Origin of the sequence: Paraburkholderia sp. MPAMCS5, from assembly GCF_036016995.1 — a bacterium.
Taxonomy (GTDB): domain Bacteria; phylum Pseudomonadota; class Gammaproteobacteria; order Burkholderiales; family Burkholderiaceae; genus Paraburkholderia.
This window is the reverse complement of sequence record NZ_JAYXBK010000008.1, coordinates 230007-279324: the sequence shown is the minus strand read 5'-3', so window position 1 is coordinate 279324 and position 49318 is coordinate 230007. Positions and strand designations below refer to the sequence as shown.

Sequence of the window (49318 nt, the reverse complement as noted above, 5' to 3'; positions counted from 1 at the left end):
TGGTTGAAGCGCTCCGGCTTGCGGAAAAACCCAGGTGGTCAACTCACTAACAACGATCTGAGCGCCGAGGCTGCGCTGGATGTCAAAGGTAACGCTTCCAAAGCGGGTTGTGCAGACCTTCCTTAACCGTGGTTAACGCCGTTATGTCACCGCCGCCCAATCGCAGTGTCTTGTTTTGATACGTAAAACCGGACGATTTGCGAAAAGCCGATTGTCCAGTCAACCAAGCATAATTCGCAAAACCCGCAGCGCACTCGCCCCTTGTGGCACAAAAATGCACACGCTCGCCCTCGCGGGGAAATGATGGCAGATGGTGAGCACGCTCAGGTGCATCGGTGCATCTGCTCGTCAATCACCCGCCAGACCTGGCCGTCCCGACACATTGGGCCGAAGTCTGAACGCGTAAGTCATCTTTTCTGTGCAGCGAGTCCACGGCAGATCGGCCTTGCGCCGCACGGGTTACGGCGACTCAGCCTATAGATAAGCTACCGCAGCGTGTAACGCGTTTCCAATACTAACGTCGCCGCCAACCGACCGCATCATGATGATTTTTTTGGTAAAACGGGACGATTTGCGAAACGCGAATTGACCGCTCACGTGCACAAACTTCGCAAACTCGGCGTTGCACTCACGGCTTCTCGTCAAGTTCAACGTTTGACGCCTTAATAGCCGCTCGCCGGGCTTCCGCCGCAAGTGTCGATTGCTTCATCCATCGACAAGCCGTGGCCCGGCATGGCGAAATGCCGGATACATCGCACCGCCGGTTCGCATACACTCGCTGCGTATATGCACCCGAGGCTATTTCTGGACGTCCTTCCGAATGAACACAATGTGAGCTGCTGTGCAGCCAGGAGCCGGGCCGACCCTGGCGAGAGCTTAATCCCCTTGGACATGGAGCAAGGGGGATGAGAGAAGGCCCCAGGTTGGAGCTTTAATGCGTTAAACGGTGCCCATCGTCAGCGCAGAACGACGCTTAACGTAATCCACACTAGGCATCCGTCCCTATGCAGGCTGCCTCACTCGTACGGCGCGCCAACCCCGGCGCGGCGGAGCCAGCGTCGCCCTGAGAGGCCAGTTCCGTTAAGGACCAGACGTAAGCAACTCCAAGGTTACGGTGATAGCTCGTGCAGTGAGTTCGCAGGGTCGCTCATCGTCACTGGTTGAACCGGCTCGCCCTCACGTACGTGCGGCGTACGGGACAGATCGGCGCATTTCGCGATAAGCCGGTAAAGTGCTTGCCGTGAAATATTAAGGCTCTTGGCCGCGACTGACTTATTGCCGCTTGCGGCCACAACAGCGGCTATCGCCTGTTCTGGAGAAACGACGGGCCGGGCAAGACGCTCGACAGTGGCAAATGTCGAAATATATGCCGTCGCCTTGGCCGCGAGGCTATGTCCTGCCGCCTCAACGAGCCGCTGCATCGCCGCCTGGTGGAGCGCCGGATCGGGCCGGTGATCGGGGCGTTTGATCGGCGCCGGCACGCCGGTTATCTGCTCATACATCTTTTGCAGGTAGGCGTGGCGCAGTCCATGAACCGTGACACCCTTCGCACCGCGCGTAATCCCCTCTTTCTGCAAGACATGGTAGAAATGCCGGTACCACTTCTTCAATGGCCACGGCTCCGGGATCATAGACCCTGTGCGGGGGTTCGAAAGCCTTGCAGCACGGATGAGCACCTCGTATTGCCACTCAGCATCGATGGGGACGATTCGCGGGCGACCGCCTTTGGTGCCATCGATCACCTGAAGGTGGCCCGAAACGCGAAGGCACTGCAACGGACGCAACAGCATGCTTTCCTGTGCACGCAGGCCAAATGCCGCCTGAAGCTCCACCTGGATCGCGACCCACCGGTCGCGCTCGCATAAGCGCGATATCACGTCATCGAGTTCGACCTTCGCCGCCTCCCATGACTTGTCTTCCTGAGCCACGTAGTAGCGGCGATATCCTTCGGGCCGCTTGATGTAATCGTCCATTGTGCCGACGAGCTGGTGCTTTTTCATCCACGCGGCGAGCGTGCGCCAATAGGTGAGCTTGTTCTCGACTGTCCCCGGCGATTGTTCTTTTTCGTTGACCCAAAGGTTCACAAGGTAACCGATGTGTTTTTCCGCGAGATTCCACGGTGACTGAATCGCGAAGCCGCCTTTACGGAGTTCGCGGAACCCGGCGACGAGGCTCAGGACGCGGTACTTCTGGGTTTTGATTGATATCGCATTGGATGTAACGCGGGTTTTGCTGTGCGCTTTCGATAAGTGTCGCTGAAAAAGTTCGGTAAGTTCGTTCGTGAGTCGTTGCGGGAGCCCTGCGTTTTCCATCAGAGCCGAGAAGTTCAGTTGGATCTTCACAGTCGTAGTCGTAAAAGGGGCGCCCTCCCCTATCAAAAGGGCGCCGCGGGTTGATGAACAACTGCACGCTTTGCTTTCCGGGATCTTAGAGATCAGAGAGTTGATTCACCCGACGCAGGGAAGCACTGTCGCCTGATGATCCTTGCCCCGGCTTTCAACCGGCGCAGGGCTACCTGACCGCAGACGCATGTCTGTCGAGCCTGGCAATTCTTGTTGCGCTTTTGTTTTTCGGCTGCGCGGTGCCGACAGGAAGGGGATAAGAAATCCGCACATAATGTGCAAGTGATTTCCCGTTCGTGGAGCCTGTTCATCGCGGTCGCATTGATATCGGATCGCGTGAGCCAGGCTTGGCTTTTATGCCGTTGACGGAAGCAGGTTTGCATGTTCGCCATCTGCGCGCGAACGTGTTCTCAGTCAGTACAGGATTGCATATTCGTCAGGAGACTAGCCGCACTGCGGGTCGCGGAGAACTCAGTTTCCCCAACGCGGCCTGCCAGGCTGGCTACGGCGTAACTGCCAGAAAGAAAGTGGACGCCCAGCGGGGCGACTAGCTGATAAATGGAGTGCGCTGCACTCAGGTCGATGCGTCAGTGACGCGGATAGGTGTAACCATATTAAGCGGCGCGACGCCCGAGTTTGGGCGAAAAGCTCGCAATTTCAGGGGGGCTTTCGGCTAACGCCTTGCAGCTCGAGGGATAGGGCCGCCAGCCTCGACAGGGTTTGCCCCTGGTATGTGCGACTTGGGGTCCTGCAGAACGCCCGATCCGCTGGATATGTGCGCCGGCTTTACCACGGCGCTGGCGCTCGTACTGAAGGTGTTCCGCGCCGCGCATCTGCACCACGCCGATCTTTTTACCAATCGTCGAGTCAACTGCCCGCCATTCGACGACCTGCCCAAGCGCAGCCGCTGATTTTGACTTCCTGTTCGTGGCGTCATGGTGGACTTATTTTCACAGAGTCGGTGAGGCAACCTGCCGGAGCAGAGGCATGTCCCCGTCAAATGTATCCGCGCCGTGCATCGCTACCGCGAGAATTTGCTGCGTCAGCTATACCGCTGTGTCCCCTCCAACTCATTGGCCACAAGCGCGACACTTGTTCGAAAACGCCGCCGGCTTCGACGGTGCTGCGCCCAGCAGCATCGTTTGTAATGCGGTGAGTCGTCGCTGCTGAGCGGGCACAAGATGGAAGTCTTCGCCGATGCGTGCCGTGCGAGTGAGCCAGTAAGATGGACCAAAGTATCCAGAAGTATCGGGGGCGCGAGTGTTGAGGAAGTACCTAACCACTGTCTCGAGATGCGCTATTTCGGCGTCGGCAAGTGCGGCGGGCAGTTTCGATCGGTGCTGTTCATAAGCAGTCGTTGCTTGCGGTTTCATCGCGGGACGCTCCCAAACCGGCTGGAACCCGGACGAATCAACGCATGGCCAGACGCACAATCATCGCGCGGGAGGACGAAGCAACGCGATGCAGGCGCGACGCGTCCGCAATTGAGAGTGGTGTTGCGGCGGCTGTCGGGAGGATCGTTGCGGACGTTCTTATGACCGACTTTGCGTGCTGCATCGTTTTCGCTTACCGGGGAATCTGGAAAACGCTGTGTTCTGGAGTTCATGGCTTAATGAAATCGCTTTCGGTAATTTCATCTTGCCGAGATCGGTGAAAAGTCAAGGCAGCGCGATCCGCAGAGTTTGACGTGACGCTGACCGCGCCAGGCTGTGTCCAAGATGCAGAACGGAGCAGCGTTAGAAATTTTTTCGACCGCCCATCAACTGACGCATCCGGCGATCGTCAATCGCCGGGAACTTGCAGCGACACTCTTAGAATCGACGGTGGTCCGTGTTGCAACGATGCGAAAGATTCATCGCGGCGACTGTGAACGCCATCAGGAATTCGGTCCGCACGGAATAGGAGTTGCGCTCAATCGTGCTGACGCGGGGAGGCACCTCTTTGTATGAGCAATCGCTCCGTGAGCGATTCGCTTGAGTTCGAGCCTGCTGTGCTTGAGGAGGCGGCGTCACTGTCCAGTCCTCCAGTCCGGATACCGATCGACAATCCCGCGTGACTACGCCAAGCGGCAATGGCAGGGGCTGCGTCACCAGTTCCTCCAGCAGATGTACGAACGGATTACTGGTGTCGAAGCTCAATCAAAATGCCTACGGAGCGGGTAGATCGTGAGGCGCACAAGGCGGCGATGGAGCGCGTCGTCGGGGCAGCCGGGCAACGAAGGCGACGGCTTGTCTATCGACGCAGAGTGCTGTTTCCGCGAAGAAGATTCGGACATTGACGCGGCAAGCTGTCGAGCAAGCGGTCGAGCAGGCTTCAGCCGTCAAACGCCGAGCTGCGGCGAATCCGGGCATCTCGCGCCAAACCCTGTACAGGTTGCGCGGTTCAGATAGTCGGTGAAGCCCATGAGAGGGCGGCGGTGCCGGAGTGCTGGTGGCACAGGTAGCCGGGCCTTGTTCCAAGAATTTATACAAATTTACATTTTTGGAACAAGATTGGCCCAAAAAAAGCACATAGAAATCAGTCACCTGCGAGTTTCGATTGTCTCGAAAAATTAACCATGGTTAATTTTTCGGGCTATCGCAGCCACTCGAGGACGGGACTGGTGAGTGCTTGATACGTCAAGATAACTCCGAGCGCAAGCAAAGTGAGTAGCTGTGGCATCAGTTTTTCACGGTGACGGTACGCGACGCGGATGTATTCGACGGGGGACATGATTTTTCCGGCAGGTTCGCTCACCGACGTGGCGAGAGACGAGTCCAGTACGACGCCGCAGCAGCGAAGTCAAGCTACCAGCGGCTGGATCCGGCAGGTCATCTACGGCTGCTGAAATCCGGGTCTCGAACGCACAGTCCCAATCACCTCCGGTCGCCGGCATTCGCGGAAACTGGACGGACGCCACACCATCGATGTAGACGAAGCGGGCCATCTGCTGCAGCGTGCGGCACCCTCAAGCATGGGATTTATAGGCCAGAAATCGCGGGTCGTGATTTTTCCGTCGACGACTTTCTGGGCGAGCATCGCGAAGACTGGACCTCGCTTCTCCCAATCTCCCGTTGTGCGCCAGCAGATCGGGAACATACGGAGCGTCGATCAACGATATCTCTCTGCGCACCAGGTCAAGCAAATCAGCACGGGGAGGTTTTGATACGGAAGACGGCCTTAAAAAGGAGAAACAGCAGGAAAAGAAACGGTCGCAGCATGCCGATCGCCCACACGAATCCGATGCTGCAAAGTAGAAAGCCGAACACGGTGAAATGGCCTTTCTGGAACGCGAGATCGATGACCATCAAACCGGAAAGCGTTGCAGCAGTGATCGCACGGCGCGCGAGGGGCGGCCGAATCAGAAATTTTTCAATCATGGTCGCGGTCCTTTTTGTGCCATGACAATACCGCACCACGCAGGTGATATGCCGACTCCCACGCAGCTACGCCCGCTGCAACAAGAAGCCAGAAGCGCGCGGCGCGAGTCCAATCTGCCCGGGCGAGTACGTGTAAAAGGTCCACCGTCTTTACTCCTGGGTTGGGGCCTGTCATTGCAGGCCGATGATTTATCCTCGCAAATGCGGCGCGAAGTCAAGGCCATCGGCTGAGCCTAGAAACCGGCTAACTGGTCGACGATTCCGTCCGCATCGAGACGTGGATTTCCCGCGGCCGTTTCGTCGGAAGCACGTACTCCTATCGGTTCCGCCTGGGTGAGCGCGGTGGGACCGCCGGAGACGGTTGGTGGAGGATCGCGATCTACCAGCTCCATTCCCTCTGGAAGGTGCCGGTGTAGCGAAGCGTGCCTGACTGTCTGGGACTTCTTCGAGCGGGGTCACTAATCCGTCGAAGGTGACGCCCGCCATCGTTCAGTCCTTTTTGAAGACGTGGTCGCCGACGCCCGCGCGGCCGCGAATGCGACGGTGCCGAGCAACTTGCTTAGCTGGCGGACATTGCATGCGAACTGGCCGCGATGGTATTGCGTTGCCCCGCTGCTCCATATATCCGCCGACCAATCAGGCGTCCAGCCAGCAATCAGGCAGGCTCAGGGCAGTGGGACCGCCGGATCCCGACTGACCGCGGGTCGTCTCGAGGAACTGAAAGACAATGGTGAATAGGCTGAGCCGCTGTGCTTTTGAGGGCGTCGCTGCGCTGGGTCATGCGCCGGAGCAAAACGATGCGCTCGATGGTCGCAACGTCAATAACATGGCGCGCGCCGGTCGCGTTCCGTAGCCGTTCGACAATGCGACGGCGCGGGTCTCGATGCAACAGCCCGTTGCCGGCTGCAGATGTTCGGTGGTCTGTAGCATACGGTTCAAGGGCGGGCGTTTCTGCGCTTCGCGCGATACACCTCGAAGAGCGAGATCGCGCCGACTGCCGTGGCGAACGTGTTAAACAGGATGAGGGTAATCAACCAGGCCACGCGCTGCCTCCTCAAGGTTGGCTCGCTGTGCGGCCAGTGACTCGTTTAGCGCCTGTTCAGAATGCACGTCGTGCTGGGCGAGAACACCTGAGCGAAGGGCGGGCGGCATGTCCTTGATCGCGTCCAACACGCCCGTCAATTCCGAGACGATTGCGGTATCGATGACGACGCCGACCGCTGCGCGTTGAAGTTGCAACTAAATTCCAGCGAGGCCCATTGTCGCCGTTGATGTAAGCATGGCGAGGGCGAGAATGGACAGCGTGTCACCTTGACTAAGTATCATCGCAGGCGGTAGGAAAGTTGATCCGCGAGTGCGGACACCCTCTCATTTTTCAACTACGACATTGAGACGCGGCTTGCAATAACACATAACACCACAATTTGTGTTATTTACGCCAGCCACTTGATGAACATTCAGCCTGAACAGAAAGGCAGTTGTAATTGCGCCAGTGAAAAGAGGGCCAAAAACAGCGTCATTCCTCCGATGTAGTCTGCCCACGGTTAAAAAAATTTCCGACGCGATCGTCCCGTAACAGAGGCATCAAGTTATGCCAAACGAGCGAGCCTGCCGATGTGCAATACGGTCTGCAAGCAACGACTACCGTTTGGCGATATAGGTTATCCCCAAACCTGTCCCGAAAATCTCGGGATAATCCGCGTCGCGGGACGGAAAGAGACGGAGTGAAAACGCCGCCATTCACGACGAAACGTCAAACGGGCTCGCGGCCCGTATTGATAGAGGTGAGGTTGCGGAGACGGTGTCCGCCCGTCGCCCGCGCGGCAAAAGGCTTTTGCCGCATCTGCGCGGGGATTCAGAGCGGCCATCGGACTGCTCGCAGCAGCAGCGACGACCCAGTGCGCGCTCGCCGACTACGAACCAGCCCGGGTAACCAGTCATCGTTGGCCGCGCGCACGGCCGTCCAGAATACGTTGCCGGTGCTCAATGAGCGCGTCTGGACGGGTGTCCGCGTGCCGCAGGATTGCTTCGGCGATCTTATGCACGGGCAAGCGCCCTGTTCCCGTACGCACAAACTGCTGCAGGCGGATCCTCAGATGTCGGTAGAGTTCGCCGCGCTCCAGTAGTGCCGCCGGCAGCGTCGGATCCACCGTTGCTGCGTCGTGCGAGAACACTCCTAGTCCCTCAACGATCCATAACCGCGGTGGAAGCAACCCTCTGAGGAACCGCACCTTCGCCGCGTTCTGCTTCATGGGCGACGAGCGCGGGAGTCGCTGTCCATCAGCCATCGTGAGCATCAATATGTCGTCGGTTTCATCGCCCGTAACTGCACCGGCCCAGTGCTTCGTTTCAATTACAAAGATTCCGAACGGCGTGATCGCCAGATGATCGATCTCAGCAGTCGGAAACGCACTGCCCGGCGCATGAATCAGGATGAGACCATCAAATACAAGCCAGTCATCGCCGCACAGGCGTGCGAGGTGTCGCCGGAGATCAGCCGACACCTGCCGCTCCCCTTCCTCGCCGCGCCTCGCGGCGCGACCTGTCCGAGGTGCGGGAGCCTCATCGCCTACAAAGCGCATCCAAAGAAAGTACAGATACGCGTATAGCAACACGACGCCAAGCACAATCAGTTGTACCAACATACTGGTTTCTCCTTTTTTGGAATGGGTGAAACCAGCGTATCGAGTCCTATGGGAAGTCAAGGAACATTGACATTCAAGATCGGCAGGTAGCAGCCTTACAACTTTGCCGCATGGCGAGTCCTTATTATGTGTTCAGCCCACTTCCGAAGAACGGCGCCAATTTTCGAAGTCTTTTACGCCTGCTGCGGCGCTAGCCATTTGTGATCCTGTTTTGATGACTTACCCCTTTGTAGACAATTTCTGGTCAGGATGACTGGGTCTCGTCAAAAGAGCTGCACCCCGGAAGCGCTTGCTACGCGACTTCTCGCCGAAGCCATCAATAGGCCGAATATAACCCCGTCATTTTCGGCCATACTTCCCGACGAATCGGCTGCGTGGGCGCAGTCATGCTTCTATCGGAATGGCAGCCAGTCGAGTCGGCCGGGGAGCCGACGCCCGAACGGTCACGCTTCTCGCATCGACCGAAGCGCTGCAAGACTGTCGGTAGCAATACCATTCAAGCCGTATATTCCGACATACCGATCGGCCCGCGGCAAGCTGGCTGAAGATATGCGGATCACCGCGGTAAGCCACCTCGATCCTCTCTACGAAGATGACGCACCGCACAACGGATCGCCATACACCAAGCGAATCGCGGCACTCAGGTAGTCGCGCGCCGCCAAACTCCTTTGGCTGTCGCTCGCGTGCGGTTGTGGCCTCAATGGCAAGGTAGTAAAGTAAGTCCGACGATCTGTCAGCGTCCGCAATCAAGTGTCAGAAGGGCGGTAGTGCTGGTGCCCCGGGGGCAACTTCCGCATCCATCGACCCCTGTAGGGCAGACCGAATGCGCAGCAGACCACTCGTCGTCGACCTCGATGGCACATTGATCCGCTCAGACGTCCTGATCGAGTCGGGGTTCGCCTATCTTAAAGCCGCCCCGCACCGTTTCTTTCAGCCCCTGGTCTGGCTCGCACGGGGGGGCAAGCCTGCGTTGAAAGAGGGCCTCGCCGGCGCAACGAACATGGACGTTACCGTTCTTCCATACAACGGTGTTGTATTGGATTGGCTGAAGGACGAACGGGAAAAAGGCCGACGATTGGTGCTAGCCACTGCTTGTAATGAGCGCTATGCACATGCTATTTCAGCACACCTGGGCCTGTTCGAAAAAACATTCGCCAGTGACGGACATGTGAATCTTTCGTCACGCAAAAAGCGTGAGAGACTGATCGCCGAGTTCGGTGAAAAGGGATTTGACTACGCCGGAAATTCACACGACGACATTGCTGTATGGCAATCAGCTGAGCGCGCTTACGTGGTTAACCCGTCCAACGGCGTCGAGCGCGCGGCTCGCAAGATCGGAAATGTCGAGATGGTTATCGAGTCGCGGCCTCCAGCCGCGAAGACGTGGGCCAAGTCGTTGCGTGTGCATCAGTGGCTGAAGAATTTGCTGATCTTCGTGCCGTTACTGGCTGGACACATGTTAAATTCGACGGCGCTTGCGATTGCCGCCCTACTGGCGTTTCTTGCTTTCAGCCTATGCGCCTCAAGCGTCTATCTGTTGAACGACCTGCTTGATCTTGACGACGACCGGCATCATCCTGTCAAACGCAAGCGCCCACTTGCTTCCGGTGCGCTGCCGCTCGGGTGGGCAATAGCGCTGTTTCCTGTGTTGCTGGTTAGTTCGTTCGCTATATCGTGGGCCTGGCTGCCTTGGGAATTTTCCATAGTACTACTCGGCTATTATGCACTCACACTGGCGTACTCAGCTTTTCTCAAGCGGCAAGTCATGATGGACGTAGTCGTTTTAGCAATGCTCTATACCGCCCGCATCATAGGGGGAACTGCGGCCGTGTATGGACAATTAACGTTTTGGCTGCTTGCATTCTCCATGTTTATTTTTCTAAGCCTCGCCTTCGTCAAGCGATACGCCGAATTGCATTCGCTCAAGGAACGTGGGCTTGCACACACGCCCGGACGCGGCTATGTCGCGAACGACCTGTCGCTAATCTCGTCGCTTGGCACAGCGTCCGGCTATCTGGCGGTTCTGGTGCTCGCGCTTTATATCCAGGATGCAAGAACGGCCAGCCTTTACCATCATCCCCAGTTTATCTGGCTCGCCTGCCCACTATTGCTTTACTGGATCAGTCGGATTTGGATCATTGCACATCGCGGCAAGATGCTCGACGACCCGATCGTGTTTGCGGCTCGCGACAGGATGAGTCTTGCGGTCGTGCTTCTGTTTGGCCTCGTTTTTTGGGCAGCCACCTGATAGATGAACACTGTGCTGTCCTGGGGGCGCTACCCTTCCTTTCCACAAGAAGCGCACACAATCGCATGGCGTGACGTAGCATCGGCAACGTGGCGGGAAGTCAACGAGGAGTGGGGAACCACCCTGCCCTTCGGCAATGGACGCAGTTATGGCGACAGCTGTCTGGCCAGTTCCGATCATGTCGTCCAGACGCTGTCGCTTGATCGGCTGATTGCGGCAGACTGGGAAAGGGGGATTCTGCGCGCCGAGTCCGGTGTGACGCTCGAGCAGATTCTCAGTGTCGCCATTCCGCGCGGCTGGATGCTGCCGGTTACGCCCGGCACCAAGTACGCGACATTGGGCGGCGCCATTGCGAACGACGTGCACGGCAAAAATCATCATGTACGCGGCACATTTGGCCAACACGTGCGCCGTTTCGCATTGGCGCGCAGCGACGGCGCGCAGTTCGAATGTTCAAGCGACACAAATGCGAAATTCTTTGCCGCCACCATCGGCGGGCTCGGCCTGACCGGCTTGATTCTCTGGGCTGAGGTCCAGTTAATGCCGATCCACTCGAGCATGATCGACGTGACGAGCATCCGCTTTGCCAATATTGACGAATTTTTTGCTTTGTCGGTAGCGCTCGATCCGTTACACGAATACAGCGTTGCGTGGGTCGATTGCCGTAGTCTCGGGGCAGCCCTGGGACGTGGCATATTTATGGCTGGAAACCATGCAACGGATGGACCACTGGAGTTCTCGCAGCGCAGGAAACTGACGATGCCGTTTATGCTGCCATTTCCGTTTTTTAACCGATACACAGTGGGCATCTTCAACGGGCTCTATTATCGGAAACAGCACCGGGGCGAGGTCAGAGCGAAGGTCAGCTGCGACGCTTACTTTTACCCGCTCGATAGCCTGCTGGAATGGAATCGGATCTATGGCCGTGCGGGGTTCCAGCAGTATCAATGTGTTGTGCCATCGGAATCAGCGCACGATGCGATACCGGCCATCCTTCAAGCTATTGCCCAGAGTGGCACCGGCTCAATTCTCGCAGTGCTGAAACGCTGCGGGGGTCTGCGCTCGCCCGGACTGCTGTCATTTCCGCTCGAAGGCACGTCGCTGGCACTCGACTTTCCCCAGCACGATGCGTTGAACACCCAGCTTTTCGCCAGGCTCGATGCGATTGTGCGTGAAGCACACGGTCGTATATATCCGGCCAAAGACGCTCACATGTCAGGCGCCGACTTTCGAGCCGCATATCCTCAATGGCAGGAAGTCGAAGCGCTGCGCGATCCAACTTTGCTTTCGCGCTTCTGGGAACGGACCACTCGATCATGAAAAATATTCTTATCGTCGGCGCCACGTCGGCGATCGCGATCGCCTGCGCGCGCCACTGGACACAGCAAGGGGCGCGGTTCTTTCTGGTTGCTCGCAACGGTGAGCGTCTGCGACAGGTCGCAGACGATCTGAGTGCCTACGGAGCACCGCTTGCCGCCTGCTATCAACTGGACGTCGACGACCTCGACCGGCACGCTGTCATGCTCGAGCGCTGTCTGAATGAACTGGGGCAGCTCGACATTGTTCTGGTCGCACCTGGAACGCTACCGGACCAGACGAAGTGCGAAGCCGATGCGGCGACGGCCGTGCGGGAGTTCAACACCAACGCTACCTCGGTCATCGCCCTGTTGACGCCAATAGCGAACATTCTTGAAAAGCAGCAACGCGGGGCGCTCGCCGTCATCTCGTCCGTGGCCGGGGATCGAGGCAGACCGTCGAATTATCTGTACGGTAGCGCGAAGGCTGCGTTGTCGGCATTCTGCGAAGGATTGAATGCACGGCTTTTCAAGCACGGGGTACATGTCGTAACGATCAAGCCCGGATTCGTCGCCACGCCGATGACCGCAGGTCTTCGCTTACCGGGTCCGCTTGTCGCGACGCCGGATCAGGTGGCAAGCGATATCATTCGCGCGATCGAAAAGCGAAAGGACGTGCTGTACACACGCTGGTTCTGGGCGATCATCATGTTGATCATCCGTTCTGTTCCGCGGCCCCTTTTCAAGCGCGCCTCGTTGTGAGGTGGGCGATGCTTCGGCCCGCGCGTTGGTGTGCGGGGCCATGTCCGATTTGCGATACAGACAGTCTCGGCTCACGACAATAGTCACGTAATGACGTTGCTTTCGGCTGGCGATCAAGCATTCATCGAACGACACCGTCTGCTTCCATTCCGCGGCGCGACGACGTCCGCGCGATATCCGGCTGACAACCCCTGTGTAGGGAAACGCGCTGCTTCGACGTGCTAAAAAACCCGGGCACGCGCAGGTCGAGCAAACAGCGGCGATGCGGCATCGCCCGTTGGAAGCGCAAGACGGCTACCGGCGTGCTCGTGCGATAGCTAGTTCGCCGTACAGGCAGCAACTTCAAGACACTGCGCTTCTGGCGCCATTGTCACTTGCTTGTATTATCTATTGTCTAGACCCTTGCTAAGCGTGTCGATTTTAGGAGTCAAGCATGAATCGAACCCGCATCCTGCTGCCCGGCGGCGCTGGCCTCGTCGGCCAGAACCTCGTTGCGCGACTGAAAGCCCGTGGATACAGCAATCTGACTGTTATCGACAAGCACGAGGCCAATGTGGACGTGCTTCGCCAGGTTCATCCGGACGTCCGTGCAATCTACGCCGACCTGGCCGAGCCGGGCGACTGGGAGACGCAGTTCGAAGGAGCTGACCTCGTCGTCATGCTGCAGGCCCAGATCGGGGCGCCCACCCTCGAACCGTTTATTCGCAACAACATCATGTCCACGCGCAATGTGTTGGCCGCAATCCAGCGCTACCGGATTCCGTACACGGTACACATCAGCTCTTCGGTCGTGAATTCCGTGGGCGATGACTTTTATACCGATACAAAGAAGGAGCAGGAAGAGATCGTGCTCGCGTCGGGCATCGAATGCGTGGTGCTGCGGCCGACGCTGATGTTTGGCTGGTTTGACCGTAAGCATCTGGGCTGGCTATCGCGCTTCATGCAGCGAGTCCCGGTTTTCCCGATCCCCGGCAGTGGCAGGTACATGCGCCAGCCCCTATACGTTGGCGATTTCTGCAACGTGATCATCAGTTGCATCGAGTCGCGAATCAAGGGCAACGCTTTCAATATCACCGGTCTCGAACGGGTCGACTACATTGACATCATCAGGCAGATCAAGCGCGCCACTCGCGCCCGCTGCTCAATTGTGCGAATTCCGTATGGTGTCTTTTATGTGCTCCTCAAAGTCTATGCAATGTTCGACAAAAACCCACCGTTCACCGCCGATCAACTGGAAGCTTTGACAGCTGGGGACGAATTCGAAGTGATTGACTGGGAGGGCATCTTCAACATACGCGCGACGCCATTTGCAAGCGCCATCGAAGAGACCTTCAACGACCCAACCTATAGTCATATCGCACTGGAATTCTGACCCGAGCCGCACCATGAGCGAAGAACGCATTGCTGTACTGGGCGCCGGGCCGATGGGCTTGGGCGCGGCATATCAGCTTGTAAAGGACGGGCGCAAGCCCGTGATCTTTGAAGCGGATGATCGGGTCGGAGGGATGGCCGCGTGCTTTGACTTCGGCGGCCTTTCGATCGAGCGTTATTACCACTTTCACGCGACTTCCGACGAGGCTCTATTTGAAGTGCTGCGCGAACTTGGAATCGAAGACAAGATGCACTGGCGCGAAACCAAGATGGGCTACTTCTATCAAGGCAAGGTACAGCCTTGGGGCAATCCCATTGCCCTGCTGAAGTTCCAGGGTCTCAGTCTGCAAGCCAAATTTCGCTACGGCCTGCATGCGTTTCTCTGCACGAGGCGTAACAACTGGAAGCCGCTCGATCACATAGAGGCAACCAGCTGGATTCGTCGCTGGATCGGTGAAGAGGCATGGGAGGTACTCTGGCGCAGGCTCTTCGACTACAAGTTCTATGACTACGCATATGGCCTCTCCGCCGCTTGGATCTGGAGCCGCATCCGGCGAATTGGCCGGTCCCGCTATAACGTTTTTCACGAAAAGCTTGGTTACCTTGAGGGCGGCTCCGACACGCTGCTCAATTGCATGCGCGACTACATCGAGGCAAATGGAGGCGAATTCCGGCTCCGCACGCCCGCAACCAAGGTGGTGATCGAAGGCGGCAAGGTGACTGGTATTGAAGCGGCAGGCGGTTTACTGCCGTTTGAAAGAGTCATTAGCACTGTTCCGCTGCCCTACGTGCCGCGCGTCATGCCCGATCTGCCGCCGGAAATCTTGAATGCCTTCTGCAGCGTGAAGAACGTGGCCGTGGTGTGCGTCATAGCAAAGCTAACGAAGCCGGTCACTGAGAATTTCTGGCTGAACACAAACGATCCAGATATGGATATTCCAGGGGTTGTTGAATACACGAACCTGCGACCGCTCGATCACCATATCGTGTATGTCCCCTTCTATATGCCTGGCGAGAATCCAAAATATCAGGATGCGGATTCCGTATTCATTGATAAGGTGAAGCGCTATCTTATGAAAATCAATCCGGCGCTGAGGCAGGACGACTTCATCGATGTACGCGCGAGCCGTTATCGTTTCGCACAACCAATTTGCGAGCCCGGCTTTCTCGACCGCCTGCCTCCGATCCAGTTGCCGGTAAAAGGTCTGCTCGTGGCGGACACGTCGTACTACTATCCGGAAGATCGCGGCATCTCGGAAAGTATCGCTCTTTCTCGCAAGATGGCGAAGATGATATGACGCGCGCTCATTCGGTCCTAAAGCGCACTTTTGTCTCGCGGAGCTTCCTGCTGTTCTTGTTGACTGGCGGGTTCGCCGCGTTGGTTAACTGGTGCAGCCGGATCATCTACAACCTGTGGATGCCCTACTCTGCTGCGATCGTGATCGCCTACATTACCGGGATGATTACGGCATTCGTGCTGGCGAAGCTGTTCGTGTTTGCGCAAAGCAGGCAGTCGACCGGGCGGTCTGTGTTCTTCTTTACGCTCGTCAATCTGGTCGCGGTCCTGCAGACTTGGGCGGTAAGCGTCGGACTGGCTTACTACCTGTTTCCGCGAATAGGAATGAACTGGCACGCACGGGACCTTGCGCACGCGGTCGGAGTCGCCGTGCCGGTTTTCACGAGCTATGTGGGGCATAAGCGATGGAGCTTCAGGCACTGAGCGAGCAGCAATGGTGCACGTGTTATACCTATTGACGGCGCGTTCCATCTTGCGCCTGTTCAGACGATGCTCTCCTTACCCAGAATCATGACCGACCGCCGCGATGACGAAACTGCCTCTGACGCCGGCCTCGATTGGATTTTTCACATTGCGTTCAACAGCGGGCTGGCTCTATGCGTCGGCGCGGAGCTGACCGCAAAGGCAGCCACGCGGGCTCGGCCCGATAAATCGATGTGGATGCTTTTTGGCAAGAGCTGCTCTCTTTCTTTCTTCGCAGATGACTACATCACTAATGGCAGTCGTAAGCCAAACTCTGAGAAACGCGGCGACTCGCAGCGATCAGCTCCGCCACACCGCCCAGCGCCGGTCAATCTGCCATCCGATGACAGCCAGCAACAGATACCAGCAAAAAACCATCACCCATTGCGTGGTGAGGGAGAGCCGCAACGACACGAGCGCAACGGCGGATCCGACGGACATCAAGAGGTAGTAAAGCAGCGCGACGCGAACGTGTGTCGCGCCCATCTGCACGAGCCGCTGATAATAATGTTCCCGATGTGCTTCCCAAACTCTCTCTCTGCGGGCGAGGCGCCGCAATAAAGTGACCGTCGAGTCCGCAATGAATGGAGAAAACGTGAGCGCGGGAAACCACAGCGGCCACACGCTGTGCTGCCATCCCCAGTAGCCGAGTGCACCAGCCATAAAGCCGAGCGGGATTGACCCCACGTCGCCAAGAAAAATGCGCGCCGGCCGGAAGTTCAACAGAAGAAAGCCAATCGCCGCGCCTGCGATCGCGGTGGTGCAGATCGCCAGTCCGGAGTCCACGCCCGCAGCCGCGAGTGCGTAAGTCCCAAAGCCGAACACGGCCATACCGCCCGCGAGTCCATTCGATCCATCCATGAAGTTGTAGAGATTCACGAACCACACGATGGCGACGCAGGCCAGCACGCCGAGCCACCACGAGACATGGACGGCGCCAAGAACTACCATTGCGGCGGCAACGAGGAGATGCGCGAAAAAGCGCACGCGCGCCGGCAGGCCGCGCCGGTCGTCGACCTGCGAGACGACAGCCAGTATCGCCGCCCCGAGCATTACGAGACGCAACGAAGGCGCCGTCATCGCGCCAATGACGAGCGCGCTCGGCAAAATCCCCCATCCACCAATGCGCGGCACCGGCCGGCGATGCAGCGATCGGTGATTAGGGATGTCAACCGCGATATCCCATGCCAACCCGGTTTTCAGCAGAGTCAGCAGAATCGCGAACGAAATCACCGCGGCGATCGCCAGCACCGCCGCAAGCGGCGCATCGGAGAAGAGCGTCATTGCGTATGCTCTGCGTTGAAAGCACGCGCCGTTTCGGCAAGACCTTGCGCGACGGTCCACGGCGGCGTCCAGCCTAGTTCCTCATGCAATCGAACGGCGCTCATTCGCAGTGGGCAGGTGAGACGCTCGACTTGCGCGACTTTTCCCGTCATGTGGCCGAAGCCGCGCAACAGCCCGACGGGTATCGGAATCAGCCGTGCCGGTCGTCCTAGTGCGTCGCCAATTGCGCGGGCCATGCCAGCAACCGTGAGGTCATCACCGTCCGTGACATGGTAAACGCCATGTACAGGACGCGAGTCCGTCGCAAGCGCTCGAAGCCCATCGGCGAGATTACCGAGGAAGACCATGCTTCGACGTGCGTCGACTTTACCGATCGGCAGTGGGATGCCTCGTGCGATCGCGCGCATCAGACCAAGAAAATTCGCCCGTACACCAGGCCCATAGACGAGCGGCGGCCGCACGATTGCAATCTCCATCCGGTATTCCTCGCCGAATGCCAACAGCGCCTGCTCGGCTTCAAATTTCGAAATGCCGTAGGGGTCCGTAGGTGAGGGTCGGTCATCTTCGCGCCAGGGACGTCCCGGCTCACCTTCGCCGAGCGCCTTGACACTGCTTACGAATACGAAACGCCTCGCACCCGCCTTCAGGGCGGCCGACGCGGCATTCAAAGTTCCTGTTACGTTGACGGCGCGATATTCGACGAGCGGATCGGCCGCACAGTCCTGCATCACATGCACGCGCGCGGCGAGATGCACGAACGTATCGATGTGCCCGACGGCAGGATTGCCATGCGCGATGCTCGCGAAATGATCGTCGGGAATTACAAGCTCGAGCGTCCCTTGCTCTACTGACGAAGGACGTCGCACGAGCGCAGTGACCCCATGCCCCGCATCGTGCAAGATCCGGCACAACGCACGCCCGACAAAACCATTTGCGCCACTGACGGCGAGCTGCATCACTCGGTTCCTTTCGGGCCAACCGACCCGTCGCCTTATTCTCTGCGTCAACTCCTAGGCGCAAGTCGCAGTGCGGCTACGCGGCAATGGAGCTGTAGACGGCGTAGGTCCTGCGAACCATCGCGTCCCATGTTAGCTCAGCTGCGCGAGCCAAGCCTTTTATGATTAGCGTATCGCGCAGCGCCTTGTCGATCAGAAGACGTTCAAGCCCTGTCGCAATGTCATCGATTGAGTACGGATCGACTTCGAGCGCGGCGCCCGCCGTGACTTCTGGCAGCGAGGTTACATTCGAGGTCAACACCGCGACGCCACTCGCCATGGCTTCGGCAACGGGCAACCCGAAGCCTTCGAACAACGACGGATAGGCGAACACAGCGGCCGATGAATAGAGCTTTAGCAGCGACTCGCGTGCTACGTAGCCGGGTAAAATGATTTGCTTTGCTTGCGACAGCCGTTCGATGTCACGCATGAGGCCCGAATTCATCCAGCCTTCCGCGCCGATCAATACGAGGGGAAACGCTTCTCGGAGGTCGGCGGGCAGCTTCGCAAAGGCTGCTACGAGTCGCGTCAAATTCTTGCGCGGTTGCAACGTGCATACCGACAGAATAAACCCGCGCTGCTTGAGCCCCAGTTCGGCCAAGACCGACTCACAATCGTTCGCACGATGCGGCCGAAAGCACGGTTCAACACCGAGGGGAATGGACACCACCTTGTCTTCCGGCAAACCGTACACGTCGATCGCGTCGCGCCGCGTATACTCACTAACCGTAATGACTTTGTGGACCTGTTTCAGCGTGTCCGGCAAGTTGCGGTCGAGATAGTCGACGGCTGCTTGCGGATGAAACTCCGGAAAATGCCGATGGGAAAGATCGTGAATCGTCACTACATTAGGGCCCGCGTACGGGGACGCGATGAAGTTCGTCTCGTGGTAAATGAAGCCCCGGCGTGCGCATTCGGCGCGCAAACTTGCGGACTTGATACGCCTCACGACCGTGCGCCCCTGGTAAACACCGGGGAGACTGCGGGCCGCGCGCAACATACTTGCCTTCCAACCCTCGCTGAATTGCGCCCCCGCTTGCAGGGAGTTTTCTTCACCAAGTAGACTGCCAACACTGCGCCGATTATAGTAGTTTGAGCCTACCCATCCGCCAAGCTCTTCGATATCGTTGCGCTTCAGGAGGCCCTCAAGAAGATGCTGCGTGTAATAACCGACTCCGCTTCTCGGAGGTCGTAGAGAGTTGAGATCGTAAAGCAGTTTCATTTAAATTCGCAGCAGTTCGTCTTGGCCAGCGGCACAGCCGACTATCGAGGCGCAACTATCCTAACGATTAGTTCAACCTTGCCGGGATTGGTCGGAGTTGCTGACCGCCTGGAGAACCGGCGCAACCGTCGTCCGATATTCCGGCACCCATCGTCTAAGGTCACGACGAACTTCGGCATCCGATGGAACGCGCCGTTGCATTAACCAAGGCAGAAGCTCCTTCAGGAAGTTGCTAGGAACCTCCCGAGCTCGCGCGATCCGTAACTTCGGGTGTGGCGTACGCGCAGTCGTCTCATCATCAGCGAGCAGTTCTTCATACAGCTTTTCCCCCGGTCGCAATCCCGTAAAAATGATACGAACCTGATCCTCGGTAAACCCATACAATCGGATCAAATCGCGCGCAAGATCGGCTATTCGAACCGGCTGTCCCATGTCAAGGATGAAGATCTCGCCTCCTTGCCCCATGCAAGACGCCTGGAGGACAAGTTGCGATGCCTCCGGTATCGTCATAAAAAAGCGCGTGATCTCGGGATGAGTAACGGTGACCGGGCCCCCCTTGGCGATTTGCTGTTGAAATTTAGGAATTACACTGCCCGCGCTTCCCAGCACGTTTCCGAATCTGACAGTCTCGAACTGAGTTCGCTCGCTAGTCTGCTGAAGCGACTGGCACGCCATTTCTGCCAAACGCTTGCTCGCACCCATGACGTTTGTCGGATTTACCGCTTTATCGGTCGAAATCAATACGAAATGTTTGACGTTGTGCCGAATAGCTGAACGGGCAACGCGGTATGTCCCAAGAACGTTATTCCGTACGGCCTGCCAACTATTTAGCTCCTCCATCAGGGGCACATGCTTGTAGGCAGCAGCATGGAAGACAATGTGCGGCGTATATCGTGTCATGATTTGATCAAGGAATAGGGAGTCCTTCACATCACCCACGATTGGCAGCACGGCAGCCCCCGGATAACTCTCCTGCAGCCCCTCGAGCAGTTGGTACATTGCGTACTCGGACAGGTCAATGGCGACTAATTGTGCAGGCGCGAACCTTAGGATCTGCCGACACAGCTCGGAACCGATCGATCCGCCAGCTCCTGTCACCAGCACGACTCGCGTGCGTAGGAGCGCCTCCACATGAGGCGTATCAATGTTTACTGCTTCTCGACCAAGCAAATCTTCCAAGTCAATTTGTCGGACACGGGACAGAGAAGCCTGCCCTGGATCCAGAGCCGTAAGAGCCGGAAGCACCAGCGCGCGGACACCCGCCCGTACGCATTGGGCCGCTATGCGGCGCTGCACGTCCACATTCGCAGACGGAATTGCGATAATGGCGTGTTCCACCTTGAACCGCTCTGCCCAATTTGACAAGTCGGCGGTAAATCCGTGAACCTTATAGCCATAAATCTCTCGTCCATGCTTAGCAGGGTCGTCATCAAGCAAGCCAACGAGCCGCCATTCGCTGGAACGCGACAATTCACGGGCGAGACTCGCCCCCGCACTGCCAGCACCCAATACCAGCACCGGTTTCCCTTGTGCGATCAGTCCACCATAACGGTTAAACTCCTTCGTGGCGCGATATAGCGCACGCGCGCCGCCCATGCCGAGGAAGAGTAGCAAGGGCGAAACTAACAAGACGGATCGTGGAACGATCGGCACTGGCTGGATCAACACAGAGCCGATCATGACCAGCAATGCACCGCTCAAGACCGCCTTGGAAATGCGCAATAGGTCCGGAAGGCTTGCAAACACCCACATGCCCCGATACAGACCGCATATCCGGAACATCGCTGCGTAGACCAACAACACCCAGCACATTGCACGGACAGAACCATGTTGGAAATCCGCCGGAATCGCGCCGTTAAACCGGATGGCATACGCCGCCATCCACGCAATACCAACTGCGCAGATGTCAAAGCCGAACGCACCGAGCGACAGCCAAGAGGATCTGAATCGCATGAAGGTTTCGTCAGTCTAAAAAGAATTATGCAGTGCCCTTGCAACTACGCAAAAGTCTTGCGAAGCTTTCGCAGGCATCTATGTGAAAGGGGGCGTCGAGACACTAGGCAAAAGATGCCACAAAAAATCCCTGAGGGACCATGTTTTCAAGCAGAACTGCACCGCTCATGTTCAGCAGGTAAAGAACTGAAAGTCGGCAAAACACCTTTCTCCTGCGTATTTTGCGTGAGATATGTTCCGCAATTTCGCCGCCGCCAACGTCCAATACCTAGGCCGCAGCCAACGATTGTATCAGATACCGAATCAATTCAAAACGCGGTGCGTCGCACGGAAACGCCCCTGCTATGTAACGTCGCACTATCAGCAAATTTTTTTGTATACCGCACACGTTTGCTCAATCGTGGATGCCCATGTAAATTTGCTTGCTTGGGCGACTCCTCGCTCGATGCACTGCCGTCGCAGGGACGCATCCGTCAGAAGACGGCGAAGTCCGTCCTCAATCGCATCGATTCGCCAAGGATCAACCTCGACAGCCGCGCCACCTGAAACTTCCGGCAATGATGAAGCGGCCGACGTCAGAACCGCCGTGCCGCTCGCCATCGCCTCCAAAACCGGCAACCCGAAGCCCTCGTAGAGAGATGGATATGCAAATACGGCTGCGGACGCGAACAGCTTCAGCAGGTCATTACGCGACAGGTACCCGGGAGTAACCACCTCTCCCGCACTGATGAAAGGCGCTATCGTGCTTGCGAGTTCAGTGGTCTTCCAGCCGCGGGCTCCAATTAACACCAAAGGAAACTCGCGACGCAACTCCCGCGGGAGCGCGGCAAACGCTTCCACTAAGCGCAATAGGTTTTTTCGGGGCTGCAAGGTCCCGACAGAGAGCACAAACGCCCTTTGGCGCAAATCAAGCGTACTGAGCACCGCCCGGCAAGCAACCTCGCTAAGCGGCCTGAAACATTCGTCCACGCCAAGATGGATGGTAGTGACCCTTTCTTCAGGCACGTCATAGAGGTCGACGATCTCCTGCTTTGTATAATGGCTGTCCGCAATCACCATGTTGACCCTACGAAACGTCCGCGGCAACTCTCGATCTAAGTGCTGCACAAGTATCTTGGAGTGAAACTCGGGATGACGACGATGGGACAGGTCATGAATCGTCGCAACTGTCGGACCCGCATAACGCGATGCGGCGAAATTGGTTTCGTGATACACATATCCCTCTTTCGCGCTTTGGGCTCTGACTGCCCTGGACGATCGACGGTGAAAAAATGTGCGCAACGGCTGGAGAGCGGCAGAACGTTGCAAACACTGGGACAATGACAGCGCCTGGCTGTGCGGGACGAGCACAGGATCTCCCGATGGCGCCTGATCTCGTACCAACTCGTCCAGTCGCTCTCCACTGTAAATATCGCCCCCCATCCATCCTCGCACGTCAGTGATATCGCTGCGGGCTCGCAAACCTTGTAGCAGATGCTGGGTGTAATAACCAATCCCTGTGCGCGGAGGTCGCAAGGCGTTAAGATCAAAGAGAAGTTTCATGGATATTCTGCATCCGATACTGCACCGAGGCGAGGTCGCTCGCCTGACAAGAAGCCCAATCGTACGACACAGTGCACCGAAGGGCGAGCCACACACCACGCAATCGGCGTGAGTAAGGAGCCAACCCCTTCCTCTGTTGATCTCAATCGAACGCGCCAAGAGGCACTTCAGCGTCAGAAAGAGGCGAACTGCCTACGAAATTCCAGTAAAATCGCGCCCACCTCTATCGGTCGTACACTCAGATTGTCCTATGAATATAATTCCCGTCATCATTTGCGGCGGAGCCGGCACCCGCCTGTGGCCGGTTTCTCGAGAGGCGTTCCCAAAGCCACTGCTCAAACTAGCCGACGGGCAAAGCCTTCTGCAAAAGACTTTTTCGAGAGCCGCGCAGGTCGCGAACGTCTCGGAAATCTTGCTTGTCACGAATCGCGACACCTACTTTATAACCAAAGACGAGTGCGTGGAAGCTAACGCTGGCGTGGCGCAACTCGGTTTCGTATTGGAACCGTCCGGGCGGAATACGGCCGCAGCCATCGGTGCGGCCGCCCACGTGGTCCGAGATCGCCACGGGCTTGATGCACTTATGCTCGTTCTCCCGGCGGATCATTTGATCGAAGACATCGATGCATTCAAAGCTGCGGTCAGGGAGGCGGCGAGGGCTGCGGAGACCGGCGCACTCGTAACGTTTGGAATCCGTCCGACTGCGCCTGAGACCGGCTATGGTTACATCGAGTATGCCGATGCACCGCTAACGGCAGGTTCCTGCGTGCACAAGGCAATGCAATTCGTTGAGAAGCCGGAGCTCCAGTTGGCGCAGGAACTAGTCGCGGGAGGCCGCCATGTCTGGAACGCAGGCATGTTCTGCTTTCGAACAGACTCGATTCTTGCCGAATTGTCACGGCATGCGCCGACCGTTGCAGACCCGGTGTCCCTCTCCGTCGAGCAGGCCATCCGCAGTGTGTCGGACGACGGCTATTGCGTCGAGCTTGACGCTTCGCAATTTTCGAAAGCGGAAAATATTTCGATCGACTATGCGGTTATGGAGCGGTCCGACAACGTGCACGTGGTTCCATGCGAACTCGGTTGGAGCGACATTGGCTCCTGGCGATCAATCAGCGAGCTCACGCCCGCTGATGATCACGGCAACCGCGTTCAGGGGGAGGCGGAGCTTTATGACGTGGCGAACTGCTTCGTCCGGAGCGATGGGCGCGTTATCGGCATGGTCGGTGTGGACAACGTTATTGTGGTTGACACGGCAGACGCGCTGTTGATCGCAGCGCGAGATCGGGCGGAAGACGTGAAACAGATTGTGGCTCGGCTGAAGCGGGCAAATAATGACGCCTATCGCCTGCACCGCACCGTCCGTCGGCCGTGGGGAACCTATACGGTTCTCGAAGAGGGCGACCGTTTTAAGATGAAACGGATTGTCGTCAAGCCAGGCGCGTCGCTGTCACTGCAGATGCATCATCATCGCAGTGAACACTGGATTGTCGTAAGTGGTTGCGCGGATATCGTCAATGGCGAACGTCTGATTTCGCTGCAACCCAACGAGTCGACCTACATTCCTGCCGGTCACAAACATCGATTGATCAACCCAGGCGTCGTCGACTTGGTCTTGATCGAGGTGCAGTGCGGAGAGTATTTGGGAGAAGATGACATCGTTCGTTTCGAGGACGTCTACGGACGCACGTCGAATAATTGAAACGCCTCCGGCTCGACGGCGGCGAAAGTAGGGACCGACGGATCATTCCGCGTCCCGCCCGACCGCTCGCACGCGCTGGCCGGACAAATCGGCGATAGCTATGCGTATCCTGCACTTCTATAAAACTTATAAGCCTGACTCGATGGGCGGAGTCGAGGAGATGATCGGACAAATCTGCTCTGGGGCGGCAAAATATGGCGTGTCCAGCGAGGTGCTCACCGTTAGCGAAGACACCTCGACCGTACACTTAAGTGACCACATTCATCATCGCGCAAAGCTGGACATTGAAATTGCGTCGTCCGCCTTCTCTTTAGCTGCATTTAGGAAGTTTTCCGATTTGGCGCGGAACGCGGACGTTATCCACTATCATTTCCCGTGGCCGTTTGCCGACGTCGTGCATTTTGCGACCCGTCTCGGTAAGCCGTCGGTGTTGACATATCATTCAGATATTGTTCGCCAGAAGTTCCTGTTGCAACTTTATAAACCGCTTCGCAATCGTTTTCTATCCAGCGTCGACGCGATCGTCGCAACGTCCCCTAACTATCTAGCCAGTAGTAAGGTGCTTCAGCACTACAAGTCCAAGGTCGAAATAATCCCGATCGGGCTTGACCGCTCTTCGTACAACCTCCCTTCGCCTGCCAAGCTCCAATATTGGCGCGAACGCGTTGGCCCCAAGTTTTTCCTGTTCGTAGGCAATCTTCGTTACTACAAAGGGCTTCACATTCTCTTGGATGCGCTGCAAGGCTCCGCTTATCCGACTGTAATCGTTGGCAGTGGTCCGGTCGAAAAGGCGCTCAAAGAAAAAGCCAAGTGCGCCGGTTTGGATTGTGTTCATTTTGTCGGCCCGATTGCCGACGAAGACAAGATTGCGCTCTATACTCTTTGCCATGCGGTTACTTTCCCATCGCATTTGCGGTCTGAAGCATTTGGAATCTCCCTGCTCGAAGGCGCGATGTTTGGAAAACCGCTCATTTCCGCTGAAATTGGAACCGGCACGTCGTACGTCAACATAAATGAAGTAACCGGCCTCGTTGTCGCTCCCAATGACTCCACTAGTCTCCGAAATGCTCTAGCGCGACTTTGGAACGACGAATCACTTGCATCATGTCTGGGCGCGAACGCACTGGCGCGGTTCGAAGCGGAATTTACGGCATCCAAAATGGCAGAGCGATATGTACAGCTGTATCGGCGACTTAATGAATCGCGCGCCCGCTAGCGTGTGACTTCTTTGCGTGTCTTGCTGCCTCCACCGCGCGACAGCTCGATCGATCAGTAACGACGAAGATATATAATTTCATGCCCTTAGATCCCGACAAGATTGCTGTAGTTATACCTAGTTACAAAGTCCGCAATCACATCTTAGGCGTTTTGCAGCAGATGCCACCTGAAGTCACGAAAGTCTTCGTGGTCGACGATTGTTGTCCAGAACAATCAGGTTCTTTCGTTAGGAAGAATTGTGACGACTCAAGAGTTGTTGTCATTCGTCACGAAGCCAATCAGGGAGTAGGCGGGGCCGTAATGAGTGGTTACAGAGCTGCGATTGCGGACGGCATGGACATAATTGTCAAGATTGATGGTGATGGGCAAATGGACCCGGCACTAATTGCGGATTTCGTCGCACCCATCGCCTCTGGCGAAGCAGACTACACGAAGGGGAATCGGTTCTTTGACCTTGAAGGCGTCCGTTCCATGCCGAAGATGCGGCTTTTCGGTAACGCAGCGTTGTCCTTCATGACAAAATTTTCGTCCGGCTACTGGGACGTTTTCGATCCGACCAACGGCTATACGGCTATCCATCGGGACGCGGCGGAGCACCTACCTTTCGACAAGATCAGCCGGCGCTATTTTTTTGAAACGGACGTGCTTTTCCGACTGAACACCCTGCGCGCTGTAGTCGTCGATATCCCGATGCAAAGCAAGTACGGAGACGAGGTTTCCAACCTCAAGATTTCCAAAATCGCTGGCGAATTTTTTCTAAAGCATGTCCGCAATTTCATCAAACGCGTCTTCTATAACTACTATCTACGAGATATGTCCGTCGCGTCGCTCGAGCTGCCTTTGGGTGTCGTCTTTTCCCTGTTTGGCCTGGCTTACGGCGTTATACATTGGGGGAGTTCTCTCAGATCCGACACTGTGACGCCAGCTGGAACCGTGATGCTCTCCGCATTGCCAATTCTGGTCGGAGTACAACTGATACTAGCGTTCATCGGACACGATGTGGCTTCAACACCCAGCCGTCCGTTTCAGCGACGACATCGGAAAAATAAGCATGAAGCCACCAGGGAAGACCATTGATGACTTACTTAATTACTATACTCTGTGTCGTCGGTATAGCCACTGGCCAAATACTATTCAAGTTAAGCGCGGCATCACTCCACAAGACCGGTAGCTGGTTTGCACCGACGACGTTCCTCACATTAGGTGCAGCCTTTGCTCTCTACGGCGTCACGACACTGGCATGGGTCTGGGTTCTGCAAAAGATTGACCTAGGAAAAGCATATCCGTTTATGGCACTTGCCTTCATTCTGGTTCCGATTGGCAGCCACCTCTTCTTGGGCGAGCGATTCCAAAACCAGTATTTTGTCGGCGTCGCCTTAATTGCGGTGGGCATTATCGTTTCAATCAAGTCATGATCCATCACATTCTTCCTAGTCGCCGCCAAAGTCATAGGACAACGCAAGATACTCAAGTCGGTGCACGATCAAACCGGCGCACTTTTTTTATGGGCGCAATCTTTGTCGCCGCGCTGGCCGGCTCCCTTTGTGTGCAGTTCCGCGTTCAGATCCTAAATCATTTTTCTGTGCTATATGGAGACCGCTATGATGCCACCATCGTTGCGACGATCCTTGAGCATTGGTTCAATGTAATCCGAGGCCTTTCAAAGTGGAATGAGGCAAACTACTTTTTCCCTCACACAAACACACTTGCTCAAACCGACGGTTATTTCCTCGCGGGCCTCATATACTCCATCTTTCGCGCTTTCAGGCTAGATCCGTTTCTCGCTTCCGAACTCACGAATCTGATCATTAGGGCAATCGGATTTTCGGCATTCTTCGTAGCCTGCAGGCGTATCGTACGCCTACCATTTTCATGGTCAATTCTGGCCGCAATCCTTTTTGTTATCAACAACAGCGAAACGGCGCACGGTCAGCGTCTCCAACTTGCCACGGTGTCTTTCGCACCGATCTTGGCGATAATCATTTGGAAGACGTGTTGCTCACTTTATAAAGGCAGTCAACATTTTTTCATTTGCTGGGGTGCGCTTGCCGGTATCTTCGTAGGTGCTTGGAGCATTACGTGCTTCTACATGACGTGGTTTTCACTTTATTTTTTGGCCGCAGCGTTGATAGTTGCAGTTTTGGCTGCGGGACCCGCACAAAGACGGGTACTCGGTATGCGCCTTCGTGAGATGAAATGGGCAATCGGCCTGATCATCGCCATATTCGCAGGATCAATCTATCCCTTGTTATCGACTTATCTGCCGAAAGCGAGAGAATCAGGGATGCGGACAGTAAGCTCGGCGCTAGAAAATACCGTGCCTCTACAAAACGTCACTCGCGTCGGGGCGAAAAACCTTCTTTTTGGCCCAAGCTACGATGCATTGCTGCGAGCGTTTGATCCTGCTTCGGCAAACGTTGGAGAGTACTACAATACCGGCACGGCACCTATATTATTTTTCCTGTTCGCTCTTGGCTGCGCTTACATACTGAAAAATAAACAGCTAAAAAGTGCGAGTCCCGCATTATTCTCCATTGTGATTGCAACAATAATCACTTGGGCGACAATTATCAACATACGCGGACATTCGCTTTGGCAAGTCATTTACTATACCATCCCCGGAGCGAAAGCACTGAACGTGGTCTCGGCTTATCAGATTTTTATTTTGATGGCCGTCATCCCGATTTCTCTAGTCTATTTATCCAAAGCCGCTGGCAAAATGCCGAGGCCTGTCACTCTTTTGTTGGCCGCGCTGCTTTGTTACGAGGAACTTAATCATGGTTATATTACGCTGAACCGCAACGACGAATTGCAGCGGGTAGCGTTAAAGCAGCCCATCCCAAACCAGTGCGATTCCTTTCTGGTCTCCGGCTGGAACAATCAAAATTTGGCGGAGCCTATGCCTCTGTGGATAAACAATTATTACGCACACAATGTGACCGCGATGTTGATCGCCGAACTGATTAATGTCCCGACAATCAATGGTGTAGCGTCGTTTAATCCACCGGACTGGAACTTTGGGTTTCCTAATAACTCAGATTATTTTCAACGCTCACATGAATACACCGAGAAATATCACCTCATTCATACTTGCAAGCTGGATTTGAACACAAAACGCTGGAGCGTTAGTTGGTGAGCATGCCACATAGTGCAAGGCAGGCTTCGTCGTTCTTCCACTCGCCATTCCGGAAAAGCAAAGCTTTTGCGAACTCGAGTCAAGTCTGTTGGCATCAGGAAGCGACTGCGGCGAGCGCGCCTATAAGTGAAATCTTTACCGGTTTGGTAGCAGAGGTGCCGCCAGCCGGTCTCAAGTATTCGTGCATAATTCGGACGTCCTAGTCAACCAGCCGACTTCTTCTTTGGAAATTGTCCGGATAACAAAGCGGTGCCGACCAAATCGAAAATGAGGGCTACACTTCGCTAGATATCGCAGCTACCGCCTGCGATGGTCGAGAGAAGTCGGATATAAACGATGTGCTCACGACACTCCCCCCCGCGTCAGAATGGTTGTCGCCTGGATAAAATTGGATCTGGGGGCGATAAAGAGAGAACGAGTTGGCGCGTTACGGAAAGACATTCAAGGACAGAGCGGTGGCACGGTTGCTGCCGCCAGAGAGCGCACCAGTGGAAGAGGTTGCGCGAGAGATCGGTGTGGGTGTGGAGACGCTTGAGCGCTGGCGCAGTGATGCGCTGTCCATGCCCGTTCGCGAGCGGGCATGGACAGCGGCCGCCCGTTTCGAGGCGGTGTTGAACACGGCGGCGATGGACGAAACGGCGCGCAATGCGTGGTGCCGCGAGCACGGCGTGTATCCCCAGGATCTGGCCCAGTGGCGTCAGGCGGCTACGCAGGCGCTGGCCGAGCCCGAAGAGGCCCGTGCGAGTCCACAGCAAACGAAGCAGGATCAGCGACGCATCAAGGAACTCGAACGCTAACTGCGGCGCAAGGAGAAGGCCCTGGCCGAGACAGCAGCGCTGCTGGTACTTTCAAAAAAACTCTCGGCGATCTTCAACACGGACAAGGGCGGGGACGAATGATCGGCCTCGAAGATCGCCGGCGGCTGGCCCGGGAAATCGAATCGGCAAATCTGGCTGGCGCACGCCTGCGTCTGGCGTGCGAGTTCGCCGGAATCGATGTGCGTACCCTGCAGCGCTGGAAGGCCTGTGAGGGGCTCGTCAAGGGCGACGCCCGGCCCGGCGCGACGCGCCCGCTGCCCGCGCACGCCTTGAGTCCGCAGGAGCGGGCAAACGTGCTGCGCGTTGCCAATGAGTCGCGCTTTGCCGACATGCCGCCGGCGCGCATCGTGCCGATGCTGGCTGACGAAGGCGTGTACATCGCCAGCGAATCGACCTTCGCCCGCGTGCTGCGCGAGCATGGGCAGATGACGCGCCGTGGCCGTGCCAGAACGCCTTCGAGCGCACGGCCGCCGACCACGCACGTCGCCACGGCGCCGCGCCAGGTGTGGTGCTGGGACATGACGTTTCTGCCGGCGACGGTAACGGGTCGATGGTTCCACCTGTACCTGATCCTGGACCTGTACAGCCGCAAAATCGTCGGCTGGGAAGTACACGACGCCGACACTGCCGAACATGCCGCGCATCTGGTGCGCCGCACGGCGCTAGCTGAAGGTATTGCCGCCCTCGAGGCCAGACCCGTACTGCACGGCGACAATGGCGCGACGCTGAAGGCCACCACCGTGCTGGCGATGCTGCACTGGCTGGGCATCAAGCCGTCGTACTCGCGACCCCGGGTTAGTGACGACAACGCCTTCGCCGAGGCGCTGTTCCGCACCGCGAAGTACCGGCCGGAGTTTCCGGCTACAGGCTTCGACGACCTGAACGCCGCCCGGAGTTGGGCTGCTGAATTCGTGCAGTGGTACAACGTCGAGCATCGTCATAGTGGCATCCGCTACGTGACGCCTGCGCAGCGTCATGCCGGCGAGGATCGCGTACTTCTCGCGGCACGTCACGCCCTGTATGTGAAGGCGCGTGAATGCAATCCGGCCCGCTGGTCGCGTCACACACGCAACTGGACACCGGTTGGTGCCGTCACGCTTAACCCCGAACGTGACTCAGTCGTTGAGATGGCGTCAATCGGCGCAAATAAACAGCCTCTGGCTGCATGAGTGAGGCGACAACTTGCTTGACGCGCGCCGACTCACTCTCGTCCTGGAACACAATATTACGGACACGTCGTTACGCGGTTCGCTGTGCCGCCGCTTGCCCAAGGCGCGGATAGCAAAACCCGCTCGCTTGTCGGCTGCGCCAAAACTGACGCATTGCTGTTCGCCTCGGGCATCCGGCCTGGTTTACCCAACGCTTACGTCACAATCAATCTCGGCAGCAGCAAAAACCGACTGCGCAGCATCTGACCATTTTGTGGTCACATAATGTTCCCTGATTGCAGCTTCTTTTCTCTCAACTTCTGACGGGTGCTCGATGTACCATTTGAGCCTTTCCGTCCAAACGGATACGTCCCAGGGGTCCAAATATTCAATGAGTTCGCCACCGACTTCAGGAATAGAAGCCGCATTAGATGCCAAGCAGAACTTTCCCGCCGCCAAGCTCTCCGCCACCGGCAGCCCCCAGCCCTCATACACAGAGGGAAACAAGGTAAATAAAGCGCTTCTGTAAAGCCGGCTGAGTTCTGAATCACTCACATTGTTAAGGACCTGGATGTAATCTTTCGTCCTCGGATCTAGGCGCAAATCGGCGAATAGATCACCTACCCCCCAACCGTGCATCCCAACAAAGACCAATAGCGGCAGATTTTCTACTCCCTTGTCGACCAACCTTGTATATGCTCGATAGAGCGTCTCGTGATTTTTACGGCGTTCAATAGTCGAGACGAATAAAAGGTACCGTCTTTCGAGCATCTTCGCCACAGCAGGTGACGGCTCCGCATTGGGATCGATTTCCGGCAGATGGCATCCGAGTCTCACAGTATCAAGCGCCGGTATCGGCGCACCCAATTCAGTCAGTAGTTCGGTCAGGTCATTCCTTGAGCAGTCTGAGATGCACAGTATCTTATCCGCGCACCATGCGACGTTCGTAAAATAGAGCGCGAAGCGCGCCGCGACATCGCCGACACACAAATGTGGCAATTTGACAGGAATGACGTCGTAGCAGAACAGCAGCACGCGAAGTCCCACCGTTTTCTTGAGGTGATACAAGTATTTTAGATCCTTGTGGTCCCAGTCCAAACCCAGTGATATGTACTTGTCTCCCGGCCGAAACGGAGTGTCCTTGTTGAATTGCACTCTATCTGCCGTTGCCGTCAACAAGCTCGTGACTGGACGCATGAACGCCCGACTTGCGCCGCGCAATTGCGCCAACGCGATCCACCCGGCAACCACCGCAGGTTTCCTTGTCCGCATGAACGCGAACACGTGCTCGCGCCATCGATGCGGAAGGCGGTACGCAAGCGCCAATACGGTTTTTTTAAGCTTCCGCCTGAGCGGGACTGACTCGCGTCGCGGCTGTTGCGGGGGCGCATTACGACTGTCCCCGGCGTGGCCGGTGATTCGCATCAGTGTTTCAGCGACCCTTTCGGCCGCCACTTCGTCGTAGCCGGAATCGTTCGAGAATTGACAGAATTTGACCTGAACACCTTTCTTTTGTAGCGCCAAAGCATAATTCGCACATTCAGCTTCGGTCCTAACGATTCCTACCGCAGGCCGCAGCCATCCCATTATGGTCGTTACATCTAGCCAAACAACGCTCACAGATTGCTCCCTGTCGTAATGTCTTCTGCAACGTTGACGATGGATTCTAGGCTTCTTGCCCAAGTAAGTTGTTCACGCTTCTCTTGCATATTGCTCGAAACGATCGGTAGATCATCTCGAGCTAAGACGTCGCGGATAGCCGCATGGAACTGCCGGGGCGAATGAGCAACGTGGACGCCTTCCATAGTGACAAATTCCTCAAATCCACGGAAAGCCGAGGGTGTCCCAACAACATGCTTTCTCGAATAAAGGGCTTCTGCCGTTTTGATGTTCGATCCTCCTCCGTGGGGAATAGGCAGCAAGAATCCATGAGCCAATTCCTTGACAGCTGACAAGTCTTCATCGTTCAAAACAAAGAGCAGCTCAAGCCGCGACAGGTTGAGTGAACTCCAGCGCGAATCCGCAAGTGTCCTGTGGAGATGCTCGCAAACGCTTCCCGCAACAACCAATTTGCTTCCTGGCGGGAAACATCCTAAAGCACCGCCTATACATTCATGAAATCCAGTGAAGTTCGGCGGATGGGCGCTTGCAACATAAAGCATCCAAGGTTGCGTCGGAAGACGCGCCTTCCAATAGTCCAAGCGCTCACCGGTCGCTTTCCATGGCGCGATGCCATTGGGCGCCAAGACTGGTCTGCGGGCGCCCCAACTGATCAGCACGTCAAGGTCGGATTGCGTAACCGCGACTGTGATATCCGCCTCCTTGGCCGCAAGCATTTCGACATTCGCGATCTCGACGAAAACGTCGTCCGATGCCTGCACTCCGTAGCTCTCGAATATCTCCCGCTTCAGAGGAGTCTCGATGTTTGCCGAGCCGTAGATCAGCTTGACGTTCGAATACTCGTGCAGTTGCTTAATTCGCTCAGCGACAGGCCAGAGCCAAGGCTGTTCAACATGAACGACATCTAATTTACTCGGCAACCGTTTCAGAATTTCCTTGAAAGCTCCGTCATCAGCTACGGCGAATTTCCCTGACATCAAATCGGTAATGAACGGGACCTTATGGCCCGCGAAGTAACGGTACGGAGAAGCATCCGGAAAGGCGATGTCATTTTGCCCAAGCATTTCTGGTGCGCAACTTTCTGCCTCATACACGGCGATACCGGTAACGGCCCACCCACGATCCGCGAAATTTTTTGCAATGTTAGCGAGCCGCACTTGGCCGCCGTGCCTCGGGCGGGCGTACGGGTAGGTACTCAATAAAAGTATGGTTTTCATGAAAATCATCTCGCTCCTTCAGCCGCGCCCACGGTTCCCCTTATGTCAGGAAATCGGAGTCGCGTTGCAACCCGAGCGTAAGCGTCCCGCCCAAAAGATTTATTAGTTCCGCTAATGTCAGCAATAGCTCAGTCCGATGATCGCACCCACGTACTCATCATGCGTGACGCCCAACGAAGAGGTCGAGTGATGCGCCATGAAATACTAGACTGCATCGACATCAGCACCCGCTGCATGTCTGCAGCTTGATGCTCCGCATCGTCCGCCCGCCCAGCCTGCGTCTTGGCGACGGCCTCCAACATCTCGGCCTTCCGCTCAAGCTCCTCGCACCGTTGCTCTTCCGCGCGTAATTGCTCACTCGCAACTTTATAATCGCGCGTGATGAACTCATCGAGAATATTTGGCGGGTAACGAAAAGCGCCTCTCAGCTCTGGGCGCTCGTTAGCGACATAAAAACGATTAACACCGTCTGCATAGACGAAAGCGTATCCAGAAGACAAAAGCATGTATTCCCATTCGGAGTAGTTTTCGTCGACCGAATTTGGAAATATTGCTTCAACGACGACAATCCAGGGACGCACGCGCTCGAAATCCATCCCAGAAAGAACAGCGGCCTCAGCGCCTTCGACGTCGACCTTCAGGAAATGTACATCGCCTCGGACATGGTCGGCGCAAATCGAACGTAACGGACGTACAGAGACCTTTTTCCAAGTCCCTGAGTAACCGTTACGCAAGTGGTGATCTACGACCGCGCGATCCATGGTGGCCCATCCACGTATGGACCCTTCCCAAATCTCGAATTCACCCTCCTCCGAACCTGCTGCGCATTCCAAATTGATGTCCCGCGGCCGGCGCTCTAATAGGTCTGAATAGTGTCCAGAAAGAGGTTCGATATTGATTCCCGCCCAACCTCTGTCGTAAAACGCTTTAGTTATCGAATCGACTTCCGGGTCATTCGCACCCACGTCGATATAGAAACCACCGCTTACTTCTTTGAGGACGCGCCACAACATAACATCTTCATAATTCTGCGCGTATGATACAAAGCTCATATCTTTGATATCCCTATCTCCGGCTCCATCCATGCGCATCCGACAAAATGCGACTTATCTATATTCACCACGTTGAACACCAATGCAAGATCGCGCCACTCATAATTGTTGACCAAATGGCTGTCGGTGCTAACCAAAGCTGTCTGCACGGAATAACTGCCGGGCCCCAGGTTGGCATTAAACACGCAATCAAAGACAAAGCCGGAGCCGGCGGTCACATTGTTCAAAGGCTGCTTCGTTAGGTCAGTATTTGTTCCGTAGATGACTTGACCTAACCTGTCCTTGATTCCGTAACCGAGTACTAACCGCTGAATATTCTCGATAGCTCGCACATAGATCCGAAGCGTTATCTTCTGCCCGACATTTATTGCTTCCACGCGACGCCCGTTTGCATCGATGAGCGCGATATCAGTAACCTTTGCCTCTCCGGTACCAGATATAGTTTGAATCGCCCCGCTCTCATGTCGGACCTGCTCTACTGTCTGATTTTGTTTCTCTGCCAGGATAGCATTATAATAATCCATTACCGCTTGAGGCTCGCCTTCGATCGCAACCTTTCCAGCGTTAATCAGGATCGCTCGATCGCAGATGCTTTGAATCGCTTGTTTATCGTGAGAGACAATAAGAAGAGTAGTACCCTTCTTACTGAATTCGCGAATGCGTTCAAAGCTTTTGTGTTGGAAATAGGCGTCACCGACGGAGAGTGCTTCGTCCACGATTAGGATATCTGGGCGGATGGCTGTAGCAACGCTGAAGGCTAGACGCACCTGCATGCCACTCGAATAGACGCGCACCGGCTGATCGATATAATCACCGATTTCCGCGAACGCTTCGATTTCCGGCATAAGCCGCGCGATGTCTTCCACACTGTAACCAAGCAACTGTCCCGACATAAAGGCATTTTGTCGACCAGTAAAGTCGGGGTGGAAGCCCATTCCCAACTCCAGCAAGGCTGCCACACGGCCCTCAAGCCTGACTGAACCGGTGGTCGGTTGAGCAGTACCGGTTATCATTTTCAACAGTGTGCTTTTACCTGCACCGTTGATCCCGATAATGCCGACGGCCTCACCCGGCTTCACAACGAAGGTGACCTGCTGCATTACCCATTTCAGAGAATGATGTTGCGAGCCGGGCGAAATCCACTCCCAAAGACGCGCCCAACGGTTCGTGTACTGTTTGTACGCCTTTCCTAGATCTTTTACAATAATTGAAGCCATTATAGCTCGTCCACCATTTCGCCAGAATGTCTACGAAACAATCGCATGCCGAATGCGAGAAAAAAGACAGCCAGAATCGCTGCAGGCAACAGCGACGGCCAATCGGGCCACTGACCTTTAACCAAAATCGCCTGGCATGACGTGACGATGCCAGTCATAGGGTTGTACTTGATGAGGGGGTGCACGCGGGGCGGGAGAACATCTACCGGATAAACGATAGGTGTCAACCAAAACCAAAATTGCAAAAAGATCGCAAAAAATTGCCCAACATCACGAAAGAAAACATTCAGAACTCCGATCGTTATTCCCAAACCGATAGCGAACAAGATCAGCACAAAAATCACCGGCACCAACGCTATGAACACGACACCCGGAAAATTACCGCTCCCAATCAAAAATACGGTAAATAAGCCAAATATGATCCCGAAATTCAGCAACGAATTGCATACAATCGTCGCCGGCAGACATAGGCGAGGAAAACTTATTTTCTTGAGAAGATTCGCATTATCAAGGAAGACATTCTGACCTCGCCCCACGACTTCCGCAAACAAGCCCCAGGTCAATGAGCCAGCACAAAGATAGATACTGTAGGCGAACGAACTCGTCGTCCCAGGCAGCCTCGCTCTCATCAACTGCGAAAATATCACGGTGTAGACGATGATCATCGCAAGAGGGTTGAGAACAGTCCAAGCGGCACCAAGCAGCGAGTTTCGGTATTTCGATTGAAACTCGCGCTTCACGTTACCAAGAATAAAGCCCCTGTATCCCCAAAGGGCCTTCATGATCGGAGACAGCATGTAAGATCTTTAACAAGTTTTCAGATGGATCGGCGTTCGGGGCCAGAAGAATCAATTGAGGACACAGCGAGGTTCTACGCACTGCCGTACCGTCATGCGTCTAGTGTACGACTGCATGTACATGCAGTCCCGAATGAATGTGACAGCGATTGAAACATGCCGCAGCACACCTCATACGACAAGCAAACGCAAGCTCACCAGCCACACTCCCGACAGCCGCCGCGACGAACGAATGCGCGACATTGTAACCTTTGTGAAGTGCACCATCACTGCGGAGCATGGTTGGATCTGCGCTCGCTTAATGGCCGGCGCTGGTCTGGTAGACCCATAGCAACGCACAGCCGGCTTTTTAAGTGGGACTAAGTGAAAATGGCGTCAATTATAGCCTAGACGTCGCGGCATCAATCCCTGCCGGACCTCTTGAGATGCATCTGTTGAGTCAGGACCCAAGATCGGTACATTGCACGAAAACAACGGATTGATCAGAATGGGGCGAAACCATACGCACCAGCTTGACGACAAAGAAGGCTCAGCGCAGTCGAGTTGCCGCTAGCAGCCAACCATCCACCGAATGGTGTCCAAGAAATCAATGGCGCCGACTTCGGGCGCAAGTCGCCGCAATTTTTCTGGCGAACCTACCAGCATTTTGACCTCGTTCTCGCGAACGAAGGCGGGATTCACGCGCACTTCGAGTTGATGACCGGAGGCGTCACGAACCATATCGATCACCTCTTGAAGAGTATATGGACGCCCGCTGCACACATTTACAATATCCGATACAGCATCAGAAACGAGAAGTGCACGGTATATCTTTGCGACCGTTCGTACATCAGAGAAGTCGCGTGCTACATCTAGGTTGCCAAGTTCGATCACTGGCCGCCGATCAACGAAATGCGACACAATTTTTGGAATCAGGAAACGAGGAGCCTGGCCGCGCCCTGTGTAATTAAAAGGACGTACTACGACGATCGGCAGCCTGTCGAACCATGTCTTGACGAGGTTTTCCATCGCTAGCTTGCTTGCGCCATAGTGATTGACCGGCTCAGGCCTGACCTTTTCGTCGATGATGCCACCCGCATTGCCGTACACGTTTGCGCTACTAACGACAAGAATTTTGTCCGGTTGATGGCCAATGTCCGCGCATGCCTGCAACAGATTCAACGTGCCGAGCACGTTAACATGATACATGTCCAGCGGGACGTCATGAGCCACGAAACTGATCGCCGCTAGGTGGATGATAAAGTCGGGCCGCACCGCCTCGATCACTTGGCGACAGTCCGTCAGCGACGTAATGTCCAGCCGCAGTTCGCCACCCTTCGGCGAATTGCAGCATGTCCCGGCGACCCAATAGCCCGCAGCTATCAGGTCGTCCCGAATGTACCCACCCGTGAAGCCGTGAGCACCGGTAATCAAGACGCGACGCATCTGTAAGTTAGAAAGAAAAGCCACGCTCATTGCGACTTAAATCGGACTCGACCATTAGCTTGCAAAGCTCTTCGAGGCTAGTCTTCGGCACCCAGCCAAGTTTTTCTTTTGCCTTGGTTGCGTCGCCGACGAGTAGATCCACTTCTGCGGGACGGTGAAATCTCGGATTCACACGTACGAGCACCTTGCCGTTCGATGCGTCCAGCCCCTGTTCCTGCTCAGCCTCCCCGCGCCATTCGACGTGCGTTCCGACCGCGGCAAACGCCATAGATACGAAATCGCGCACCGTTTCCGTACGGTTTGTAGCAAGCACAAAGGTATCAGGCTCGTCAGCCTGCAGCATGCGATACATACCCTCGACGTATTCCTTAGCGAAGCCCCAGTCGCGCTTGGCATCCAAGTTACCCAGCTCAAGCACGTCGAGACTACCAAGCGAAATCTTCGCGACGGAATCGGTAATCTTACGGGTAACGAATTCGCGACCCCGCAGTGGCGATTCGTGGTTAAACAGAATGCCGCTCGAACCAAAGATATTGTACGATTCTCGGTAATTGATTGTAATCCAATGCGCGTAGAGCTTTGCGACGCCATAAGGACTGCGCGGATAGAACGGCGTGTCTTCCCTCTGCGGAATAGCTTGCACCTTGCCGAACATTTCGGAGGTCGACGCTTGGTAATAGCGGATCGAACGATCGAGGATGCGAATAGCCTCGAGAACGTTCAACGCCCCAACCCCTGTGATTTCCGCGGTTGTGGCGGGCTGTTCGAATGAAACGCCCACGAAACTCTGGGCTGCTAGGTTGTATACCTCGCGCGGCTTCGCCATCTCGAGCAGACGAATGGTTGCACCCAAATCGGTCAGATCGTGCTCGACTAAATGAAGATTCGGATGAGCGAGCACCCCTACTTCTGAGAGACGCCAGAAGTTGACAGAACTCGTACGTCTATACGTCCCATAGACTTGGTAGCCGCGCTCAAGCAGCAATTGAGTAAGATACGCACCGTCCTGTCCGGTGATGCCAGTTACTACTGCGCTCGTCAATTCCTTCTCCTGGAGAAAACCTTTCACGCGATCCTGCGTTCGGGCGAACGATACGAAAACATCACGAATTATAGCCGACCTCGTTGTCACATTCGTCAGCTAAACATAGTCATAAAAACGCGCCGGTGTGCACGACCCATCGGACCGTATGCGGCAAGACATACTCAGCCGCGCGTTAATGAACCGCCCTCGCGCGCACTCCGCAACTGCAGCAGGCAGCGCGTCACCTCATCGTCCCATTGTGGCGCCCAAAGCCCGAACGTTGCACCCAGCTTCTCACATGACAGCCGTGAGTTGCGAGGTCGCCGTGCCGGCGTCGGATACATGCTTGCGCTGATCGGTGTCACCCTAGGTGGGCGCGTCAGCCCAGCTTGATTGAAAATCGCGGTCGCAAAACCGGCCCAACTAGTAGATCCGGTCGCTGTCAAGTGATAAATACCACTTCGGGCAACCCACGCGTCACTGGGCGCTCCACTGAGCATGCGCACAGTCATTTCTGCAATCGTCCTCGCCCAGGTAGGCGCACCGAACTGGTCCGCCACGATCGGCAGGTCCTGCTTCTGCTTTGCGAGCCGCAGCATCGTCAGTAGAAAATTCCTTCCGTGCGCCCCGTAGACCCAACTGGTTCGCAAGACCACCCACGCGCCCGCTGCCTGTTCGATTGCGCGCTCGCCCGCTAGCTTCGTCGCGCCGTACTCATTCAGCGGATTCGGCTCGTCCGTTTCCACGTAGGCACCCTCTTTTGTACCGTCGAAAACATAGTCCGTGGAATAGTGCACCAGCAACGCGCCGATCTTTCGAGCCTCATCCGCCAAAACACCCGGCGCCTCGCCGTTGATTAGCATTGCGGCCTGCGCGTCGCTCTCTGCCTTGTCGACCGCAGTATATGCAGCGGCGTTCACGATTATGGACGGACGCACGTCAGCAACGAGACGTCGAATCTGGCCCAGATTTGAGAGATCGAGCCTGTTACGGTCGACCGCCACGACGCGCCACGCTGGATCTAGGCACGTCAGCAGCTCGGCGCCAACCTGCCCGGTCACGCCAGTGACTAGAACAACATGTTCCCTAGGCTTTGACATATAAAATACTGAATTCCTTCCTTGCAACTTTTTCACCCCAATGAGGCAGGACGTGGAATTGAGATTATGGAGGCGCCCGCAAAGCCCTCCCCTCAAAACGGTCTTACAGTCCAACGGAATTCCAAATCAGTCCAACAACACGAATAAGCACTTGTGTGCAAGCTCCGCCTAGGGTCACGCATAGGTCTCTGCGAAGCAAAAGCGCGTGCCTGCCGCGTCTTTCGTTGCAAGAATTGGCTCGTCCTTTAACCGCCAGTCGATCGCGAGATCGGGATCATTCCATAAGACGCAGCGTTCATGTTTCGCGAACCAGTAGTCCGTGGTCTTGTAGAGGAAGTCGGCTGAATCGGACAAGACGCAGAAGCCGTGCGCAAATCCCGGGGGAATCCAAAGCTGGCGCCGGTTGTCTGAGCTCAGGACGTGAGCGGTCCATTTGCCGAAATCGGGCGAGGATCTGCGCATGTCCACGGCAACGTCCAATACCTCGCCCGAGACCACCCGCACAAGCTTTCCCTGCGCATGCTCCGTCTGATAATGCAAGCCTCGCAGAACGTTTCTTGCGGAGCGGGAATGGTTGTCCTGCACGAACGTCACCCGTCTGTCGATCGCCTCATGAAACTCATGTTCGTTGAAGCTTTCGAAAAAAAAACCTCTTTCATCCCCGAAGACTTTTGGTTCGATGATTTTGACTTCCGGCAGGGAGGTTGCTATGACGGAAATTTTCATGCGGGCGACTCGGTCAACAATCTCAGAAGGTACTTGCCGTAGGCATTTTTTGCCAGCGGCGCCGCGAGCTTTTCAATGTCATCGGCCGATATCCACGCATTGCGAAACGCGATCTCTTCTGGACAGGCCACGACTAGACCTTGACGCTTCTGCAAAGTCGCAATGAATGTGGCTGCCTCGATCAGCGAATCGTGTGTTCCCGTGTCGAGCCATGCATAGCCGCGCCCCATGATTTCAATTCGCAGCTTGCCGGCGCTCAAGTAGCTTGAATTGATGTCTGTTATCTCCAGCTCGCCACGCGAAGACGGCCTAATACCGGCAGCAATTGCGCAAACATCGTTGTCGTAAAAGTACAGACCCGTAACTGCATAGTTCGATTTGGGGTGCGCTGGCTTCTCTGCAATGGAAATCGCGCGGAATTGCCCATCAAATTCGACGACTCCATATCGTTCAGGGTCGTTAACATGATAGGCAAAAACCGTCGCACCATCGTTGTTTGCACTCGCGGCGTGGAGCTGACGGGCCAAATCGTGCCCATAGAAAATATTGTCGCCCAAAATTAACGCGCAATCGTCGTTGCCGATGAAATCCCTTCCGATGACAAACGCCTGTGCGAGACCATCGGGCGTGGGCTGGATTGCGTATTGCAGATTGACACCCCACTGAGAACCATCCCCTAGCATTGACTCGAATCGCGGAGTATCGGCTGGCGTAGAAATGATGAGCACATCGCGAATGCCTGCCAGCATCAGCGTAGTAAGCGGATAATAAATCATTGGCTTGTCGTACACCGGCAGAAGCTGCTTGGAGACGACGTGCGTGATCGGATAGAGCCGCGTGCCCGATCCGCCTGCGAGAATAATGCCTTTGCGCGCCATGGCCGTGCCTTTACGCGCGCTGCGCGTAGTTGGTCTCAACCCACTTCCGGTAGTCGCCGGAAGCCACTTCGTCAGACCATGCCTGATTGTCCAGATACCACTGCACCGTCTTGGCCAGACCCGTTTCGAAGGTTTCAGCGGGCTTCCAGCCGAGTTCGCGCTCGAGTTTGCGCGCGTCGATCGCGTAGCGGCGGTCGTGACCCGGACGGTCCTTCACATACGTGATCTGATCGCGGTACGAGGCGCCCGCTTTCGGACGCAACTGATCGAGCAGATCGCACAGCGTGTGCACGACTTCGAGATTCTTTTTCTCGTTCCAGCCGCCGACGTTGTACGTCGCGCCCGGCGTGCCGCGCGCAAGCACTTCGCGAATCGCGCTGCAATGGTCGCCCACATACAGCCAGTCGCGCACGTTCTGACCGTCGCCGTACACTGGCAGCGGCTTGCCGCCGAGCGCGTTGGAGAGCATCAGCGGGATAAGTTTTTCGGGGAACTGGTACGGGCCGTAGTTGTTCGAGCAGTTCGTGGTCAGCACCGGCAGGCCATACGTGTGATGGTAGGCGCGCACCAGATGGTCCGAACCCGCCTTGGTCGCCGAGTAAGGGCTATTCGGCGCGTACGGCGTGGTTTCGGAGAATTGCGGATCGGTTGCGGACAGGGAGCCGAACACTTCGTCTGTCGAGACGTGCAGGAAGCGGAAGTCGGCCTTGTCGGCCTCGCCGAGCGTGTTCCAGTAGCTTCGCGCGGCTTCGAGCAGCGTGAAGGTGCCGACCACGTTGGTCCGCACGAAATCGGCCGGGCCGTGGATCGAGCGGTCTACGTGGCTTTCGGCGGCGAAGTGCAGCACGGCGCGCGGCTTGTGCTCGGCGAAGAGGGCGTCCATGGCGGCGCGATCGCAGATGTCCGCGCGCGCGAAAACATGTTTCGGGTTGCCCTGTTGCGACTTGAGCGTGCCGAGATTGCCGGCGTAGGTCAGCTTGTCAATATTCAGCACCGCTTCGTCCGACGTATTCAGCCAGTCGAGCACGAAATTGGCACCGATAAAGCCGGCACCGCCCGTAACCAGGATCATAAATTCCCTTCTAGATATTGGCGGCCGCCCGGCATTGGTTCGCCGAACTGCTCGCCCCCGCGTTGTGGGGCAGCTTCTTCGGCCTGCAACCCCGTGCACTTACGCTCGACGCGCAGACACCAACCTTTTGAACCCAAGATTATAAAGCGGCTAAGAACAAAACCTAAAATCTTGGGTTTGTGACGTTCGGCGTGGGAAAACTTCGCGTCGGCGCCTTAAAGCAAGTGTATGCAGAACGCCCGCACATCAAACGGGCTATTATGTCACGCTCGTTTGCTGCACCGCCCACACGCGGCACGCCTCGTGCGTCACCGCGTGCTCGAACCGCACCCATTTCCCGATGACACCGTCCACCGCGCCTTCATCCGCCTCGCCGCAGCATCCCATTCCGCTTGCTTTCGGCGATCTGCAAGGCTGCCGCACGCCTTTCCAGCGATTGCTCGCCAAAGCCGCGCCGCCGGTGGGCACGCCGCTGTGGTTCGCCGGCGACCTGATCAACCGCGGCGCGGAATCGCTCGCCACGCTGCGCGACATCATCGCGATGGGCGATCTCGCGGTGCCGGTGCTGGGCAATCACGATCTGCATCTGCTGTCGGTGTCGGCGGGCATTCGCAAGTCGAAAAAAGGCGACACGATCGACGACATTCTCGCCGCGCCCGACGCCGCCGACCTGCTCGAATGGGTCCGCCACCGCCCCATCGCGCACTACGAGAACGGCATGCTGATGGTGCATGCGGGCGTGGTGCCGCAATGGGACGTCGCGATCACACTCGAACTCGCCGACGAGTTGCAGCGCGCCCTGCGCGGACCGAACTGGAAGGAAACGCTCGCGGGTTTGTACGGCAATGAGCCGAATGTCTGGAGCCCGAACCTGAAGGGCATCGAGCGGCTGCGCGTAACGTGCAGCGCGTTGACGCGCATGCGCTTCTGCAATGCCGAAGGCGTGATGGACTTCAGCAGCAGCGGAGGCCTGAACGCCGCGCCACCGGGCTCCATGGCGTGGTTCGACGCGCCGTCGCGCAAGACGGCAGACGTGACCGTGGTGTTCGGCCATTGGGCCGCGCTAGGCTTGCTGTTGCGCGACAACCTGATCGGACTCGACTCGGGCTGCGTGTGGGGTGCGAAATTGTCCGCGGTGCGGCTTGCGCAAAATCCCTCGGAGCGCACGCTGACTCAAGTGGAATGCGAAAACTGCCGCGCGAGCGGTGGCAATTGAGGCCACGCAAATACTGAGCAAAAACGCGCAAAAACCGCTCAGACGCTCGGCGAGCGCCCTGGCTGATCAACCGGCTCGATCAGCGTTTCACTGGCCGCGGGCGATTTCGCCGATTCCGCCGCCTCTGTCACCAACGCGCCGCTTTTTGCGGTGCCGCGCTGCATCTGCCGCAATGCGGACTCGATCACCGCTTGCGCCTCCGCCGCCAACGTGCGGCGATCCGCGCCCGGCGCGAGTGGCGCGCACACGTACACGTGCGCGGTCAACGGCCCGCCGCGCAGCAGCAGATTCAGCGAATCGGCGAGCGACAGATCGTCGATATACGCGGGCGCGGTGGATTGCCGGCCGCGCGCGTCTTCATACATGATGCAAAGCGGCTGCACCGCCGCCGAGGCCGACACCGCCGCCTGAAACATGTTCGCGTGAAACGGCAGCAGCGCGAGACCATTCGACGTGGTGCCTTCCGGGAACACGCACATCAGTTCGCCCGCGCCCAGCCGGTCGGACAGTTCATGCATGATCCGCTTCGCGTCGCTGCGTTTCTCGCGCTGGATGAACACCGTATCCAGTTGCTGCGCGAGCCAGCCGACCACCGGCCACTGGCGGATCTCCGCCTTCGACACGAACGGCGTGGGCCGCCACGCATTGATCACGTAGATGTCGATCCACGAGATGTGATTGGCCACCACCAGCGCGCCACGGTCGAGCCGCGCGTCGTCGTTATGCACGACAAGGCGCATGCCGCACAGGCGCAGCATTTTCAGCGACCACGCGCGATTGAGCGCGTGACGCTTCTCGGCGCCGGCGTTCGGAAAGCGCGTTGCGACGATCCACATGCCGTGCAGCAGGTGCGCGATGAGACGGGCCTTGCGTAACGCGAGCTTCATGGTCGGAGCTTTCCCTGAGCGGGTCGATGCGAGGTCAATGTGCCAGACAATGCACCGGAATCAGCGCTGCTCGAACGCGACGCGGCCCGACACGATCGTCGCGCGCACCCGCGCCGGCAGTTCGTAACCGAGGAACGGCGTGTTGTGCCCCTGGCTTTTCAGCGCGCGCGGCTCGACGCGCCAATGCGCGCGCCGGTCGAACACGCACAGGTCCGCCACGCTGCCCACCGCGACGCGGCCGGCCGATTGCAGATTCAGCACGTCGGCCGGCGCGGCCGTGATGCGGTTGAGCGCCTTGGCGAGCGGCACGCCGGCTTCGTCGGCCCATTTCACCGTCAGCGACAGGAACAGTTCGAGGCCGGTTGCGCCCGGCGTGGCTTCGGCAAACGGCAGCAGTTTTTCGTCGTCGTCGACAGGCGTGTGGTCTGAACAGATCGCGTCGATCGTGCCGTCGACGAGACCCGCGCGAATCGCCTCGCGATCGCGCTGTTGACGCAGCGGCGGATCGAGACGGAATTGCGCGTCGAAGTAGCCGATGTCCAGATCGATCAGATGCACATGATTCACTGTGACGTCGCACGAAACCGGCAAGCCCTCGGCCTTTGCGGCACGCACGAGCGCAATCCCCGCCGCCGACGACACATGCGACAGATGCACCCGCGCGCCCGTCACGCGCACGAGTTCGAAGATGGTATGTAGCGCGATGGTTTCCGCCGCGACGGGCACGCCCGACAGACCGAGCCGCGACGCCAGCGCGCCGCTCGCGGCCACGCCGCCCTTGCCGAGATACGCATCGACGGGACGCAGCCAGACGGTGAAACCGTACGTTTTCGCGTATTGCAGCGCGCGCATCAGCACCTGCGTGTCGACCACCGGCGCGTCGGCCTGCGAAAAGCCGATGCAGCCCGACTCGGTCAACTCGACCATTTCGGTGATGACCTGACCCTTGAGACCGACCGTCAACGCGCCGAGCGGATACACATGCGCCTGATCGAGATTGCGCGCGCGGAACTTGAGCATCTCGACGAGGCCCGGCTCGTCGAGCGTCGGGTCGGTGTCCGGCGGACACACGAGACTTGTCACGCCCCCCGCGAGCGCCGCGGACATTTCCGATTCGAGCGTGGCCTTGTGCTCGTAGCCCGGCTCGCGCAAGCGCGCGGACAAATCGACGAGACCCGGCGCGATGTGCAGGCCGCGTGCGTCGATGGTGTGCGTCGCCTCGAAGTCGGCGGGCGCGTTGCCGAGCGCGACGATCTCGCCCGCCGCGATGAAAAGGTCCTGCTGCTGTTCGGTGCCCGCTGCCGGATCGATCAGCGTGCCGCCTTGAATATGAATCTGCATGCGCTGCCTTAATGTTTCAGCCGGATTGGCCGGGTTCTGCGTTGTGTGCATGGTCTGCGTTCGCGGAGTCAGTCGTTATTGCCCGCGACGATGCCCATCACAGCCATGCGCACCGCGATGCCGAACGTCACCTGGTTCAGGATCACCGATTGCGGACCGTCGGCCACTTGCGAATCGATTTCGACGCCGCGGTTCATCGGGCCCGGATGCATCACGATGGCATCGGGTCTGGCGAGCGCGAGCCGCTCCGGCGTCAGGCCCCAGCTCTTGAAATATTCCTGCGCCGATGGCAACAGCGCGCCGCTCATCCGCTCGTTCTGCAACCGCAGCATGATGATCACGTCGACGTCTTTCAGGCCTTCATCGAGATTGTGAAAGACGCGCACGCCCATCTGTTCGAGGCCGCCCGGCAACAGCGTGCGCGGCCCGATGGCGCGCACTTCCGGCACGCCGAGCGTGGTCAGCGCATGAATGTCCGAACGCGCGACGCGCGAATGCAGAATGTCGCCGACAATCGCCACGCGCAGATTCGTGAAGTCCTTCTTGTAATGACGGATCGTGTACATGTCGAGCAGGCCCTGCGTGGGGTGCGCATGACGGCCGTCGCCGGCGTTGATCACATGCACGTGCGGCGCGCAGTGCTGTGCGATCAGATACGGCGCGCCGCTCGATGCATGACGCACGACGAACATGTCGGCGTGCATGGCCGACAGATTGTTGATCGTGTCGAGCAGCGATTCGCCCTTGCTCGTGGACGACGCATTGATGTTCAGATTCAGCACGTCCGCCGACAGGCGCGTGGCGGCGATCTCGAAGGTGGTGCGCGTGCGCGTCGAATTTTCGAAGAACAGATTGAACACCGACTTGCCGCGCAGCAGCGGCACTTTCTTCACCTCGCGATCCGTCACGCTGACGAACTGACTCGCGGTGTCGAGAATGTGATTGACGATCGTCTTGGGCAAACCCTCGATCGACAGCAGATGTTTCAGCTCGCCGTTTTTCGTGAGCTGCGGGTTGCCCTTCAGGAAGCCATAACGGAAGCGCTCGGCGGCGCTATCGGCTTGATCCTGCGGGGCCTGGTTGGCGGTGTTCATTGTGTACCTGCTTCAAATACGGACTTCAACGTGTGTGTGGCGGTGCAGGAAATGCGTGGCGCCTCGTCTGCGCGCTGCCCCATGCGGCGGGTTGCGGCGATTGCGGTGGCGTTGCGGCGGGCGCGATACCGTCCGCGCGCGCCCGCACTCGATGCCGCGCTCAATCGACGCAGGCTTCTGTGTGAAAAGTGAAACGCGGCTGGTTTTCGCCGCCCGCGCTCGCGCTCACTCCCGCTTCGCGCGCAAGCACCAGCGTGGCGTCGGCGGGCACCTCCACCACGCCGCCGACGAAGCGCGCCGCCACCGGCAATTCGCGTCCGCCGCGGTCGGCGAGCACGGCCAGCTCGACCGCCGCCGGACGGCCATAGTCGTACAGCTCATTGAGCGCCGCACGAATCGTGCGGCCGGTGTACAGCACATCGTCGACGAGCACGATGCGGCGGCCGTCGACGGAAAAAGGCAACGAGGTGGGGCTCGCCTGCGAGTGCAGACCCTTTTTCGCATAATCGTCGCGATGCAGCGCGACATTCACCACGCCGAAACTCGGCAGATTCAGGTCGCGTGCGAGCCGCTCGGCAAGCCACGCGCCGCCGCTGTGAATTCCGGCCAGCACAGCGCCCTCGGCACCCTCAGCCCCTTGCACCGCACCGAGCTTGTCGCCATATGCGGCGCGAATCTGGTCGAGCAGCGCGCGGTAAAGCGCTTCGGCGTCAATGGAACTCATGATTGTCGGAAAGTCCGTCTAGATATTGCTGAAGGATGATGCTGGCGGCTTCGGCGTCGAGCATGTCGGCACTGCCTTTGCCCGCGCGGATTCCCGCCTCCGCCTCGACCGACGAATAGCGCTCGTCGATCCACGTGACGGGCAAATTGAAGCGGCCGTTCAACTGATTGCCGAAGCGTTTGGCGAGCAGCGTCATTTCATGCGGCGTGCCGTCGGGATGCATCGGCAAACCGACGATCAATGCGTCCGGCTTCCATTCGGCGATCAGCTTGCCGACCTCCATGAAGCGATATTCGCGGCTGCGATTCTGCACGATGACGAGCGGCCGCGCGCTTTTCGTGAGCGAATTGCCGACCGCGACGCCGATGCGTTTTTCACCGTAGTCGAACGCAAGCAGCGTCGCCTCACGTCCGGCGGGTAGGCTCATGCGTCGCCCCTCATGCGTGCCCGGCCTCACCCGACAGCATGGACAGCGAAATGCCGAGCAGCGCGAGCGCGGCTTCCAAGCGGTCTTCGGCGGGCACGTCGAACACGATTTTCGGGTCGGCCTCGACCGTCAGCCAGCCGTTCTTCGAGATCTCTTCTTCGAGCTGGCCCGCGCCCCAGCCGGCGTGGCCGAGCGTGAGCAGAAAACGTTCGGGACCGGTGCCGCTCGCGACCGCCTCGAGCACGTCTTTCGACGTGGTCATTTCGAGACCGCCCGGCACCGACATGGACGATGTGTACGTGTTGCCGTCTTTCGGATCGTGCAGCACGAAGCCGCGCTCGGTTTGCACCGGGCCGCCGAAATACACGGGAACATGCAGGAGAGGCTCGATTTCGAGCTTGAGGTCGATGCGATTGAAGAGCGCTTCCAAGTCGATGTCGGTCGGCCTGTTGATCACGAGGCCGAGCGCGCCGCGCTCACTGTGATCGCAAAGGTAGACCACAGTTCCTGAAAACGTCGGATCGGCCATGTTGGGCATGGCGATCAGGAACTGGTTGGTCAGATTGATGCGATCGGTACTGTTAGACATAGTTCGGATTTTAGCAAAGACGATGCAGGATGGCGGGCTTTGAACGTGGAACGGCGACGTCAATAGTGGAAGGTGCCGCGAGCCATCGACGGCGAATCATGTTGCACTCTATC

General features: G+C 57.1%; 40 protein-coding genes and 1 pseudogene. 14 read left to right on the top strand and 27 right to left on the bottom strand.

Annotation, left to right across the window (positions count from 1 at the left end):
- Positions 1 to 1109: 1109 nt before the first annotated feature.
- Positions 1110 to 2312, bottom strand: coding sequence for an integrase domain-containing protein (locus VOM14_RS20335; protein ID WP_442955566.1), 1203 nt, complete (start codon positions 2310 to 2312; stop codon positions 1110 to 1112).
- Between the two features lie 803 nt (positions 2313 to 3115).
- On the opposite strand from VOM14_RS20335, the gene VOM14_RS20330 reads away from it, so the two are divergent.
- Positions 3116 to 3253 carry a hypothetical protein gene (locus VOM14_RS20330; RefSeq protein ID WP_327630526.1) on the top strand — a complete coding sequence of 46 codons (138 nt, stop codon included), beginning with the start codon at positions 3116 to 3118 and terminating at the stop codon, positions 3251 to 3253.
- A 159-nt stretch (positions 3254 to 3412) separates the two neighbouring features.
- Here the strand turns inward: VOM14_RS20330 and VOM14_RS20325 are convergent, their stop codons facing one another.
- The 4 genes from VOM14_RS20325 to VOM14_RS20310 all read right to left on the bottom strand — a co-directional run bounded on the left by VOM14_RS20325 (position 3413) and on the right by VOM14_RS20310 (position 8346).
- Positions 3413 to 3715 carry a hypothetical protein gene (locus VOM14_RS20325; protein ID WP_327630525.1) on the bottom strand — a complete coding sequence of 101 codons (303 nt, stop codon included), beginning with the start codon at positions 3713 to 3715 and terminating at the stop codon, positions 3413 to 3415.
- A 1752-nt stretch (positions 3716 to 5467) separates the two neighbouring features.
- Complete coding sequence (locus VOM14_RS20320; RefSeq protein WP_327630524.1) at positions 5468 to 5701, bottom strand: hypothetical protein; 234 nt, start codon at positions 5699 to 5701, stop codon at positions 5468 to 5470.
- A gap of 1011 nt (positions 5702 to 6712) precedes the next feature.
- On the bottom strand, positions 6713 to 6940 hold the full coding sequence (locus tag VOM14_RS20315) for a hypothetical protein (protein WP_327630523.1): 228 nt from the start codon (positions 6938 to 6940) through the stop codon (positions 6713 to 6715).
- A 698-nt stretch (positions 6941 to 7638) separates the two neighbouring features.
- The gene (locus VOM14_RS20310) at positions 7639 to 8346 is read right to left on the bottom strand and encodes a nuclease-related domain-containing protein (protein ID WP_327630522.1); all 708 of its coding nucleotides are present in this window, start codon (positions 8344 to 8346) and stop codon (positions 7639 to 7641) included.
- An 823-nt stretch (positions 8347 to 9169) separates the two neighbouring features.
- Here VOM14_RS20310 and VOM14_RS20305 point away from each other — a divergent pair.
- The 6 genes from VOM14_RS20305 to VOM14_RS20280 all read left to right on the top strand — a co-directional run bounded on the left by VOM14_RS20305 (position 9170) and on the right by VOM14_RS20280 (position 15742).
- Positions 9170 to 10594, top strand: coding sequence for a UbiA family prenyltransferase (locus VOM14_RS20305; RefSeq protein WP_327630521.1), 1425 nt, complete (start codon positions 9170 to 9172; stop codon positions 10592 to 10594).
- Positions 10595 to 10597: 3 nt separating this feature from the next.
- Positions 10598 to 11914, top strand: coding sequence for an FAD-binding oxidoreductase (locus VOM14_RS20300; RefSeq protein ID WP_327630520.1), 1317 nt, complete (start codon positions 10598 to 10600; stop codon positions 11912 to 11914).
- On the top strand, positions 11911 to 12651 hold the full coding sequence (locus VOM14_RS20295) for an SDR family oxidoreductase (RefSeq protein WP_327630519.1): 741 nt from the start codon (positions 11911 to 11913) through the stop codon (positions 12649 to 12651). Before VOM14_RS20300 ends, VOM14_RS20295 begins: the two co-directional genes overlap by 4 nt.
- A gap of 433 nt (positions 12652 to 13084) precedes the next feature.
- Positions 13085 to 14023, top strand: a complete 939-nt coding sequence (locus tag VOM14_RS20290) for an NAD-dependent epimerase/dehydratase family protein (protein ID WP_327630518.1) — start codon at positions 13085 to 13087, stop codon at positions 14021 to 14023.
- Positions 14024 to 14036: 13 nt separating this feature from the next.
- Positions 14037 to 15320: an NAD(P)/FAD-dependent oxidoreductase gene (locus tag VOM14_RS20285; RefSeq protein ID WP_327630517.1), complete on the top strand. Its 1284-nt coding sequence runs from the start codon at positions 14037 to 14039 to the stop codon at positions 15318 to 15320.
- Complete coding sequence (locus VOM14_RS20280) at positions 15317 to 15742, top strand: GtrA family protein (protein WP_327630516.1); 426 nt, start codon at positions 15317 to 15319, stop codon at positions 15740 to 15742. The genes VOM14_RS20285 and VOM14_RS20280 overlap by 4 nt, the downstream gene beginning before the upstream one ends.
- A gap of 339 nt (positions 15743 to 16081) precedes the next feature.
- Here the strand turns inward: VOM14_RS20280 and VOM14_RS20275 are convergent, their stop codons facing one another.
- The 5 genes from VOM14_RS20275 to VOM14_RS20255 all read right to left on the bottom strand — a co-directional run bounded on the left by VOM14_RS20275 (position 16082) and on the right by VOM14_RS20255 (position 22777).
- Positions 16082 to 17065 carry an MraY family glycosyltransferase gene (locus VOM14_RS20275; protein WP_327630515.1) on the bottom strand — a complete coding sequence of 328 codons (984 nt, stop codon included), beginning with the start codon at positions 17063 to 17065 and terminating at the stop codon, positions 16082 to 16084.
- The gene (locus VOM14_RS20270; RefSeq protein ID WP_327630514.1) at positions 17062 to 18024 is read right to left on the bottom strand and encodes an NAD-dependent epimerase/dehydratase family protein; all 963 of its coding nucleotides are present in this window, start codon (positions 18022 to 18024) and stop codon (positions 17062 to 17064) included. The genes VOM14_RS20275 and VOM14_RS20270 overlap by 4 nt, the downstream gene beginning before the upstream one ends.
- Before the next feature lie 73 nt (positions 18025 to 18097).
- Positions 18098 to 19282 (bottom strand): glycosyltransferase family 4 protein, encoded by a 1185-nt coding sequence (locus tag VOM14_RS20265; protein WP_327630513.1) that lies wholly within the window; start codon positions 19280 to 19282, stop codon positions 18098 to 18100.
- Positions 19283 to 19354: 72 nt separating this feature from the next.
- Positions 19355 to 21235 (bottom strand): polysaccharide biosynthesis protein, encoded by a 1881-nt coding sequence (locus tag VOM14_RS20260; RefSeq protein ID WP_327630512.1) that lies wholly within the window; start codon positions 21233 to 21235, stop codon positions 19355 to 19357.
- Positions 21236 to 21595: 360 nt separating this feature from the next.
- Positions 21596 to 22777, bottom strand: a complete 1182-nt coding sequence (locus VOM14_RS20255) for a glycosyltransferase family 4 protein (protein ID WP_327630511.1) — start codon at positions 22775 to 22777, stop codon at positions 21596 to 21598.
- Between the two features lie 250 nt (positions 22778 to 23027).
- On the opposite strand from VOM14_RS20255, the gene VOM14_RS20250 reads away from it, so the two are divergent.
- The 6 genes and pseudogenes from VOM14_RS20250 (at position 23028) to VOM14_RS20225 (ending at position 30820) form a co-directional block, all read left to right on the top strand.
- Positions 23028 to 24479: a mannose-1-phosphate guanylyltransferase/mannose-6-phosphate isomerase gene (locus VOM14_RS20250; RefSeq protein ID WP_327630510.1), complete on the top strand. Its 1452-nt coding sequence runs from the start codon at positions 23028 to 23030 to the stop codon at positions 24477 to 24479.
- Positions 24480 to 24579: 100 nt separating this feature from the next.
- The gene (locus VOM14_RS20245) at positions 24580 to 25695 is read left to right on the top strand and encodes a glycosyltransferase family 4 protein (protein WP_327630509.1); all 1116 of its coding nucleotides are present in this window, start codon (positions 24580 to 24582) and stop codon (positions 25693 to 25695) included.
- Between the two features lie 80 nt (positions 25696 to 25775).
- Positions 25776 to 26774, top strand: coding sequence for a glycosyltransferase family 2 protein (locus VOM14_RS20240; protein WP_327630508.1), 999 nt, complete (start codon positions 25776 to 25778; stop codon positions 26772 to 26774).
- Positions 26774 to 27112: an EamA family transporter gene (locus VOM14_RS20235; protein WP_327630507.1), complete on the top strand. Its 339-nt coding sequence runs from the start codon at positions 26774 to 26776 to the stop codon at positions 27110 to 27112. The genes VOM14_RS20240 and VOM14_RS20235 overlap by 1 nt, the downstream gene beginning before the upstream one ends.
- Positions 27109 to 28833 carry a hypothetical protein gene (locus VOM14_RS20230; RefSeq protein WP_327630506.1) on the top strand — a complete coding sequence of 575 codons (1725 nt, stop codon included), beginning with the start codon at positions 27109 to 27111 and terminating at the stop codon, positions 28831 to 28833. Before VOM14_RS20235 ends, VOM14_RS20230 begins: the two co-directional genes overlap by 4 nt.
- A 419-nt stretch (positions 28834 to 29252) precedes the next feature.
- Positions 29253 to 30820 (top strand): annotated as a pseudogene (locus tag VOM14_RS20225) (IS3 family transposase).
- 183 nt (positions 30821 to 31003) lie between these two features.
- On the opposite strand, the gene VOM14_RS20220 reads toward VOM14_RS20225, so the two are convergent.
- The 11 genes from VOM14_RS20220 to rfbB all read right to left on the bottom strand — a co-directional run bounded on the left by VOM14_RS20220 (position 31004) and on the right by rfbB (position 42927).
- Positions 31004 to 32419, bottom strand: a complete 1416-nt coding sequence (locus VOM14_RS20220) for a glycosyltransferase family 4 protein (protein ID WP_327630505.1) — start codon at positions 32417 to 32419, stop codon at positions 31004 to 31006.
- Positions 32416 to 33636 carry a hypothetical protein gene (locus VOM14_RS20215; RefSeq protein ID WP_327630504.1) on the bottom strand — a complete coding sequence of 407 codons (1221 nt, stop codon included), beginning with the start codon at positions 33634 to 33636 and terminating at the stop codon, positions 32416 to 32418. The genes VOM14_RS20220 and VOM14_RS20215 overlap by 4 nt, the downstream gene beginning before the upstream one ends.
- A 128-nt stretch (positions 33637 to 33764) precedes the next feature.
- Entirely contained in the window at positions 33765 to 34688 is a 924-nt protein-coding gene (locus VOM14_RS20210) for an FkbM family methyltransferase (protein WP_327630503.1), read from the bottom strand.
- On the bottom strand, positions 34685 to 35905 hold the full coding sequence (locus VOM14_RS20205) for an ABC transporter ATP-binding protein (RefSeq protein WP_327630502.1): 1221 nt from the start codon (positions 35903 to 35905) through the stop codon (positions 34685 to 34687). The genes VOM14_RS20210 and VOM14_RS20205 overlap by 4 nt, the downstream gene beginning before the upstream one ends.
- Positions 35905 to 36702 (bottom strand): ABC transporter permease, encoded by a 798-nt coding sequence (locus tag VOM14_RS20200; RefSeq protein ID WP_327630501.1) that lies wholly within the window; start codon positions 36700 to 36702, stop codon positions 35905 to 35907. Before VOM14_RS20200 ends, VOM14_RS20205 begins: the two co-directional genes overlap by 1 nt.
- Positions 36703 to 37251: 549 nt before the next feature.
- The gene (locus tag VOM14_RS20195; RefSeq protein ID WP_327630500.1) at positions 37252 to 38157 is read right to left on the bottom strand and encodes a GDP-mannose 4,6-dehydratase; all 906 of its coding nucleotides are present in this window, start codon (positions 38155 to 38157) and stop codon (positions 37252 to 37254) included.
- A complete protein-coding gene (gene gmd, locus VOM14_RS20190) occupies positions 38135 to 39169 on the bottom strand; it encodes a GDP-mannose 4,6-dehydratase (protein WP_327630541.1) in 1035 nt (344 codons plus the stop codon). The genes VOM14_RS20195 and gmd overlap by 23 nt, the downstream gene beginning before the upstream one ends.
- Before the next feature lie 164 nt (positions 39170 to 39333).
- Positions 39334 to 40251, bottom strand: a complete 918-nt coding sequence (gene rfbD, locus VOM14_RS20185) for a dTDP-4-dehydrorhamnose reductase (RefSeq protein WP_327630499.1) — start codon at positions 40249 to 40251, stop codon at positions 39334 to 39336.
- 174 nt (positions 40252 to 40425) lie between these two features.
- A complete protein-coding gene (gene rfbC / locus VOM14_RS20180) occupies positions 40426 to 40977 on the bottom strand; it encodes a dTDP-4-dehydrorhamnose 3,5-epimerase (RefSeq protein ID WP_327630498.1) in 552 nt (183 codons plus the stop codon).
- Complete coding sequence (rfbA, locus tag VOM14_RS20175) at positions 40974 to 41855, bottom strand: glucose-1-phosphate thymidylyltransferase RfbA (RefSeq protein WP_327630497.1); 882 nt, start codon at positions 41853 to 41855, stop codon at positions 40974 to 40976. Before rfbA ends, rfbC begins: the two co-directional genes overlap by 4 nt.
- Positions 41856 to 41865: 10 nt before the next feature.
- The gene (gene rfbB / locus VOM14_RS20170; RefSeq protein ID WP_327630496.1) at positions 41866 to 42927 is read right to left on the bottom strand and encodes a dTDP-glucose 4,6-dehydratase; all 1062 of its coding nucleotides are present in this window, start codon (positions 42925 to 42927) and stop codon (positions 41866 to 41868) included.
- 340 nt (positions 42928 to 43267) lie between these two features.
- Here rfbB and VOM14_RS20165 point away from each other — a divergent pair, with 340 nt between their 5' ends.
- Complete coding sequence (locus VOM14_RS20165; RefSeq protein ID WP_327630495.1) at positions 43268 to 44143, top strand: symmetrical bis(5'-nucleosyl)-tetraphosphatase; 876 nt, start codon at positions 43268 to 43270, stop codon at positions 44141 to 44143.
- Between the two features lie 38 nt (positions 44144 to 44181).
- On the opposite strand, the gene VOM14_RS20160 is transcribed toward VOM14_RS20165, so the two are convergent.
- The 6 genes from VOM14_RS20160 to VOM14_RS20135 all read right to left on the bottom strand — a co-directional run bounded on the left by VOM14_RS20160 (position 44182) and on the right by VOM14_RS20135 (position 49205).
- Entirely contained in the window at positions 44182 to 45030 is an 849-nt protein-coding gene (locus VOM14_RS20160) for a lysophospholipid acyltransferase family protein (protein WP_327630494.1), read from the bottom strand.
- A gap of 60 nt (positions 45031 to 45090) precedes the next feature.
- The gene (locus VOM14_RS20155) at positions 45091 to 46371 is read right to left on the bottom strand and encodes a dihydroorotase (RefSeq protein ID WP_327630540.1); all 1281 of its coding nucleotides are present in this window, start codon (positions 46369 to 46371) and stop codon (positions 45091 to 45093) included.
- A gap of 68 nt (positions 46372 to 46439) precedes the next feature.
- Complete coding sequence (locus VOM14_RS20150; RefSeq protein ID WP_327630493.1) at positions 46440 to 47465, bottom strand: aspartate carbamoyltransferase catalytic subunit; 1026 nt, start codon at positions 47463 to 47465, stop codon at positions 46440 to 46442.
- 160 nt (positions 47466 to 47625) lie between these two features.
- The gene (pyrR, locus tag VOM14_RS20145) at positions 47626 to 48189 is read right to left on the bottom strand and encodes a bifunctional pyr operon transcriptional regulator/uracil phosphoribosyltransferase PyrR (RefSeq protein WP_327630492.1); all 564 of its coding nucleotides are present in this window, start codon (positions 48187 to 48189) and stop codon (positions 47626 to 47628) included.
- A complete protein-coding gene (gene ruvX / locus VOM14_RS20140; RefSeq protein WP_327630491.1) occupies positions 48176 to 48616 on the bottom strand; it encodes a Holliday junction resolvase RuvX in 441 nt (146 codons plus the stop codon). Before ruvX ends, pyrR begins: the two co-directional genes overlap by 14 nt.
- A 10-nt stretch (positions 48617 to 48626) precedes the next feature.
- Positions 48627 to 49205, bottom strand: a complete 579-nt coding sequence (locus tag VOM14_RS20135) for a YqgE/AlgH family protein (protein ID WP_327630490.1) — start codon at positions 49203 to 49205, stop codon at positions 48627 to 48629.
- Between the last annotated feature and the right edge of the window lie 113 nt (positions 49206 to 49318).

Bases quoted from the DNA above. Each gene is read 5' to 3' on its own strand.
- VOM14_RS20195 (WP_327630500.1), bottom strand. From the start codon at position 38,157: ATGAGCGTGGCTTTTCTTTCTAACTTACAGATGCGTCGCGTCTTGATT.
- VOM14_RS20235 (WP_327630507.1), top strand. From the start codon at position 26,774: ATGACTTACTTAATTACTATACTCTGTGTCGTCGGTATAGCCACTGGC.
- VOM14_RS20245 (WP_327630509.1), top strand. From the start codon at position 24,580: ATGCGTATCCTGCACTTCTATAAAACTTATAAGCCTGACTCGATGGGC.
- VOM14_RS20325 (WP_327630525.1), bottom strand. From the start codon at position 3,715: ATGAAACCGCAAGCAACGACTGCTTATGAACAGCACCGATCGAAACTG.
- VOM14_RS20280 (WP_327630516.1), top strand. From the start codon at position 15,317: ATGACGCGCGCTCATTCGGTCCTAAAGCGCACTTTTGTCTCGCGGAGC.
- rfbD (WP_327630499.1), bottom strand. From the start codon at position 40,251: ATGTCAAAGCCTAGGGAACATGTTGTTCTAGTCACTGGCGTGACCGGG.
- VOM14_RS20265 (WP_327630513.1), bottom strand. From the start codon at position 19,282: ATGAAACTGCTTTACGATCTCAACTCTCTACGACCTCCGAGAAGCGGA.
- VOM14_RS20275 (WP_327630515.1), bottom strand. From the start codon at position 17,065: ATGACGCTCTTCTCCGATGCGCCGCTTGCGGCGGTGCTGGCGATCGCC.
- ruvX (WP_327630491.1), bottom strand. From the start codon at position 48,616: ATGAGCCTACCCGCCGGACGTGAGGCGACGCTGCTTGCGTTCGACTAC.
- VOM14_RS20135 (WP_327630490.1), bottom strand. From the start codon at position 49,205: ATGTCTAACAGTACCGATCGCATCAATCTGACCAACCAGTTCCTGATC.
- pyrR (WP_327630492.1), bottom strand. From the start codon at position 48,189: ATGAGTTCCATTGACGCCGAAGCGCTTTACCGCGCGCTGCTCGACCAG.
- VOM14_RS20210 (WP_327630503.1), bottom strand. From the start codon at position 34,688: ATGAGCTTTGTATCATACGCGCAGAATTATGAAGATGTTATGTTGTGG.
- VOM14_RS20305 (WP_327630521.1), top strand. From the start codon at position 9,170: ATGCGCAGCAGACCACTCGTCGTCGACCTCGATGGCACATTGATCCGC.
- VOM14_RS20150 (WP_327630493.1), bottom strand. From the start codon at position 47,465: ATGAACACCGCCAACCAGGCCCCGCAGGATCAAGCCGATAGCGCCGCC.
- VOM14_RS20165 (WP_327630495.1), top strand. From the start codon at position 43,268: ATGACACCGTCCACCGCGCCTTCATCCGCCTCGCCGCAGCATCCCATT.
- rfbC (WP_327630498.1), bottom strand. From the start codon at position 40,977: ATGAAAATTTCCGTCATAGCAACCTCCCTGCCGGAAGTCAAAATCATC.
- VOM14_RS20285 (WP_327630517.1), top strand. From the start codon at position 14,037: ATGAGCGAAGAACGCATTGCTGTACTGGGCGCCGGGCCGATGGGCTTG.
- VOM14_RS20335 (WP_442955566.1), bottom strand. From the start codon at position 2,312: ATGGAAAACGCAGGGCTCCCGCAACGACTCACGAACGAACTTACCGAA.
- VOM14_RS20240 (WP_327630508.1), top strand. From the start codon at position 25,776: ATGCCCTTAGATCCCGACAAGATTGCTGTAGTTATACCTAGTTACAAA.
- VOM14_RS20200 (WP_327630501.1), bottom strand. From the start codon at position 36,702: ATGCTGTCTCCGATCATGAAGGCCCTTTGGGGATACAGGGGCTTTATT.
- rfbB (WP_327630496.1), bottom strand. From the start codon at position 42,927: ATGATCCTGGTTACGGGCGGTGCCGGCTTTATCGGTGCCAATTTCGTG.
- VOM14_RS20160 (WP_327630494.1), bottom strand. From the start codon at position 45,030: ATGAAGCTCGCGTTACGCAAGGCCCGTCTCATCGCGCACCTGCTGCAC.
- VOM14_RS20255 (WP_327630511.1), bottom strand. From the start codon at position 22,777: ATGAAACTTCTCTTTGATCTTAACGCCTTGCGACCTCCGCGCACAGGG.
- VOM14_RS20320 (WP_327630524.1), bottom strand. From the start codon at position 5,701: ATGATTGAAAAATTTCTGATTCGGCCGCCCCTCGCGCGCCGTGCGATC.
- VOM14_RS20290 (WP_327630518.1), top strand. From the start codon at position 13,085: ATGAATCGAACCCGCATCCTGCTGCCCGGCGGCGCTGGCCTCGTCGGC.
- VOM14_RS20300 (WP_327630520.1), top strand. From the start codon at position 10,598: ATGAACACTGTGCTGTCCTGGGGGCGCTACCCTTCCTTTCCACAAGAA.
- VOM14_RS20230 (WP_327630506.1), top strand. From the start codon at position 27,109: ATGATCCATCACATTCTTCCTAGTCGCCGCCAAAGTCATAGGACAACG.
- VOM14_RS20155 (WP_327630540.1), bottom strand. From the start codon at position 46,371: ATGCAGATTCATATTCAAGGCGGCACGCTGATCGATCCGGCAGCGGGC.
- VOM14_RS20205 (WP_327630502.1), bottom strand. From the start codon at position 35,905: ATGGCTTCAATTATTGTAAAAGATCTAGGAAAGGCGTACAAACAGTAC.
- VOM14_RS20250 (WP_327630510.1), top strand. From the start codon at position 23,028: ATGAATATAATTCCCGTCATCATTTGCGGCGGAGCCGGCACCCGCCTG.
- rfbA (WP_327630497.1), bottom strand. From the start codon at position 41,855: ATGGCGCGCAAAGGCATTATTCTCGCAGGCGGATCGGGCACGCGGCTC.
- VOM14_RS20310 (WP_327630522.1), bottom strand. From the start codon at position 8,346: ATGTTGGTACAACTGATTGTGCTTGGCGTCGTGTTGCTATACGCGTAT.
- VOM14_RS20260 (WP_327630512.1), bottom strand. From the start codon at position 21,235: ATGCGATTCAGATCCTCTTGGCTGTCGCTCGGTGCGTTCGGCTTTGAC.
- VOM14_RS20330 (WP_327630526.1), top strand. From the start codon at position 3,116: ATGTGCGCCGGCTTTACCACGGCGCTGGCGCTCGTACTGAAGGTGTTC.
- VOM14_RS20215 (WP_327630504.1), bottom strand. From the start codon at position 33,636: ATGAAAACCATACTTTTATTGAGTACCTACCCGTACGCCCGCCCGAGG.
- VOM14_RS20295 (WP_327630519.1), top strand. From the start codon at position 11,911: ATGAAAAATATTCTTATCGTCGGCGCCACGTCGGCGATCGCGATCGCC.